The following is a 56661-nucleotide window of genomic DNA, read 5'->3' on the forward strand; positions in this document are numbered from 1 at the left end:
CGCCGCGCTGCGAGAGGGCCTGGTGGACGCGGCTTTCCTCTGGCTGCCCGCTGATGTCGAAGGACTGGCCACGACAGTGGTCGACATGACGCACCGGTCCGTCGCGCTGCCGATCGACCACCCGCTCTGCGCCAAGCCGTATGTCGTCCTCCAAGACCTTCGGGACGAACCACGGATCTGGTTGAGCCGGAAGTCGCGGAAGTGGGTCGACTGGTGGGCTGCTTATGCCCATGGCGACAAGCCCGCTCCGGCCTGGGGGCCGGAGGCCGACAGCATCGACGAGATGCTGGAGTACACGGGCGCCGGGCGCGGGGTTTTCTTCATGCCGTCGACGATCGCGGACCTCTGCGTGCGCGAGGACATACGGTGGCGCCCCCTCGACGGAGAGGAATGCACGAGCCTCGCCGTCGGGTATGTGAAGGCTTCAGCCGACCCGCACGTCGCCGCGTTCGCGAAAGCCTGCGTCGCGGCGAACCGGTCGTCGAAATTTCAGTTCGAAGAGAACATGGGGTCGCCCAAACGCCTCACCGCGGCGAAGTCGATTTCGCGGCCCGCGTGAGCGTAGGCCCGGCCTCCTTCGTTCTGGGCGTCGCGCCAGGCGAGCGCCTTGCGCACGGCGGTTAGTCCGAACCCGCACGGGTCCGGGACCCCGAAAAGGTTGACGACGAAGAAGGTGAAGCCTGCCTCGGCGTACAGCCGCGCCTGGCGCGCGCCAGGCCAGTAGGCGCAGCGCTCGATTTCGGCGGGGTCCCGCCCGGCCCGTGTCGCGTGCATGTCGAGCAGCGCGCTTTTTTGACGGAGCGATTCGAGGTCGCCGAGCCAATGCCAGATGTCCGCGTGCTGGGCGGCTGCGGGCAGCATCTCCTTCTCGCCGCCCCCACCGATCAAAATGGGGATCTTCCGCGTCGGTTCCGGGTTGAGGTTCGCGAGGCGGTGCTTGATCCGCGCCAGAGACTCGACGAAGAACTCCGCGCGCGAGCCCGGAGTGCCGAAGTCGTACCCGTACTCCGAGTAGTCGTTCTCGTACCAGCCCGCGCCGAGCCCCAGGATCAGCCTGCCAGTCCCCGAAGCTCCCGCGCTGATGTGGTCCACGGTGCGGGCCATGTCCGCGAGCAGGTCGGGGTTGCGGTAGTCGACGTTGGACACCAGGGCTCCGATCTGCGTGCGCTCGGTCCGCTCCGCCCATGCCGCGAGCGTGGTCCACGACTCGAAGTTGGGGCTCTGCGGCTGCTCCGGCGCGAGGATCGGGCCATTCGTGTCCACGCCCGCGACGACTGGCGGGCGGAAATGGTCGTGGCCGAAGATCGCGTCCACCCCGAGCGCTTCGAGCCTGAGGACCCGGTCCCGGATCACCTGGTACTTGGTCTGGTAGACGGCGGGGAGGAACACGCCTATTCGAATACGGCCCATGGCTAGCATCCTAGGTCGCAGGTTTCAGGGCGTTGCGCGAAGGACGGCGAACGCCCCGACCCCTCGAATCTCGCTGCTGGCGTGGGCGCTGGCAGCAAAACAAGGCGTTCGCCGTCTTTCGACCGCCAGAGAGCGGTCTGTTTTGTGGACGAGAGCCCGATGGAGCGGGTTTCTCGACTGGATCTGGGCGTGGTGTGCTCGTTCAGCTGGGCAGGAAAACGGTTTTTCACGTAGCGCCCCGCTCGCGAGCTCTGAGAACACGAGTCGCCTTGGCTCCGGCGGCCGTGACTCGCCCAGAGAACTCGAAACCGGGGGTCGCCGGCGCGGCGGGGGCGTGCGGGTACTCATGAGGATATCTGCCGGGTTCACCAGCCGCGTGGATTTCGACCACGACTTCATGGGCGGCAGGAATCTTCTGCTATATCGATCAGCGGCGGGTCGCCGCACTCTCGGACAATGACACGTGACATGTGCTCTCCCTTGCCGGGTCAATGGAAATTGCTACTGCTGCGATAACGGTTCGCGGTACCCTTGGCTCACCTCTACGACGATTCCGTCGGGATCTGCGAGCCAGACGCTGCGCCAACCTGGGATGAAGTCGTTGAAATCTATCGGCCCGAGGGTGACCGTCGCGGCGTCCCCCATCTCGTGCAGAAAAGCATCGAGGTCGTTCACTCGGAAGGCGAGATGTCTGACCGACCCAGCTGTTTGCGGGCCATCCGCATGCGGAGCCTGGGGCGTTGCCGCGCTCACCGAGTCACCGCCGAAAAGCTCTAGGCACGCGTCGCCAAGTTTCAGGAAGATGGTCGTGCTACCAGAGTTTTCGAAGACTCTGGACCGAGTGAACCCGAACCATTTCGTGTAAAATTCCTCAGTGGTCGATATATCGCGGCAATTGAGTGCCACATGCGACCATGCGATGAAAGCCGTGGGGGATGCGCGTTGCTCGTTCATCGCGGTGTCCGATCGCCAACAGGCACGACGGGCTCGCTCGCAGGGCCGGCGCAGAGTGTGGGGAGGAACTGGTCCCGGGCCGGGATGGTCTGCTTGATGTGCGCGTCGAGGCGGGCCTTGCTGTCCCATCGCTCGAAAAGGGTGAGACGCGTGTGGTCGTTCGTGTGCTGGAGCCAGATGAAATCAGGACAGCCGATGCTGGACCTGGCGATCTTCTGGATTCCGAGCAGCACTGACACGGCATTGGCCTCCTTCCCCGGTTGAACTTGTATATCCATTAAAAATGCAAGCATCATTCTCTCCGTCCCGCTCGTGGGCTTCGGGCAACTCGACTCCGAGTTGTTCCGTGGCCTCGCAGTGTCTGCCAAGACCCATCGATCGCTTCTCTCGCCGTTCGCGATCCATCGGACTTCGACGCCCGTTCAGCTGACTGCGCTGCGGTCGGGGCTTTCTCGAGGATCTTTTGACGTGGCGTCCTGGCAGTCTGTTCCGGGCTGTTGCGCGGTCATAGTGTCGCCGAGCCGTCGGCGTACTCGATCCGGTCGACAACGTAGGAGAGGATTTCGAGCTTGCCTGTCGACGCGGAAGGCTGGACGGTCCATGTCTGGTACGCGTCCGCCGTGATCCGTCGGCTCTTCGCGTCGGGAGGGCTCCAGGTGCTCGCCTCCCATCGCACAACCAGGTTGACCTGGGTGCTCACGCCTGGCTCCGTGTCCACGTCGATTGATTTGACGGTATGCGTCTCGTCGAAGAACAAGCCCAATGCCCGCTCGTACCACTGGGCGAACCCCGAGAGCCCGTGAAAGCCGCCTTCGGGGACCCGAAGCTCGAAGTCGTCGCCCGCGAGCAGCGGGGCCAAGTCTGCGGCTGGGGCGTGGTCGTCTAATGCTCGGTACCACTGCGAAGCGAATGATCGTATCTGCTCCGGCGAACTCATGATTCCCCTTTCGTGCGGGCGGGCTTGGCTTTGGCAGGCGCCAGCGCGGGGAAGGGCCGCTTCGGGGCTTCCTTCGCGCCGAACGTGCTTTGAACAGTGGTTGCCGCCATTTCAGATCACCGTGGGCAGGGCGGTCAGGCTGACTTGCACGGTCAGCTCGGAGTCCGATTTCGGCAGATGGACGGCAAGGGCTTCGGGGTCGAAGTCGTGGTAGAGGTCTCCGTCGACGCGGACGGCGGAGATGCGGAACGATCCGGGCGGCAAGGCGTCGGGCGCGACCCGCAGGATGTCGTCGGCGAAGGCATGGTTCGCGACGGGCTTGAACCAGAGGGACAACGGCTCCTGGTACAAGAGGCTGGTGTAGATGGTCGCGAGGTAGCACAGCTCGGCGGAGTGGTACATGCTCATCGCGTGCGAGCCCTTGCCGCGCTCGTCGCCGACGAGGTAGGGGAGGCCGTTCGCCAGGACGGTGAAGAACACGCCGCCGTTGTCGTGGTCGAGGAAGTTGGCGTTGTAGAAGGCCGCGGCCTCGAAGGCCTCGTTCCGGTAGGCCTTGTCCACAGTCGCGGCGAGGATGCCGTACGCGAGGATCGCCTGCTCCTGCTGCCACCACGCTTTGCGATCGTGCCAGACGAAGCGGTCGTCGGCGTACGGGGCGCGTTCGAGCACGTCGTACCAGCCGCCTCGGCGGCGGTCGAGACCGTACCAGGGCATGGTCTGGGCGATCCGGATCGCGTTGGAGAGGAGGCGCTTGTCGTCCCACAGCCCGGCCATGCGGGCCAGGTTCCAGGCGATCTTTAGGTTGTGCCCGACCACTGCGCGGTTTTTCTGCCAGCCCCAACGTTCGTCGGGGCGCCAGTCCGAGAGGAAGCGTTCTTGGACGAAAGGAGACTCCTTCACCCGGACGTTCGGCCTCGGGAAGTGCGTGACGACGATGTCGAAGCAGTATTTGAGCATGTCGAGGTAGCGTTGCTCGCCGGTCGCCAAATACAGGTTGAAGAGGTACGCGGGGGCGTGGTCGCCGTTGGAGTTCCAGTTCTTCTTCGCCTGGTTCTGGCCAAGCGAGAGGGCGTTCGGGCTCCACGACTTCGGGTCGAGGTGGGAGAAATACCCGCCGTGCACCGTGTCTTTGTAATAGCGGTCGAAGAGCTCGACGGTGCCTTGGATCGCCTCGAGCAGCGCGGGGTCGCCGGTGGCCCGGAACGTCTGCGTGAGGCCGGAGAGCGCGTAGATCTGCTCGTACGCGGGGACCTGGCCGTAGTCGTCGCTGAACTCGGAGGTGGTGAGCCGCCGTGGGCCGCCGGGTTCCATGCTGAGCCCGAAGATCCATGAGACGACGTCCTCGGCGGGGCTGTCGCCCCGGAAGTTCTCGTTGAGGTACCGGCTCCCGGCGGTGGCGACTTCCAAATGGGTGTTGTCGCCGGTGATCAGGTACGCGGAAGCCATGCCGTAGACCATTCGCGAAATCGTGTCCGTCTCCTGGACGACGTGGTCCGCCCGTTTCCGCCCGTCCCGCTCCAAGTACGTTCGGTACTGCGTGAAGTCGACCGGGCCGTGGCCGAACTGGGCAGTGCGGTAGAAGCTGGCCAGCTGGTCGATCTGCCAGAGCCACCATCCGGGGGTCGACATCGGGTTGCCGACGCTCGTGCCCACGATGGTGACGACGTTGGCATGGTGCGTGTAGCCGCCGTCGTTCGGGATCATCGGGCCGTAGGCGAGGATGAGGCTGCCAGTCTCGATCTCGCCAGAGAGCAGGTCGCCCCGCGCGTCGACGGGGTCGCCGCCGAGATTGCGCAGGCGGCCGACGCTCGTCGTGTTGTTCACCTCGACGCGCAGTGGTTTGCCGTCCAGGCCGCGCAGGTCGAGGTGGTGTTCGGACTGTCCAACCAAGTAGCCGATGACCGAGTCGGAGAACGACCAGCTCATGGTTTCTGCTCCTTCAGTTTCTTGATGATCGCGGCGGCGAAGAGGGGGTGCTGGTCTGCGGTGCGGGCCGTGATCAGGTCTCCGTCCTCGACGACGTCCGCGTCCGTGTACCGGGCTCCCATGTTCCGCACGTCCCCCACGAGGTTGTTGTGGCAGGTCACCTGACGTCCCGCAATGAGCTCGGGGAGGAGCGAGACGAGCCAGAGCCCGTGGCAGATGGCGCCTTTCACGATGTCCTCTCGGGCGAAGGCCTGGCGGAGCAGCTCGAGCGCGGGAGGGATGTCGCCGGGCTTCTCCGCGTACCGCAGCCGGTCCGCCACGAACCCGCCCGGCACGAGGAGCGCGCTCAGCCTGCCGACCCCTCGGTCGAGGTAGCCGGCAAGGTCCTCGACCGGCAGGCTGAGCGGCGCGTGGAAATCGTGGTCGGTGTAGACGGGCGGCGGCCCTCCCCAGAATCTGGTGAGGAGGTGAACAGTCGCGCCCTCTTCTTCGAACCGGCCCCGATAGAAGTGGATCTCCCGAAGGATGTGGTCGCTCTCGACGAGGACCCCGATATGGGCCCCGGTCAATGCTGTCATCGTTGTTTGTCTGCCTCTCTGGTCATACGAGCGCTTCGACGAGGTAGGGGCCCTCGTGTTCGAGCATCCGCCGAGCGGCCTGGTCGGCGGACTCCTGGTTGTCCACGAGCTCCGCGGGCACGCCCATGGACCGGGCGAGCCCCACGAAGTCGACGGAGGGGGAGAGGTCGAAAGACTTCGGGTGCTCGTGCTCGGGGATGTCCTGCGTCCGCCAGTACTCTTCGATGTTGTTGTCGAGCAGCTGGTAGCGGTGGTTGTTGCAGACGACGAACTTGGCGGCGATTCCGTGGCGGCGGGCGGTCCACAGCGCCTGGGGCGTGTACATGGCCCCGCCGTCCCCGGTGAAGGCCACGACCTGCCGTTCCGGCCGGGCGAGCTTCGCGCCGACGGCTCCGGGGATCCCCACGCCGAGCGAGCCGCCCCGTGTCGCCAAGTAAGCGCCCCGCCTGCGCGGCCGGATGTAGCGGAGCAAGGTCGGGGAGCAGGTCAGCGCCTCGTCGAAGACGACGCTGTCGGGGGACCGCTCCGCGATAGAACGAACGAGCGCCTCCAAGGGGGAGTCGGTGGCCAGGTCGGGGAGGGCGGAGGGGCGCTCGCCCTTCGAGGCAGGCTGCCCGAATTTCTCCAGCATCGACGCGATCTTGCCGAGACAGAGTTTGGGGTCGCCGAGCACACCGAGGGTGATCGGGTGGTTTTTGCCGATGGACCGCACGTCCAAGTCGATGTGCACGATCTTCGCGTCGGGAGCGAAAGGCGACACGAGGCTGGGGTACACCTCGGGGAAGACATAGGTGCCGACGACGAGGACGGAGGCAGCGTCCTTGAGAAGGCCCGCGCTCACCTCGCCGAACATGTGCCCGAGCGGTCCTCGGTAGTGCGGATCCATGAAGTCGATGTTCACCTCGGAGTCGTTCGCCCCGTACACGTCGGCGTCCAAGGCCGCCGCAACGCGGGCAAGCTCGTGCTGCCCTCCGCTCTGGGCGACTCCGTCGCCCATGACGATCACGCGCCTGCCGGGCGACCGGAGGAGCCCGACCGCCTCGGCGAAGACCGCGTCGTTCGGGGCCACCTTGGTGACCGGCAGAGCCGTCGCCGTCGCCTCCTCGTCTGTCTCTTGGTCCAGCACATCCGCCGGGAGGACCACGAGGACAGGCCCCTGGGGCGGGGTCAGCGCCGTCTGCGCCGCACGGCGCAGAATCCTGAGCGTGGAGGCGGGGTGGAGGACCCGGAAGACGTTCTTGCAGACGGGCCGCGCCATGCCGGCCAGGTCGGCAGCCATCTGCGCGTCGAAGGCGTCGTATTGAAGGCCTGCCTCGCCGACCAGCACGAGCAAAGGAGAGCCGCCCCGCATCGCCTGGTACAGCATGCCGACGCCGTTGCCGAGCCCGACTCCGCTGTGCAGTTGCACGACTCCGAGCCTGCCGGAGGCGCGGGCGTACCCGTCGGCCATGCCGACGGCGGCGGCTTCTTGGAGCGCCAGAACATAGTCGAGGGACGACTGCTCGATCTCGTCGATCAGCCCCTGCTCGATGGTCCCCGGATTGCCGAAGACGTGCTCGACCCCCTCGGCGACGAGCTGCTCGACCACGGCCTTCCGGGCGGCGCGCGGCGGACTACCAGCCATAGCGGCGCAGCCCCTCGTCCAGCACCGCGACGACCAGGTCGCCGGTGAGCCGGGAGTCGGGGGTGGAGCGCCCGGTGATGAACGGGTAGTCCACGACGGCCGACAGCTCTTTGCCGACGTTGCCGTGGAACTGCCCGAGCGGCCCGACCGCGTCGCGCAGGATGTACTCCAGCGGGTACGGCGGCGGCCCCATGTTGAAATCCGTGCCGAGGAAGCCTGTGCCGTCTTTGTAGTCGTACTCCTTGGGGTGCCCGGTGACGTGCTTGCCGAGGATGATGCTCAGGCGGGAGTCCCAGTCCCGGGCGAACGCCAGGCAGGCGACCCCGTAGCACTCGGCGGCGATCGGCTTGCCCGCCGCCGCGAAAGCCAGGATGACGGAATGCAGCCGCGCGTTGTTCGCCATGTCCACGATCGGCCCGCTGCCCCCGACGAGGAGGATCGCGTCGTAGCGCCCGACGATTGGCCGCACTGCGGCCTCAAGCTCTCGGTTGTGCGCTTCGAGCTCTCGCAAGTAGTTGGGCGAGCTCAAGAACGGGCGGTCTGGGACGAGGTCGCGCAGACTCGTAGGATTGTCCAAACGGGTGGACTGGTCGAGGGTTTTGACTTTGGCCGCCATCTCTGGAGTTGTGACGGAACGGCCGAGCGGCGGGTCGACGAACGAGGGGTCGACGCTCGGCGGGAGCGGCGCGGGGCGCTGCCCGGTCGGCGTGGCGAAATCGATCTGGTACCCGGCCCCGTCGAACGCCTCGAGCGGGCCGACGAGTTCTTCTCCCCAATATCCGTGCTCGGAGAGGAAGACGAGTATTCTCTTCGACACTGTCGAGCCCTTTCTCTGTGTGCGTGTTGGAGTCGGTCCTGGAATTCCAGAGAATTCCTCTGCTCGGATGAACCGATATGGCTGTTTGTTCATATGAGAATCCGTGCTACCAATGAAATGAGAGTTAACACGAGCGAGACGATAGTGTCCAATGCCTCGTGCTATACGATTTCTGCATAGTAATAAAACGACGAGGTCGTCGGTATGGCAGAGGGCGGCGGACCGGGTTCTCGGAACGCGGAGCGGTTTGATTCTGGGCGAAACGCAAAAGTTGAATGCTATTCTGGGCCGCAAAGGCGGTTTCCACGGGAGCGAGGAAGGGCCGTCAGAATTTCCGTCCCCCAGAATTTCCACCCCAGCGATAGGGAGCATAGCAGCATGATGCCTTTCGACGGGCCTCATTACACGTACAGCCGTAGCTCGGGCACGGGGGGCCCTGACTATGAGATCCGCATCGGCATCCAAGTGTGCGAGGCGTGGCTGCATATCGACAAACCGGGATTCGAGCTTGTTCCGAACCGGGTGCGCAAGACCGTCGAGGTCGCTGTGCTCGGAGAGTTCGCGGCGGGATTCCGAAGGCTGATAGACCAGGCTTGGCCGTCCGACGACCTGCGGAGCTACAGCCAAGTGGAGCAGTATCTGGGATGTTTTCCCGCCCCGGACGTCGCCAGTGTCGCCGTTTTCGCGGGCAGGGGGGACTCGTTGGAGAAGCATGTCGCCCTCGCAGGCTTGCTCCGGCCGGTCGCTTCGCTCTTCGCGGAAGAGATCCGTCTCCTCGGCTAGAACGCCCCTGGGGCGAGGCCGAGGTCGCCGTTGGGGTTGGCGCCGACGACTTCGCCGACGTAGAGGGTGGCCTGGGTGCGGAACTGCTCGACGGCGGCCCGGTCGGACATGAATTTCACGAAGGCCAGCGGATCGGTGTTGGTGTAGTCCCAGATCGGCTTGCGGCCCGCAGGCGGGGCGACATCGTTGCGGCTGGACCAGGTGCCGATGGTTTTCTCCTGGACCTCTTTGGAGGTCAGCCAGCTCAGGTAGAGGCGGGCGGCGGCGGGGTGCGGGGCGGATTTGAGGACGGCGGCAGTCTGCGCCCAGGCGACCCAGGGGCTGGTCTGCGGGATGACCGCACGGGAGTCGCCGGGGGAGGCGGGGCCGGAGGTGCCGAGCGAGGCCGCGGCGTGCCCGTTGGTCACCGCGTCAGAGGAGTCTTGGGTGCCCCGGACAAAGGTGGGGTGCTGGGCGACGAGCTTTGCGAGGTAGTCCCAGCCGTACTTGTCCACGAGCTGCTTGAAGTAGAACAGCACCGCGTCGTCGTCGTTGGGGTAGGTGATGGTCAGCGAGTTCGCCAGCTCGGGGGCGAGGAAGTCCTGCGCCTCTTCGGGGGCTTTGCGCCCGGCGAGGACTTTGTCGTTGACGATCTCGGCGAAGAAGTAGAAGAACGCGCCGGTGTAGTAGCCGTCGGGGTCTTTGATCCGTGGGTCGATGTGCTCCCACGAGGCAGGTTTGAACTGGGCGAGCTTGCCTTCTTGCTTCCACCGGGGGAAGTCGTTCACGGTCTGGAGCTGCACCACGTCGGCGACGGTCTTGCCGGTCGTCGCGAGCTGGTTGTCGATCCGTCCGTCGTGCAGCTTGCTGAAGTCCACGACGTCGTGGACCTCGATGCCGGGGAATCGCTGGACGAACGCGTCCTTGAGGTAGTCCTGCTGGTTCGGCTTGTCGCCGCCGGCGTAGATGACGAGCTTGCCGCCCTCGGCCTTCGCCTGCTGGTACAGCTGGTCGATCTCCTGCTGCTCGGCGGCGCTCGCGGCCGGGGAGGTTTGCGCGGGGGAGGTCGGCGACTGCCCGGACGGGCTCTGGCAGCCGCCGAGCGCGAGCGCCGCCACGGCTGCCGCGCCGAGCGAGCGCCGCGTGATCGACCTGGTTCCCATAGCGCGCTTCTTCCTGTTCGGCGGTGATGTGCGAGACGGTTGTCCGAGGGACATCCTAGGCGATATTCACTTGAATGATCAAGTAGATATCACCCGTATTTTTATCTCTGGCCTCGCGCGGGGCCATGTTTCGATCACACGATAGAAACATGGGCAATCCGGAGGTCATCAACGGTCACCGGATCTTCACGGCGGGGCAATTCGGAGAAATATTTCGCCCGGAAAACTGTCGATTGATAGAAATTGCGCGGCTTCGGGAAGGCGAACATGACGACGAACACGACAGCGGCGAGGCTCGGCGACCTGGCCGGGGTCTGGCGCAGGACGCTGTTCGCCTTGGGGGAGTTCCGGGACGAGTCGACCCAGGTGTGGTGGCTCCAAGCGCGGACGCTGTTCGTGGATCTGCGCCTGCCCTCTGGCTCGGCCACGCCGGAGGGCTTCGCCGGGCAGCTCGTGCAGGAGGGCGACGTCTTCGAGTGGCGGCGCGTCGTCGACCTGCGTCCGAGCGCGGGAGCCCCCGACGCGGGACTGCTCCGGTTCGAAGGCGAGACGCTCGTGGAAACCGGGGTCCACGCGCCATACCGAGAGCACTGGGCGCGTGAGGGCGGTTCCGAAGACGTCTGGGCCGCAGAGCTCGTGGGCGGGGCGGGGGAGCGGGCTGTGGTGGTGCGGGTCGGCTCCCGGTTCGCTTTTGCGAGCTCCGCGCCGATCGGGACGGGGCTGGCCCAGATCGTTGTCGGCGTCCGCGCTGACGGGGGCTGGACCGCGCTGGAAGCCGCCGACCCGGCGGACGTCGGCGCGCGGCTGGCCTTGACGGCTGGGCCCGAACACATGCGCAGCGAGTTCCGCAGGGCGGACGGGGCCACAACGGCCCGTCGCTGGAAGGTTGTCCACGAAGAAGGAGATCGCGCGTTATGAGCTTGTTGACCCCGTTCACCTCGGTCCCCGTGATCGATATCGCCGGGCTGCGCGCCTGCGACCCGGCTTTGGAGCGTTCCATCGCCGAGGAGATCGGCCGCGCGGCAAGGGACGTCGGCTTCTTCCAGATCACCGGCACAGGGGCCCGTGATGAGGATTTCCAGGCGTTGCTCGCCGCGACCAAGGAGTTCTTCGCGCTGCCGCTTGAGGAGAAGATGCGCTCGTACATCGGGCTCTCCCGCTGTCACCGGGGCTATGTGCCGATCGGGGAGGAGGACTTGGACGACAACCCGACTCCCAACCTCAAGGAGGCGTTCGACACCGCGCTGGACCTGCCCGAGGACGATCCCGACTACCTGGCGGGCAATCCCATGCTCGGGCCGAACGTTTGGCCCGCCTTGCCGGGCTTCTCCACCGTGGTGACCCGGTACTACTCCGGCATGATCGAGCTCGGGCGGCTGCTTTTCCGGGCGTTCGCGACGGCGTTGGGCGAGGACCCGGAGCTGTTCACGGCGGCGGCGACCAAGGCTCCGAGCCAGCTGCGCCTCATCCACTACCCCCACGACCCTCGGGCCAGCGATGTGGAGGGCATCGGGGCGCACACCGACATGGAGTGTTTCACCCTGCTGCGCCCGACCGCCCCTGGGCTGGAGGTCCTCAACGGCGCGGGGGAGTGGATCGACGTCCCGTTCATCGAGGGCGCGCTGGTGGTCAACATCGGGGACTTATTGGAGACTTGGACCAACGGCGAGTTCGTGGCGACCACGCACCGCGTCCGCAAGGTCGAGGAGGAGCGGTACGCCTTCCCGCTCTTCTTCTGCGTGGACTACCACACCGCTGTGGAGCCGTTGCCTCGTTTCGTGCGGCCGGGCGGCGGCAAGCGGCGGGGCGTGGTCGCCGGGGAGCACCTCTTCGCGATCACCGTCCATTACTTCCGCTACCTGCGGGAGCGGCTCGCGAAAGGGGAGATCGCGCTCCCCGAGGGGGCGCTGCCGCCGGAGAGCTTCGGCCAGGGCGCCGTCCATCGCGAGGAGGCACGGGCATGAGCGACTCGTTCGGGCGCGTCGAGGCGAGGGGCGTCGACCACGTCCCCGCCTGCGAGCGGCACGGCAAACCTCGGGAGCTGTTCTGGGTGTGGCTCGCCTCGAACGTCTCGCACCTGTATATCGTGCTCGGCGGCGCGGTGCTGCTGCTCGGGCTCACGCTGTGGCAGGCGCTGGCCGTGGTGTTCGTCGGCAACGCGTTCTGGGTCTTGGTGGGCTGGCTCTCGATCAGCGGCTACGCCTCGGGGACTCCGAGCTGCGTGGTGACGCGCGCGCTCTTCGGGGTCCGGGGCAACCGGGTCTTCGGCGCGGGCATGGGATGGCTGACCTGCGTCCTGTTCGAATCGATCAACCTCGTGCTCGGCGCGTCGGCTGGGTTCGCCCTCGCGCGTCGGTTCGGGGTGTCGGTCGGCGTGCCGGTCGAGGCCGCCGTCCTCTGCTGCCTCGCGGCGGCGACGTTCGCGCTGAGCGTCTACGGGCACGCCACGATCGTCCGTTTGAGCGTCGTGTTCACGGTCGTGCTGGCCATCGGGGTCGCCCTGCTTGGGTATTTCGTTGTCGGGCACGCCCGGCTCGATTACGCGCCGCCGGTCCCGCTGTCTGGGGCGAAGCTGTGGACGGCCCTCTTGGCAGGCTTCGCCCTGGCCGTCTCGACCCCCTTCTCGTGGGGCAGCAGCGCCGACTACGCCCGTTACCTCCCCGAGCGCTCGTCGCCGCGCGCGGTGCTGTTGTGGACGGCGGCTGGCGGCTTCCTGCCGAGCTTCCTGCTCTGCGCGATCGGCGCGCTCGCGGGCACGAGGATCGACATGTCCGACCCGCAGGTCTCGCTCGCCCAGATCGTCCCCGGTTGGTTCTACCCGGTCTTCCTCGTGCTCATCGTCGTCGGGACGGTCACCAACAACGTCTTGACCGCGTACAGCTCGGGGCTGGCGCTGCAGGCGATGGGGGTGCGGCTGAGCCGCGCGTGGTCGGTTCTGCTCGACGGCCTCGTCGCGGGGGCCGTCGCCGTCTACGCGTTGTTCGTCGCGTCCTCCTTCGTCGCGGCGCTGGGCAACGCGTTGCAGGTCGTCACGATTGTCTGCGGCCCGACGATCGCCATCTACGCGATGGACATCGCGCTGCGGCGCAACCGCTACAACGGCCCCGAACTGCTCGACGAGTCGGAGCGGAGCCCGCACTGGCACCAGGGCGGCTTCCGGCTTGCCGGGGTGCTCGCCCTGGTCTGCGGCACGACGGCCGGGCTGGCGTGCGTGAACACCGCGCTCTACGAGGGGCCGGTGGCGAGGGCGCTCGGCGGGATGGACGTATCGGTCGTCGCGGGCTCGTCCGTCGGCCTCGTGGTGTTCTGCGCCGTGCGCTGGCTCGGGGCACGCTCGGGAGCCGCGCTCGTCGCCGACCCGGCGTAGCCCATATTTCTGTCACTTGATAGAAATATTCGTCATCAGGAGTTTTCGGCGCGAAACACGATCGGCACATGGGGGCAATCGAGCGGCAAAGCGCCTCGCCCAACCTTTTTCTATCAGTTGATCGAAAAAGATTGGAGCGGCCATGGCCTCGGTGATCGAACGCTCGGCGGCGGACGCGGACGACCTCGTCGCGCTCGGCTACCAGCCGCAGCTGCACCGCAGCCTCGGCAAGTTCGCCTCGTTCGCGGCGGGTTTCTCCTTCGTCTCCATCTTGACGACGATCTTCCAGCTGTTCGGCTTCGGCTTCGGCTTCGCGGGCCCGGCGTTCTTCTGGGCCTGGCCAGTCGTCTTCCTCGGCCAGTACATGGTGGCGCTCAACTTCGCCGAGCTCGCTGCCCGCTACCCGATCTCCGGGGCGGTCTTCCATTGGTCTCGCAGGCTCGGCGGCGCCGCAGTCGGCTGGTTCGCGGGCTGGTTCATGATCGTCGCGCAGATCGTGACCGCCTCGGCCGCCGCGATCGCCTTGCAGGTGGTGCTGCCCTCGGTGTGGCGGGGGTTCCAGATCGTCGGCTCAGACCCCTCGCTCACGAGCATGAGCGGAGCCTCTAACGCCGTGCTGCTCGGCGCGGTCCTCGTCGCGGCGACCACGGCGATCAACGCGGTCGGAGTCTCGTGGATGTCGGCGGTGAACTCGATCGGGGTCAGCTGCGAGATCGTGGGCGTCGTCGCGGTGGTCGGGATGTTGTTCTGGCACGCCGAGCGGGGGCCGCAAGCGGTGCTGAGCACCGGGGCGGTCCCGCACGCGGGGTATGCCGGGGCGTTCGTCGTCTCCGGCCTGATGGCCGCGTACGTCATGGTGGGGTTCGGCTCGGCGAGCGAGCTCGCGGAAGAGACGCGCAATCCGCGCAAGGTCGCCCCGCGCACGATCCGCTCCGCCATCGTCGTGTCCGCCATCGGCGGCGGCCTCATGATCCTCGCCGCGCTGATGGCCGCGCCCAGCCTTGTCGACGGCAAACTGGCCTCGGCAGGGCTGCCGTATGTGCTGGACAGCAAGCTCGGCTCGCCGTTCGGCAAGCTCCTGCTCGTCGATGTGGCTATCGCGATCTTTGTCTGCACGCTCGCGATCCAGACTTCCGCAGCCCGGCTGGTCTTCTCCATGGCACGGGACGGGAAGCTGCCGTTCGCGCGTGTCCTCGCCAGCGTGAACGCGCGGACCGGGACGCCGATCGCCCCCGCTGTCGTCGTCGGGTTCTGCTGCGTGCTGGTGCTCGCCGTGAATTTTGGCAACGCGGCCCTGTTCACCAGCCTGTGCAGTGTCTGCATCGCCTTGATCTACCTCGCCTACCTCTTCGTCACCGCGCCGTTGCTGCTGAACCGGCTGGGCTGGCGCGGCAAGAGCTGGGACTCGAACCGAGGGCAGTTCGACACAGACGGCGCGCCGCTCTTCTCCTTGGGCCGATGGGGCTTGCCGGTCAACGCGCTGGCCGTGCTCTACGGGGCGCTCATGGTGGTGAACCTGGCGTGGCCGAGGACCGAGGTCTTCGACCCGACAGGGGAGCAGCCGCTGTTGCGCTGGATCGCTCCGGCGGCGATCGCGTTGGTGCTGGCGGCGGGGGCGGTGCTCTATCCGAGGCGCGGGGAGTCCGCAGCCGAGGCCGCCGCGCCGCAGCCGTTTGCCGCTGCGGCGAAGTAGCGCGCCGAACGAGAAGCGACAAAGAGACAAGAGAGGAGACGGCGGATGAGCGCCACAGACACCACGAAGAGCGCCCGAGCGCATGCGCGGGGCCAAGCGGGCCAGATCGCCGAGGCGATGCCGGTGGTCCCCGCGAGCGAGAGCCCCTGGACTCCGGAGGGCGTCGAGCCGCAGGCCATGACCTGGGCCGAGACTGTCCCCGGCGGGGGGTACGCCACGAAGGTCCTCGCCCGGGGCACTCGGCTCCGGCTGACAGACCTCGCTGGCCAGGCCTGCGCGAGCGTCTTGCTGTATCGAGCGGAGGCCCCGTGGGAGCGGCTCAATGTCGCGGACACGGTCAAGGTGCCCTGGCAGGCCTACCTCGGCGCGGGGCATCCGCTGCTCTCGGACCAAGGACGGCTGTTGGCCACCGTGGTCCTGGACGGCTCCGGGCGGCACGACGCGTTCTGCGGAGTCTCGACGCGCATGGGGAACGAGGCGAAATACGGCGCGGGCGAGGCTTGGTCGGCGAGCCCGGCGGGCCGGGAGCTGCTCCTTGTGGCGGCGGCCAAGCATGGGCTCGGACCACGGGACGTCGCGCCCTGCGTCTCCTTCTTCCACGGGGTCGCGGCCCTGGCCGACGGCTCGCTGCGCAGCACGGGCACGGCGGGGCCGGGGGCCTGCGTCGACCTGCTCCTGCATCTGCCCGTGATCGTGCTGCTGGCGACTGCGCCCCATCCGCTCGACCCGTCGCCGGACTACCGGGCGGGCCCGGTCCGGGTCCTCGCCTGGGACGCGAGCGAGGAGCTCGACCGGGTTTGGAGCGAGGAGCCCGAGTACGTCCGGGCCGCGCAGAACACCGAAGACGCCTGGGCCGCGGCGAAGACGGACGCGGCACGGCTGATTGAGAGGACTCGAGCATGACTGTCACCGTTGTCTCCGGCCAAACCGTCGTGCTCGACGAAGTCGTGCCCGCCAGGGCGCCGTGGAGCGCCGTCGTCGCGGCGGGCGACGTGTTGACCATTGTGGACTTGCGCGGCAACCAGGCGGTGGACACGTTGGTCTACGGGGCGCACGACCACGCGGTCCGGTACAACGCCCAGGCCACGGTGGCGGGCCAGGGCGCGCTCTTCCTCACGGAGGGCAGCGTGCTTCGCGCCGACGACGGCCAAGCGCTCATGACGATCGTGCTCGACGAGGTCGGCGGGCACGACACCATCGGCGGAGCATGCTCGCGCGAATCCAACACGCTGCGCTACGGGCAGCACACCAAGCACCAGCACGCGTGCGTGGAGAACTTCCTGCGGGAAGGGGCCAAGCACGGGCTCGGCAAACGGGACCTGGTGTCGAACATCAACTTCTATATGAACGTCCCGGTGGACGAGGACGGGACGCTCGGGATCGTGGACGGGCGTTCCGCGCCGGGGAAACGGATCTCGTTGCGCGCGGAGCAGGATGTGTTGGTGCTGGTCTCGAACTGCCCGCAGATCAACAACCCCTGCAACGGGTTCGACCCCACGCCGGTGCGGATGGTGGTGGCCCGATGACGGCGACCGCGCCCGCGCGCGAGCCGCTGGCCAAGGCCGCGCAGACCATGATGCGCGTGCTCTCGCCCGGCATGCTGACGGCGGTGCAGGACTGGCCGGGACGGATCGGGCACTGGCAGGTCGGCGTGCCGCCGAGCGGGCCGATGGACGACCTCTCGTTCCGGCTCGGCAACCGGGTGCTCGGCAATCCGGAGGGCGCGCCGGGACTCGAGTCGGTCGTCGTCGGCCCCAGCGTGACGTTCTCCGAGCCCGCCGTGGTGTGCGTGGCAGGCGCGCCCGCGCCGGTGGCCGTGGATGGCCGGACGGTCCGCCAATGGGAGGCGGTGCGGGTGCCTGCGGGCGCTGTGCTGTCCATCGGCCGCGCGCAAGGGCCGGGCCTGCGGGTCTACCTGCTCGTCGCGGGCGGGTTCGACGTGCCCGCGTTCCTCGGCAGCGCGGCCACGTTCACGCTCGGGCAGTTCGGCGGGCACGAGGGCCGTCTCCTCGTCGCGGGCGACGAGCTCCGCATCGGCCCCGCGCCGCAAGCGCCGGGGCAAGCGCTGGCGGACGGGCTGATCCCCGCGATGACCACTTCGTGGCATCTCGCGGTGGCCGAAGGGCCGCACGGGGCCCCGGAGTTCTTCACCCGCGCCGACATCGACCAGCTCTTTGCCACGGACTACGAGGTGCATTTCAATTCCGACCGCACCGGGGTGCGGCTGATCGGCCCGAAACCGAGATGGGCGCGAGCCGACGGCGGCGAGGCGGGGCTGCATCCGTCGAACATCCACGACACCGCGTACATGGTGGGCGCGCTGGACTTCACCGGGGACACCCCGATCCTCCTCGGCCCGGACGGGCCGAGCCTCGGCGGTTTTGTCTGCCCGGTGACCGTGACCGCCGCCGACCGTTGGAAGCTCGGCCAGCTCAAGGCCGGAGACACGGTGCGGTTCGTGCCGGTCAGGGCGCAGCAGGCGGCCTCGCCGCGTTCGCTCGGGCCTGCGCGGCGGGCTTCGTGGTCGGCGGTGTTCTCGTCACGGGGCGACGGCGACGACGGGGTGCTGGCCCGCAGGGAGGGGCAAGGCGGGCGCCCGGAGGTCACCTATCGGCGCAGCGGCGAGCGCGCCGTGCTGGTCGAGTACGGTCCGATGCTGCTGGATCTGGCGCTGCGCGCCAGGGTCCACCTCCTGCACCAGCGGCTGCTGTCCGCCAGCATGCCGGGACTGGTCGAGCTCGTCCCCGGCATCAGGTCGCTGCAGATCCAGACAGACCCCGAGAAGCTGCCGACGTCGAAGCTCTTGGCGCAGCTCGCCGAGTTGGAGGACAGTCTTGAGGACGCCGAAGGGCTGGTGCTGCCGAGCCGCTCGGTGTCGCTGCCGCTGTCCTGGGACGACCCTTCTGCGCGCGAGGCGATGGAGCGCTACCGGCACGGGGTCCGCGCGGAGGCCCCATGGCTGCCGTGGAACATCGAGTTCATCCGGCGGATCAACGGCCTCGACTCGACAGCGGACGTGCGGAGCATCCTGTTCGACGCCTCGTATCTGGTGCTCGGGCTCGGCGACGTCTATCTGGGGGCTCCGGTCGCGACGCCGACCGACCCCCGCCACCGCCTCGTGACCACGAAATACAACCCGGCCCGCACGTGGACGCCGGAAAACGCCGTCGGGATCGGCGGCGCGTACCTGTGCGTCTACGGCATGGAGGGCCCCGGCGGCTACCAGCTGGTCGGCCGGACCGTCCAGATGTGGAACCACCGCCACCCCGAGCCCGCCGGGCGGTTCGAGCCCGGCGTCCCGTGGCTCTTGCGGTTCTTCGACCGGATCAGCTGGCGCCCGGTCAGCGCCGAGGAGCTCGCGGACTTGCGCGCGGATCTCGCCGCTGGCCGAGGCGACGGCGGCGTGCGGATCGAGGAGGGCAGTTTCTCGCTGGCCGAGCACCGAGGGTTCCTCGCCGAGCAGGCGGAGTCCATCGACGCGTTCCAGATCCGGCAGCGCGCCGCATTCCAGGCCGAGCGCGAGGCGTGGTCCAGAGCGGGGGAGTTCGCATGAGCATCGGAGTTCACACGAGTCGGAGAGCAGCAGCGGCGTACGAGCGGATCGCGGAGGTCGACCGCCCGGAGATTTGGACGGCGTTGCGCCCGCAGGAAGAGGTCGAGCGCGATGTCGCGGCCGCCTCGGGGCCGTTGGCCGGGCTCCTGCTGGCGGTGAAGGACAATGTCGACGTCGCGGGGCTGCCCACGACGGCGGGGTGCCCCGCCTACGCCTACCGGCCCGAGGCCGACGCGCCCGTCGTGGCGGCGCTCCGCGCGGCAGGGGCGACGGTGCTCGGGAAGACGAACCTCGACCAGTTCGCCACCGGCTTAGTCGGCGTCCGCAGCCCGTACGGGGCAGTGCGCGACGCGCGCCGCCCCGACCGCGTCTCCGGCGGCTCGTCCTCCGGCTCCGCCGTCGCGGTGGCGCTCGGCCTTGCGGACATCGCCATCGGCACGGACACGGCGGGCTCCGGGCGCGTGCCCGCGGGCCTGCAGGGGATCGTCGGCGTCAAGCCCACTGTCGGGGTGGTCTCCACGGCAGGCGTGGTCCCCGCGTGCCGCTCCTACGACTGCGTCACGGTCTTCGCCCGGACGGTCGTCTCCGCGAACACCGCGATGGCCGCGATGGCGCGGGCGGGCGGGCGCCCGTGGCCGGAGTCGCGCCGCCTCGCCGCGCCCGCGAGGCCGAGGATCGCCGTGCCCCGCGAGCTCGTGGGGTTGGACGCGCAGTGGCGGGAGGCGTTCCACGCCGCCGTGGCGCGGATCCCAGACGTCGAGGTCGAGGCGGTCGACCTCGGCCCGTTCCTCGAAGCGGCGCGGCTGCTCTACGACGGCGGCCTGGTCGCGGAGCGATACGACGCGGTGGGCGAGTTCGTCGAGGCGCACTGGGACGAATGCGACCCGACAGTGCGGGGCATCGTGTCCCGCGCGAAATCCGTCAGCGCCGCCGAGCTGCTCGCCGACCGGGAGCGCGTGGCCCGGCTCCGGGAGCGCTCGATGGGATCGTTGGAGGGCTTCGACGCGCTCGTCGTGCCGACCGCTCCTTGCCATCCCACGATCGCGCAGGTGCTGGCCGATCCGCTCGGCGTGAACTCGGCCATGGGCGTGTACACGAATTTCTGCAACCTCTTCGACATGTGCGCCGCCTCGGTCCCCGCAGGCGTCGCGGGCCCGGCGGACGACGTCGCCCAGTTCGGGGTGACCGTGCTCGGGCGGGCCTTCGACGACGCCGCCGTCCTCGACATTGCCGCACGGCTGACTGGGGAGCGGGTCGATGCGCCCTGGACCCCGGCTGGGGCGCAGCTCGTCGTCTTCGGCGCGCATTTGCGCGGCATGCCGTTGGAGCACCAGCTGATCGGCCTCGGGGCGCGATGGGCTGGCGAGGTTCGGACGGCGGCGTGCTATCGGCTGAAGTCGTTGGACACCACGCCGCCCAAGCCTGGACTGGTCCGGGTCGCGGACGGCGGAGCGAGCGTGCTCGGCGAGCGGTGGCTCTTGACCCCGGCGGCTCTGGGGCGTTTCCTCTCGGACCTCCCGAGCCCGATGCTGCTCGGCTCTGTGCTGTTGGAGGACGGCTCCTGGGCCACGGGCTTCGGCTGCGAGGCCGTGGCGGCGGCGGACGCCGAGGACATCACGCGGTTCGGCGGGTGGCGCGACGCGGTCGCCGCAGGAGCGCTCTAGGCTGATACGCATGGGCGCTGAAGGTATCGGCACGGAACGCATGAGGACCCCCGGCAGGCCGCGTCTGAGCGCTTTGCCCCGGCGCGGCGAGACCGCCCGCGAGGAGATCCTCGACGTGGCGGCAGAATTGTTCACCACCGAGGGCTACGGCAGCGTGTCGACTCGGAAGATCGCCGAGCTCGCGGGCTTCCGGCAGGCTTCGCTCTACCACTACTTCGACTCGAAAGAGGACATCCTGACGGCTCTGCTCGGCCAGACGGTCGACGTGGCGGTCGCATTGGCGGAGCGCTTGGCGGGCCGGGAGGAGCCCGCGCCCGTGCGGCTGTACGCCTTGGCGTTCAGCGATAGCGCCCAATTGGGCAGTAGCAGATGGAACCTCGGCGCGCTCTACCTCTTGCCGGAGGTGCGCGGCGAACGCTTCGCGGCATTCCACGCCAAACGGGCCGTGCTGCGCGGCCGCTACGAGGCGCTCGCGCTGGAGGCAGCCGCAGAGTCTGGCTGCCCGGTCGACATGTGCCGCCTGCCGTTCCGGTTGGTGGAGTCGGTGATCATCACGAGAGGGGACTTCGCCAACGGGCCCCAGCCGTCTGGCGGGCCGGGGATGTCGCCAGAGCTGATCGCCGACGCCGTGTTGCGGATGTTGGGCTGTTCGGGCGGGCTCGCGCCCATCCGAGCGCAGGCGCTCGCGCTGCTCGACGCGCTCATCGCCTAGCTCCTCGCTTCGGCCTCGCGGGTGTTCTCGCTCTCGGCTTCGATCTGCGCGGTGACGAACTCGATGAGGTCGTGGGTCATGTCGGCGATCTTCCGGGTGGCGAGGGAGGGGTCGACCGCGCGCTGGACGCTGAGCCCGATCCCGGTGCTGAGCACGAGGTCCGCCGCGTCTTCGAGGAGCTTGCTGATCGAGGCCTCGTCCGAGTCGAAGCCGAGATCGGCGACCGCGTCGCGCAGCGCGACGGCGATCGTCCGATGCGCGTCCGCCCGGAGTTCGACGATTTTTTGCGCCAGGCGCGGGTCGTGCCGCGACAGCACGACGAACTCGAATTCGAGCATGGTCCAGCCGATGTCGCCGAGGCTTGTGTCGAGCCACTTCGTCAAAGCCGACAAACGCCCGTCGAGAGTCTCCCCGCCGTGGAGGACGGCCTCGACCTCGGCTGTCTTCTCGCGGTGGATCAGGTCGAGCACCTCGCCGCACAGCGTCGGCTTGTCGGGGAAGTTCGAGTAGACCGCGCCTTTCGAGTACCCGGCGTCCTCGGCGATGTCCTCCAAGGTCGTCGCGGCGTATCCCGTCGCAAGGAACCGCGCCTTGGCGGCTTGGAGCAGCTCGGCCCTGGTCTGGGCCTGTCGTTCGGACCTGGTCAATCGAGGCATACGCAGATGGTAGCCGGTGTGGGGAGACTATTGACATTCTAAGAGTATCTGAATACCATTAGACTCCGTGAGTGTCGGCTATCTGGCTGGCGAGTAGTGTGAGTCATGCGCGCAACAGCGCGCAGAACGCGGGCCCGAGGAGGTCGTGCTGTGGTCAAGAGGGCAAAACCTATCCAGCCGGATGGCGCGGTGGTGGTGATCACCGGAGCCGCGCGGGGCATCGGCAGGGCCGCGGCCGAGCTGCTCGCCTCGCTCGGCTCGACGGTGTGGATCGGCGACGTGGACGCCGATGTGGCGGCGGAGGCCGCAGCGGCGATCTCCGGCAAGCACGGAGCCATCGTGCGCAGCGCGCACCTCGATGTGACCAGCCCCGAGTCGTGGCACGCGTTCGTCTCGGCGGTCAACGAGGTGAGCGGCCCGATCGACGTGCTGGTGAACAACGCGGGCGTGATGCCGCTCGGCGCGTTCGAGCAGGAGCCATGGGCCACCACCGATCTGATCCTCGACGTGAACGTGCGGGGCGTGCTGGCCGGGATGCGGGCAGTCCTTCCCAGTATGCTCGCGCGCGGCCACGGCCACATCGTCAACGTGGCCTCGCTGTTCGGCGTCGTCGTCGCCCCGGGCGCGGTCACCTACAACGCGAGCAAGTTCGCGGCGGTCGGCCTCTCGCTCGCCGCCCGCGCCGAGTACCGGGGCACGGGGGTCACCGTTTCCACGATCCTTCCTTCTGCGGTGAACACCGAGCTCGCCTCCGGGGCCGCGATGCCGTTGAGCAGCCTCTTGAAGGTGGAGCCGGAGGACGTGGCGAAAGCGATCGCCGCGACGTTGCGCCACCGGCGGGCCCGCGCCTCCGTCCCCGGCTGGCTCTTCTACCCGGCCTCGCTCCTCGCTTTCTTGCCGGAGGCGGTCGTGAACTTCGGCAGGCGCATCATCGACGACCGGAGGACGCTCAAGACCGACCCCGTGGGGAGGCGCGCCTACCAGGAACGGATCGACCGCCAGGCGGGCAAGCACGCCGCAGAGACAGGAGAGCTCCGATGACCGCAGCGACTCGCAACCCCCGCGTCTGCGTGATCGGCGCGGGCATGGCGGGCATCGCCACCGCCCACACGTTCGTCCAGGCGGGTTTCACCGACCTCGTCGTCCTTGAGAAGGGCTCAGATGTCGGCGGGGTGTGGCACTGGAACCGCTACCCCGGGCTGACCTGCGACGTCCCGTCGCAGATCTACCAGCTCTCGTTCGCGCTCAAGCCGGACTGGTCGCAGGTCTGCGCGACCGGCGAGGAGATCCAGCGCTACCACCGGGACGTCGTCGACCGGCTCGGCCTCGACAAATACATCCGGTTGAACAGCGAAGTCGTCGCCGCCGAGTTCACCGGCGGGCGATGGCGGGTCGAGACCCGGGACGGCCACGTCGAGGAGGCCGACTTCGTCGTCTGCGCGACCGGCGTGCTGCACCACCCGGCTGTTCCGAACATCCCTGGGCTGGAGTCCTTCGAAGGCCCCGTCGTCCACACGGCGCGCTGGGACGACTCCGTGGCCACCGAAGGGAAGCGGATCGCCGTCATCGGCACCGGCTCCACCGGAGTCCAGGTCGTCTCGGCGCTGCAGCCCGCAGCCCGGTCGATCGCCCATTTCGTCCGCAGCCCGCAGTGGGTCATCTGGGCTCCGATGACCGTGCGGCAGCCGCGTTTGGTCTCCCGAGTCCTCGCCGGGGCCCCGTTGTTGCGGCGCGCCGTCTACGCGGTGGCGCTGCAGGCCGCGAACCTCTTCACCGACGTGGTCATCCGGCCGAGCTGGCGGCGCAAGCTGGTCCAGGCCTACGCGAGGCTGTCGCTGCGCGTGCTGGTCCGCGACCGCGCGCTGCGGGAGAAGCTCACCCCGGACTACCAGCCGCTCTGCAAGCGGCAGGTCGTCTCCGGCACGTACTACCGGACGATCGTGAAGCCCAACGCCGAACTCGTCACCGAGGGCGTCGCGTCGGTCACCCCGACCGGGATCCGCACGGACGACGGGCGCGAGCGCCCTGTCGACGTCATCGTGCTCGCCACCGGGTTCAAGGCGCACAACTACATGCGGCCCATGGACCTGCGCGGCAAGGACGGGCTGAGCATCGACGAGGCGTGGGCGGACGGCCCGCGCGCCTACCAGATGACCGCCATCCCCGGCTTCCCCAACCTGTTCACCGTGCTCGGCCCGAACTCGCCGACCGGCTCGGTGCCGCTGCAGTACTCGGCCGAGCTCACCGCGAAGTACATCACGCACTGGCTGCGCCGGTTCCGCGACGACGGCGTGCGGACGGTCGAGGTCACCGACGCGGCGGCCAAGCATTTCAACGAGGGGGTCGCAGAAGCGCTCGGGCCGACCGTGTGGAACACCGGATGCAACTCCTGGTACTTCAACCAGGACGGCTCCGTCGACCTGTGGCCCTACGACCGCAAGACGATGAAAGCCATGCTGACGGCGCCCGACGAGTCGGACTACGAGGTGACGTACGAGTCCGAGGAGCCGTCGCGCCGGGAGCGGGCGAGGAGCGCGTCGACGGAGTAGCGGTTGTGGGGGAGGAAGGCGAGCAGCGCCGCGAACAAGGCGGCGTACCCGAGCTGCTGCGCGATGGGCTCCCAGCGCTCGATCAGGCTCGACCCGAAGACGAGCGCTGTCATCAATGCTCCGCCCGCGATCAGCGCGGCCCTGGTGAGCGCGCCGACGAGGAGCAACGCCCCGATGGCGAACTCCACGAACGGCAGCGCGTCGGCGAAGAGGGAGACCAGGGGAGCGGGCAGGGGCGATTTCGCGAAGTCGCCGACCAGGTGGGCGTGGAATTCGGGGAATCGCACGATGCGGATCAGCCCGTGTCCGAGCATGCTCATGCCGATCGCGAGCCGCAACAGCGCGTAGCCGACGGCGCGGTCTTGTGTCGCGCGAATGTGGTCCGATGATGTGGCCATGGGCTCGGTTATACCCCAGCGTCGATGCACTGCACAACGCCCAGCTCAGCTGGTCTTGTGCGGGCCGTATTTGCTCTGTAGTCCGTTCAAGAGGTCTGCGACGAACATCTCCCCGTCCGCAGCGGCCTGTGGTTCCTGGTCTCCAGAGGTCTTGACTGTCCCAGTGTGAGAGGGCAGCGACATTGACACCACGATGTCGCCTGTGGGGTTCGCACCGGAGGTATGCGAAGGCTGCGACGGCACTGTCGGGGCGAAGGAGAATTCGACATCCTCGATATTCGAGGGCGTGCTCCAGAGTTCTTGGGCGGCGGCTTCGACGATCGGGCGCACTTGGGGGAAGACGATCGGACTGCGTTTGAGGTACACGGTGAAGGACATCCCAGGGGCTTCGCCCTCACCGCCTCTCGGCCGGTACTGGTATATCGCGTCAGCCACCTCCGGACGACCCTGCAGGAGCGAGACGATCTTGTCCCCGAGGGGGAACACTCGATTGTCCTGGCAGGCGACAGCGAGCGACGCGGTCGCGAGCAGCAGGACGGCGAAAGAGCGGAGCTTTTTTACTTGTGGGATCATGCCGACAGCTTCTTCTGCGGACCGTATTTGCCTTGCAATTCGTTATAGAGGGCCCGATCGGGGAGCGATGCGAAGTTTCCATTGGTCTGGAAGAGCGGGATCAGATAGGAGATGGTTGGCATCGGCTGTGACGCGAGGGATGGGGAGAGCGTCGCTCGGTCCGATCCGGGTTGAGTCTGCACCTGCGCTCCTTCGACGACGGTGATGAGGGCTGCAAGTTCGGGGCGATGCGCTTGCCAGATTTCTGCCGCCGCGTGCCGCGCGATCGAATCGCCCTGTTTGCCAGCTCCAGGGAATACCGTGATGGTGAGTCGGACACCGCTTTTGTATTGTGCGTTCGTCCCGCCGAGGGCCCCGTCGCAGTCCACCGACGAAATCGTCGCGTCGGGGGCGAGCTTTTCCCGGAGCTGCTGGCAGTACGCCAGCGTGTGGTTGCTATCCCTGCCGCACGATACGAGGGCGAAAGCGAGAACAGCGAGACTGCACAATCTTCCGCCGCGTGCCATCACGGTGTCCTTTCGCCTCGGAATTCGTAGTCGTCGGTGCTTGTCCCGGTGGTGAAGCCGTTGTCTGTGAGCGATTGGTTGAACGCGGAGATCGAAGGGTCGGAGCTGTTGGAAATATTCTTGGCGACTTGCGCGTAACCGTTGTAGTCCATGTCGTGGTTGCCGCCAACGGTACCAGTCTGATGGTCGAAAGTGACCGTTGTCCAGTTGCTCGTGTCCGGATTGCTCCGCCCGTCGAGGTGGGGAACGATGTCGCCGCTGTTCTCAAGGGAGAGGACTTTGACGCTTCCAGGCATATCCACGAGGCCCACCGGAGATCCTGCGGTGACGACGTTGGTGACGTTGTATTTGCCTTCTTTGACCCAGTCGGCGGCGGCGTTCGCCGCGACGATGCCGCCTTGGCTGTGCCCGACCATCATGACAGGGTCGCCTGGCTTGACCCCTGCGGCGAGCATGGCCTTCTCTATGTCTTTCTGCAGAGTGGTTTCCTGGCCGGAAAGGCCTCGGATATTCGTACCCAAGTCGTTGACGTTTGGCTTGAGGCTCGGGTCTTGTGTGACGTTCCACTCCTTTGTGCCAGGCACATCCACAATGTAGCGGGGCTTCCCGTCCGGGCCGGTCACTTTGCGTACCTCGATATTCGCTCCGGTCGTGCTGTTCGCGTTGACGGCGGCAAGGCCGCCGACAATGTCGCCGAGGTTCTTCGGCGATGTGGAAGGTGTGGACGCAACGACCCCGCCGGGGATCGGATGGCCTTCTTTGTCCACGGGAGTCAGCTTGGGAGTGCCGTCAGGGTAGAGCAGGCCGATCTCTGCCGCGCCTTGCTGAAGGTCGATAGGGAAGCCCTGGAGGTTGGACAACATTCCCGGAGCCATGTTCACTGCGGCGTCCACGAGGCCGGGGTGTTCGACGATGAGGCGCTGCAGAGCCTTGATCTCGTCGTCTTTGAGCTTGCTGATGTCGCCGCCGTTTTTGATGTAGTCTGCCAGCGCCGAGCCGGTGGCGACTCCGAGGATGCCGATGAGCTCGGCAGGCAGTGCTCCAGGAGCCGCCGCGGCGAGGGTCCACTCCAGGTCCGCGAGGAGTTGGCGATTCGCCTCGTCCGCGAACTGGTACCCGGCTTCGGCGGCGCGGAGCGCGATGGAGCGCAGTTCGATGACCCCGGCCACGGCGGTGAGGCCCTTCGGCCCGTCGAGCGCGCCGAGCATCGCGCCCTCGAACTTCGCGGCGCCGACCGGGTCGAGGACCGCCGAGGCGATGACGTTCGGATCCGCGAGGTACTTGTGGCCCTTCCCCGCAGTGGTGAGCGCGTCCGCGCCGACGTCGTCGGTGAGCCTGCCCATCTCGCCGAAGTCCTCGAACACCGCAGAGGTGCCGCCGGCGCCGCCGGAAACCCGGATATTTGTGTCGGGGATGGAGCTGCCAGAGGGGTCGCCCATCAGATCTTCCCGTTTTTCCGCATGTACTCGCCGACCTCGATCCAGTCCTTGTGACCCGCCTCGGGAAGGTTGTTCGGGTCGTATTTCAGGCCTGCCCACGGCTCGGTGGGCCGAGACTCCTCGCTGCCGAAGAAGTGGTTCCACACGGACTTCACCCCGCTGGCGATCTCGTGCACGGCGTTGTTGAACCAGGAGACCGCATTGTGGAACCAGTCGCCGACCGTCTCCTCGAACTTCTTGATCAGCGCGAGGCGCTCCCGCACGGTCTGAGCGTGCTTGCGCAGCTCGTCCGCAGCGTGGTCCAAGCCCTCGCTCGACGTGTCCAGCTTGTCCCGGTCCTCCCCGGCGAGCGTCCGGAACCGGTCGGCGGCGATCCCGTGCCAGTGCATGGCCCCGGCCTTGTTCACCAGTTCCGTCGCCCGGTCGCGGACATGCGAGGCCTGGCTGTTGATCTCCGAGGCGATCCTGTCGAGATCGTCTGGGTTGCCGTAGAAAGGCATTGCTGGTCTCCGTCTCTCGGCCTGTCGACTACGCCACAGTTTACCCGCGCAGGGCACGCTACTTGTCAGGTTAGACGCGGCCCGGCCTGATTCGGTTCCATCGAGTTTCGGCCAAAGATCAGGAGAGGACAGCGGCGAGGAACCCCGCCGCCCACACGCCGAGCGCGCCAGGCTGGGCCGGTTCGAGCTGGACGAGCCGCTCGCCTCCTTCGCCCATGTCTGGCCGCAGGCCGATCCACGAGCCTGCGGCATGCAGCCAGACGATCCGGTCCGCGACGGGTCCGGTCGCCGAGCGTCCGGTCAAGTCGCAGGTGAGGAGGCCGTCGGTCTCGTCGGCGAGACGGCCCGCCAGTCGGTCCTGGGACTCGGGCAGGGCGAGCGCTTCGAGCACCGCGCCGACTCCGGGCGGGTCTGCCGCGCGCAGCGTCACCGCGAGGCCCAGTTCTTCGACGGCGCGCAGCGGCAGCGTCCCGGTAAGCGGCTCGCGAGGCTCGTCGCCGAAGAGTTTCGCGAGGTCCGCCGCATTCTCCGCCTCCGGCGGCACCGCGCGGGCGAGCTCTTTGCCGAGATCGACAGCGGGGAAGAACGAGAGCTCCAGCTTGCCGCCGTCGAGCTGGAAGAGCGAGGCTCCGAAGATTCCGGCGACCGCGTGCAAGCTGCGCACGCCGCGCGACCCGATATGGGCGGTGGTGGCGAGCATCGCCTGGGGACGGGCGAGGACGTGCAGGTTCATCGCGACCGAGGGATGGACCGCCGCCGCCCCGGAGCCCTCTGCCGTCATGGCCCTGCGCTCCACCAGCCCGCGCCTGCGCGCGGCGAGCTGCTCCGCCGTCGGATCGGGTGTCTTCGGCCGCCAGCTCGGCGGCAGGTCGCAGCCGAGCACGTCGACGAGATGGGCCAGCTCGTCGGCGGGCAGCACCAGACGGTGCGGGGCGAGATCCGTCGGTTGCGTCACGCCAACCAGGCTACGCCGCCTGGAAAGTGAGGCCATAAGTCCCTCGGGGACGAGGACTTCCGCTCGCTGCGGGGCGGCAGACGCGGGGCGTAGCGTCGCTAGGGAGGCCTCCAGAGGGCACGCAAATGCTGGTCACAGCTGTGAGGAAAGGAACGGGCCATGTCCTATTCGAATTCGCCATCGGTCGTCGTCGGCTTCGATGGATCGGAGTCCTCGGCACAGGCGGCGCGCTGGGCGGCGCAGATCGCCCTGCGCGAGAACATCCCGTGCGTCCTGCTGCACGCGGTCAGCATGCCGCATTTCGGCGCGGCGGGCGTGCTCTTCGACGGCGACTTCGTCTGGGCGATCGAGGAGGAGGGGAAACAGCTTGTCGAGGAGTTCGGCGAGCAGCTCGCCGCCGAGTGCCCGGGGCTGCCGCTCGAGGTGGAGGTGAGAACGGGCAGCCCGGTCGGGGCGCTCGTCGACGCCTCCGAGCGCGCGCGGATGGTGGTGCTCGGGTCGACCGGCAAGACCGCGTTCACGGGCATGCTCGTCGGCTCCACCGCTGTGGCCGTCGCGCACCGGGCGCGCTGCCCGGTCGCGGTGGTGCGCGGCCATGCGGAGCCGTCGCAGTCGCCGGGCGGCCCGGTGGTCGTCGGGGTCGACGGTTCGAAGGCGAGCGACCTCGCGGTGGCGGTGGCCTTCGAGGAGGCCTCGTGGCGGGGCGCCGAGCTTCTGGCGGTCCACGCCTGGATGGAGTCGTTGTCGGACAGCGGCGGCGTGTACGCCTACCCGCTGCTCATCGACTGGGAGTCGATCGAGGTCAAGGAACGGGTCTTGCTCTCCGAGCAGCTTGCGGGCTGGCGGGAGAAGTATCCCGACGTGCAGGTGCGCACCGAGATCACCAGGGACCGGCCCAACCACGCGCTGTTGGAGCGCGCGGCCTCCGCCCAGATGCTGGTCGTCGGCAGCAGGGGCCACAGCGAGCTGGTCGCGACGGTGCTCGGCTCCACCGCGCAAGCGATGATCTACCATGCCCCCTGCCCGGTCGTCATCGCCCATGAGCGCTGACGGCCCGCAGATCTCGGTGTTCCTGGTGGACGACCACGAGGTGGTCCGGCGCGGGGTCGCCGATCTGCTCGAACAGGAGCCGGACCTGGTCGTCGTCGGCGAGGCCGGGTCCGCCGCGCAGGCGTTCGCGCGGATCCCCGCCGCCGTGCCGGACGTCGCCGTGCTCGACGTGCGGCTGCCGGACGGGAACGGAGTCGAGCTGTGCCGCGAGCTGCGCTCCGCGTTGCCGGAGCTTCGGTGCCTCATGCTCACCTCGTTCACCGACGAGCAAGCCATGACCGACGCCATCCTCGCGGGAGCGGCGGGCTACGTGATCAAAGACATCAAAGGGATGGAGCTTGTCGCGGCGGTGCGCGCCGTCGGCTCGGGGCGCTCCTTGCTCGACAACCGGGCGGCAGAGGCGCTGATCCGGCAGCTGCGCTCGGGGGCCCCCGACCCCGGTCCGCTCGCGGGCCTCACCGAGCAGGAGCGCGTGCTGCTCGACCTGATCGGGGAGGGGCTGACGAACCGCCAGATCGCGCAGCGGATGTTCCTCGCGGAGAAGACTGTGCGCAACTATGTGTCCAAGCTGCTCGCCAAACTCGGGGTGGAGCGCCGGACCCAGGCCGCGGTGATCGCGGTGAGCGGCGGGGCGCCGGGAAACGCGCGCTAAGCGATGGCCGGGCCGAACACCCTCATCGACGCGGTGCTCGCGGTCTCGTCGGGCCTCGAACTGCCGGTGACGCTGCGCGCGATCGTCCAAGCCGCCGTCGGCCTGGTCGATTGCGAGTACGGCGCCCTGGGGGTGCTGCGCGAAGACGGGACTTTGGCCGAGTTCATCTACGAGGGGATCGACGAGGAGGTCCGGAAAAAGATCGGGGACCTGCCGCTCGGCGGCGGCGTGCTCGGCGCTGTGGTCGAGCACCAGAAGCCGTTGCGGCTCGCCGACATCAAAGACCATCCGGCCTCTGTCGGCTTTCCGGACGGCCACCCGCCGATGCGGTCCTTCATCGGCGTGCCGATCATGGCGCGCGGGATGGTCTTCGGGAGGCTCTACCTCACGGAGAAACGCGGCGGCTTGTTCACCGACGAGGACGAGCGGCTCGTCCTCGCGCTCGCCGCGGCGGCGGGCGTGGCTGTCGACAACGCCCGGCTCTACGAGGACTCCCGGCGCAGGAGGGGATGGCTTGAGGCCATGAAAGAGGTGACGGAGGCGATCTTGGCGGAGACGCCGCGCCGCGAGGTGCTGCGCCTTGTCGCCGAGCGCGCGCTCGGCCTCACACAGTCCTCGTTCGCGGCGGTGCTGGCCCCGGACTCGGACGTGGAGCCGTTCGGGGTCGCGGCCCGCGAAGGGCGGGTGCCGTCCGGGCTGTCCCGAGTGGACGAGGCGCGGTTGCGAGATCTCGTCCAAGACGGGAAGCCGCGTCGGTTCGGGCCGGGCGAGGCGGCTTCGGGAGCGGGCCCGGTGCTGGTCGCGCCGATCCGGGCCGGGCATGTCCGGCTCAAGACGCTGCTCGTCGCGCGGGACCCGGGCGCGGCGCCGTTCGAGGACGACGAGATGCGCCTGCTCGGCTCGTTCGCGGAGCAGGCGGCCTTCGGCCTGCGCTGGGCGGCGGAGCAAGAGAGCCGTCGCGAGCTCGAGCTGCTGGCCGACCGGGAGCGGATCGCGCGCGACCTGCACGACCACGTCATCCAGCGGCTCTTCGCGGTCGGGCTCGGAATGCAGGGCACGCGCCGGATGGCCGAGCAGCCCCTGCTCGCGGATCGGCTCGACGACCACATCGACAAGCTGCACGAGGTGATCCAAGACATCCGGGCCACCATTTTCGAGCTCCAACCGGAGCGGTCCGGCTCCGCCAGGCTGCGGGCGACGCTGCAGGGCATCGTCGCGGATCTCGCCGCGAACTCGGGGCTGCGCGTCGTGTCCCGCCTGGCCGGGCCGCTCGGCGTGGTGTCGGCCCCGCTGGCGCAGCACGCCGAGGCCGTGGTCCGCGAAGCGGTGAGCAACGCCGTCCGGCACTCGTGCGGCTCCGAGGTCTTCGTGGATGTGTCTGTCGCGGACGAGCTGGTGGTGGACGTGTCCGACGACGGGGTCGGGGTCCCCGAGCGAGCCCGGCGCAGCGGATTGAGCAATCTTGAGCGACGAGCGCAGGAGGCGGGCGGATCCTTCGCGGTCGGGCCGTCCAGGCTCGGCGGGGCGAGGCTCGTTTGGCGCGCGCCGCTTGAGTAGACTGGCCGCATGGCACTGAGCGGAGAATACAAACCAAGCACGTGGGGCTGGGTGAACGACCACGTCGAGACCATCGAGGCGACTGGGAGCACGCCGAGCCTCGACATCCTCGGCGGCGCTCCGGTCATCCTGCTCACCACGAAAGGCGCGCAGACCGGAGCCGTCCGCAAATCCCCGCTCATGCGCGTCGAGCACGACGGGCAGTACGCGGCCATCGCGTCCAAGGGCGGCGACCCGAAGCACCCCAGCTGGTACTTCAACCTCAAGGCCCACCCCGAAGCCGTGCTGCAGGACGGCACGGAGGTCTCCGACGTGGTGGCGACCGAGATCGAAGGCGACGAGCGGGACGTGTGGTTCCAGCGCGGCGTCGAGGTCTACCCGCCGTACGCGGAGTACCAGAAGAAGACCGACCGGCTCATCCCGGTCTTCCTGCTCGCCAAGCGTTCTCTTTGAGACGGCGTTCCTTTTTGAGATAGGGGGAGGCGTGATCCCCAAACCGCTCGGACTGGCTGGCTGCCTGCTGCTCGTGGCCGCCGGATGCGGCTCCGACGCTCGGGCCGCTCGCTCGCCTTGGGCGGCGTTGTGGCCGGGGCTGCCGGTGACCGAGGTGCGCGCGGCGGGGGACGGCTGTGTGCCTGCTCCGGGAGCCGCGCCGGGGGAGCAGGTCCTCGCGGTGACGAACACTTCGGCTGCCGCGCTGGAGTTGCGGATCGTCCTGCCGGACAGCCCCGCCGCGGTGTTCGAGATCGAGCCGGTCGGCCCCGCGACGACGCGCGCCCAGCCGGTCCGGCTGGCTCCTGGCCGTTACCGCTACGCCTGCTACTTCGAAGAGCGTCGCGTGATGTACAGCGACGTGTTCGCAGTGGCGGGCGCCGCCCCGGCGGCAGGCGGGCCCGATTCGGCGCAAGCGGTTCTGCCGGTCAGCGTCCAAGACCTCGACCCGGCGGTCCGAGCCTACGAGCGATGGGTCGCGGAGCAGCTGCCCCGGTTGGGCGACGAGGCCCGGCGGACGGCCTCGGGCGGCGAGGCTGGCAGGGCGGGCTGGCTCGCCGCGCATCGGCGCTACGAGACGCTCGGCGCAGCGTACGATGCGTTCGGCGACGCGGGAAAAGCGGTGGAGGACGCGTTCGCGAAAAGCGAGGCCGCCCTCTGGCCCGGCCAAGAGCGATCGGCCGGAGGCGACCCCGCCGCAGCCGGGCACGAGCTGGCCGAAGCCGTCGACGCGCTCGCCAAGGACTTCCCGAGCGCCCAAGTCGACCCGCTGGACTTGGGCCTGCGGGCGCACGAGATCGTCGAGGACTCGATCGAGAAGACATTGACCGGGCGAGACGACCACGGCTCGCGCAGCATGCTCGCGACACTGGCCGCGAACCTCGACGGCGTGCGCGAGCTCCTCGACCTCCTCGGCCCGCTGCTGCGCCCCCGCCTCGCGTCGCTCGACCAGCTGCGCGGCGAGCTCGACGCAGCGGGTGCGCTCGTCTCGGGCACGCCACGGGCGAATCCTCTCGCGCAGGCGGCGCAGCAGCGCTTGAACGCGGCGTTCGGCCAGCTCGCGGAGCACCTCGCGAAAGTCGCCGCCATTTGCGACGTGCGGAGGTCGCGATGACCGATCCGGGCGCGGCGGCCGGGCCTCAGCTCGGCAGGCGGGCTCTGCTGCTCGGCGGAGCCGTCGCGACGGCGGGCGCGCTCGCGAGCTGCGGCGCCGAGCAGCCCACGGCTCCGAGGCCGCCGAGCCCGGCCCCTTTCCACGGCGAGCACCAAGCGGGCATTCTCGCCGAGCCCGCGCCTGCCGTCGTCGTCGCCAGCGCCAACGTGCTCGCCGCAGACCGCAAAGAGCTCGCCGAGCTCTTCAAAGCCATCACCGACCGGGCACGGACATTGGTCTCGGGCAAAGCCCCGACCGCCACCGGCATCGGCGACGTGCCCGCGGACCCCGGCACGCTCGGCCCCACCCCGGAGCCATCGGGCCTGACGGTGACGCTGGGAGTCGGGGCCTCGCTCTTCGACGACCGCTACGGCCTCGCGGGACGAAAACCCGCGAGGCTGGCCCGGATGGAGCCGTTCGAGGGCGACGACCTCGACCCGGCCTGGTGCCACGGCGACCTCAGCCTGGTCGTCGCGGCGGACAGCCAGGACGCGACGCTGCGGGCGCTGCGCGACATCGCGCGGCACACCAGGGGGGCGATGCAGCTGAACTGGAAGATCGACGGCTCGACCGCCCCGGCGCGCCCGGACGGGGCGCCCCGGAACCATTTCGGCTTCAAGGACGGCACCGCGAACCCCGACGCCGCGCGCCCGCATGAGACGGCAGGCCTGGTGTGGGCCGCCCCGGACGACCAGCCGTGGACGAAAGGCGGCAGCTACCAGGTGGTTCGGCTGATCCGCATGCTCGTCGAGTTCTGGGACCGGATTTCGATCGGCGAGCAGGAGCAGATATTCGGCCGCGACCGCGCCAGCGGCGCCCCGCTCACCGGGAACGCGGAGACGGACGATCCGGACTACGCGAGCGACCCCGCGGGCAAGATCATCCCGCTCACCAGCCATATCCGCCTCGCGAACCCGCGCACCGCCGAGACGGACGGCTCGCGCATCCTGCGCCGCGCCTACAACTACTCGCGCGGCCTCGACTCGAACGGCAATCTGGACCTCGGACTCGTCTTCACCTGCTACCAGCAGGACGTCGAGCGCCAGTTCGCCGCGATCCAGCGCAGGCTCGACGGCGAGCCGCTCGCCGACTACATCGCGCCCTTCGGGGGCGGCTATTTCTTCGCCTTGCCGGGGGCGCGGGACGAGCGGGACCACCTCGGCAGGGCGCTCCTGGAACAAGGGTGAACAAACCTGTCACAGAGTGCTGTTACAGTGACGCCGACATCCACGGAAGGTAGGACGTGACGGTGAAACTTCTGCGCATCGCGCTCGTGTCGGCTTTGGCGCTCGCGCTCCCCATGGCCTCGTCCGCGTCGGCGGACGAGTCGACGTCGACGCCCATCAAGCACTTGGTGGTGATCTTCCCGGAGAACATCTCCTTCGACCACTACTTCGCGACCTACCCGCACGCGGCCAACGCCGACGGGGAGAAGCTGCAGGGATCCGACGAGGACGCGCCGAAATTCGTCGCGGACCCGGCCACGCCGACGGACGTCGCGACCCTGGAGCACGACGGGCTGCTGGGGGAGTCGAACCCGAACGCGGAGAAGCCGTTCCGGCTCGCCCCGGACCAGGCGGTCACCTGCGACCAGAACCACGAGTACGACGCGGAGCAGCGCGCGGCGAACGGCGGCAAGATGGACCAGTCCTTCGAGACCGCGAGCAAGGACAAGTGCTCGAGCAAGGGCAAGAACATGCTGGAGCGCAGGGGCCTGAACATGGGCTACTACGACGGGAACACCGTGGCTGCGCTCTGGAACTACGCCCAGCACTACGCCTTGAACGACAACAGCTACAGCTCGGTCTTCGGCCCGTCCACCCCTGGGCACGTGAACCTCGTGGCGGGCACCACCTACGGCATTCGCTCGTTCGGGCCGAAGAACGGGCAGCCGACCCCGAAGCCGGACAAATTCGTGAAGGCTCCCAACGCCGACGGGGTCGGGACGATGGTGGACGACCCGGACCCGGCGTTCGACGACTGCTCGAACCGCAACGACCAGTCCACGGACGACAACCTGGCGGGCTTCGCGGCGGGGACCAAGAACGTCGGCGACCAGCTCAACGAGAAAGGCGTCTCCTGGGGCTGGTTCCAGGCGGGCTTCCGCCCGTCGAGCCGCGACGGCGACCGGGCGATCTGCAAGACCGGGCACAAGAACGTGGGCGGGAACCCGGCGGACGACTACTCGCCGCACCACCAGCCCTTCCAGTACTTCCAGCAGACCGCGAACCCGCACCACCTGCCGCCGAAGTCTCCTGAGGAGATCGGGCACGAAGGCCAGGCGAACCACCAGTACGACCTCGCGGATTTCCAGGCGGCGCTGTCGCGGGGCGACCTGCCCGCCGTGAGCTTCGTCAAGCCGCCGCAGTACCAGGACGGGCACGCGGGCTATTCGGACCCGATCGACGAGGGCCGTTTCATCGCGCACTGGATCAACGCCCTCCAGCAGTCCCCGGCGTGGAAGGACACCGCGATCGTCATCGCGTACGACGACTCGGACGGCTGGTACGACCACAAGGCCCCGGTCCTGCTCAACGGCTCGGACAACCCGGCGGCCTACGAGGAGGACCCGGGCGCGGACGACGTGTGGTGCCGCGACTTCGCCGCCGCGCACCCGCCGCTGGCGGGCCAGCAGGGCCGCTGCGGCCCCGGCACGCGCCAGCCGCTCCTGGTGGTCTCGCCCTACGCGAAGCGCAACTTCGTCGACCACACCTACACCGAGCAGACATCGGTCACGAAGTTCATCCAGGACAACTGGGGCCTCGGCAGGCTCGGCCCGGACCGTTTCGACGAGCGGGCGCAGCCGATCAACGAGATGTTCGACTTCGCCGCGCCGCCGCGAGTCGACCATCTGCTGCTCCGCGAGGACACCGGGGCGGTCGCGGCCGACGGCCACTTGCACGAGGCCGAAGACCATCCCTTTGTGAACAAGGCGAAGGGATCGGCGCACCATCCGGGCACCGTCGCTGCGCCGTGGTGGCAGCAGACCTGGGCGATCGTCGCGGGCGTCGTGGTCCTCGTGCTCGTAGCCGCCGGTCTGGTTCTGCTCCGTCGCAGGGGTCGCTGACCCAGGGTTCAAGGGCAGGGTTCAAGGGCAGGGTTCAAGGGCCGGGGTTCAAGGGCCGGGGTTCAACGCTGGGCACCGGGGCCGGATGTCGGCTTATGCGCCGAACGGCTCCCAGCGGTTGTTCTGCCAGTGGTACCAGAAGCCGTTCCAGTACAACGGCGGCGGCGGCGCGCTCCAGCCGCCCGGCGGGGCAGGCGGAAGGGGCGGGTTCATCTGCTGTGCGCCGAACTGCTGCGCGCCGGCCGGCGGCGGGCCGGTCCAGACCTGCGGCGGGTTGACGGCCACGGTCGGGCCTTCGACGCAGGCCTGCCCGAGCGGTCCGCTGACGCATTGCGGGTCGGCCTCTGCCGCGCCCGCTTCGGCGAGTGCGAGCGGCACCGCGAGGGCGCTCATCGCGAGCAGCGCCTTCGCGAGCGAGCGCCTCAACAGTCTGTCGTGCGGCGGCGCGTCGAGGGCGGTCGCGAGAGGCTCCGCCCTGCTTGGCATACGTGTCTTCTTCATGATGCATCTCCGACTTCGTTGTCGACCTTGCTGTGCAGCAGTCTAGTTCGCGGGAGGCGAATTTCAGAGCGCAGCGCGGCTTTTGACAGCCAGTTGACAGATCGTTTCAGCCGTTGACAGTTGGTCTTCGACTCGCCGGATGGGTGCTGCTGCCTCGGCTACAGTGTGCGAATGGTCGAAACAGGTTCTCAGATTTCTGCGGCCGAGGAGGTTCGGCCGGGGGCGGGCCAGCCCGGATTGTCCGCCGGGCTGACCCTTCTGCTCAGCGTCACGGCGGCGGCCTCGGTGGCGGGGCTGTACTACACGCAGCCGCTGCTGAGCATGATCGCGGGCCAGTTCCACGTCTCGACGGGGCTCGCGGGGCTGCTCGTCACTGGCTCGCAGGTCGGCTACGCCGTCGGGCTTTTGCTCATTGTGCCGCTCGGCGACTTGGTGAGCGCGAAGAAGACATTGGCGGGATTGGTCGCGCTCTCGTCAGTGGTGTTGCTCGCGGCGGGCTTGTCGCGCAGTTTCTCCGTGCTGTGCGCGGTGCTGGTCCTGGTCGGCCTCGTCGCGTCCGCCGCGCAGCTGGCCGTGCCGCTCGCCGCGCATTTGGCCTCGGTGGAGCGCCGTGGCCAAGCCACCGGCACGGTGATGTCGGGGCTCTTGCTCGGCATCCTGCTCGCGCGGACGGTGAGCGGCGCGGTCACGGAGCTCTTCGGCTCGTGGCGCGCGGTCTTTTTTCTCGCTGCGGCAGGGTCGCTGGCACTCGCGGCGGTGCTGTGGCGCTCGATCCCGACGACGGCGCCGTCCGCGCAGGGGCCGTACGGGGCGCTGCTCCTCTCCACGGGGCAGCTGGTCCGGTCTTCGCCGCTCTTGCGCAAACGGATGGCGCTCGGCTTTGTGTCGATGGCGGGTTTCAGCGCGCTCTGGACCAGTGTCGCGTTCCTCCTCGCGGGCGAGGGCGGGACGCGGTACCACTACGGCGAGGCGGTGATCGGCCTGTTCGGCCTTGCCGGGGCGGCGGGGGCGCTCGGAGTTCCACTGGTGGGCAGGATCGCGGACCGGGGGCGGGGGGCGCTTGTGGCGACCATCGCCTGGCTGCTCGTGCTCGCGGGATGGGGGCTGTTGGCGGAGGGGCGCTCGTCGCTCGTGGCGCTCATCGCGGGCATGGTCGTGTTCGACCTCGGCGTCCAAACAGTGCAAATGTCCAACCAGCACGCGATCTACCATCAGCATGCGGCGGAGCGGAGCCGGGCGACGTCCGCCTATATGACGCTGTACTTCTTGGGCGGCATGGCGGGCTCGGCGATGTCGGGCTTCCTCTATCAGAGGAGCGGATGGCCAGGAGTCTGTCTCGCGGGCGCAGGCTCCGCCGCAGTCGGCCTCGCCTTGCGGCTGTGGACCAACTGGGCGGAGCGAGCAAACCCTGCTGAGTGAGCTTCGCCCGGGGCTTAGTGGTGGTGGCGCCAGTCGTCGTCGTGCTTGTCCCAGCCGCGGTGGCGGCCGTTGTCATGGCGCCAGTTGGGGCCGTCGTGGAAACGGTGCCAGTCGTCGCCGTCCCAGGCGCGGTCGCCCTGCCACCAACGGTTCCCGTCCCACCAGCGATGACGGCCGGTGTCGACGCATCCCTGGACGAATCCGAGGGGGCCGCTGACGCAGATGTCCGTCTTGATGGGGCCGATCATTTGGGCGGGCTCCGCAGATGCGGCCGCAGCGCCCGCGACGCCGAGCGGGGCCGCGAAAGCGCCCGCGACGAGCGCGGCTTTTTGGATAAGAGATATCTTCTTCATCTTCGGACCTCCGATTTCGTTCACCGATATCTTCCTTCAAAAGATTAGCTCTGCGAAATCAATTGGGACAACTTTCCGCGTCGATCCCCAGGGGATTGACAGCAACTGTCAGCTTTCTCACAGCAAGGTCTGCGCGCTGGGGGAGCGGTCCTGCGCGAGCCCTGCGCAAGTCGGTTGCGCCGGGCGCGAGCGAACCCGTAAAGTGCCACCGGAAGCGAAGAAGGAGAGGTGGCGGCGTGCGCACGCATTTAGCCGGTGAACTGCGAGAAGACCATATCGGAACGGATGTGGTGCTCACCGGTTGGGTCTCCCGCCGCCGCGACCACGGCGGTGTGATCTTCGTCGACCTCCGGGACAAGTCCGGCCTCGCCCAGGTCGTTTTCCGCGACGGCGAGGTGCTCGAGCGCGCGCACGGGCTGCGCGCGGAGTACTGCCTGAAGATCAACGGCGTCGTCGACCGCCGTCCCGAGGGCAGCGAGAACGCCGCCCTCGGCTCGGGCGCCGTCGAAGTCGGCGTCGCGAGCTTCGAAGTGCTCTCCGAGTCCGCCCCGCTGCCGTTCCCGCTCGACGAGCCTGCAGGAGAGGAGACCCGGTTCCACTACCGGTACCTCGACTTGCGCAGGCCCGAGGCGGCGCGCATCCTCCGATTGCGCTCGTCGATCAACGCGGCGGCCCGGCAGACGCTCCTCGACCAGGACTTCGTGGAGGTGGAGACGCCGACGCTCACCCGCTCCACCCCGGAAGGGGCGCGGGACTTCATCGTCCCCGCGCGCCTGAAGCCCGGCAGCTGGTACGCGCTGCCGCAGAGCCCCCAGCTGTTCAAGCAGCTGCTCATGGTCGGCGGGATCGAGCGGTACTTCCAGCTCGCCCGCTGCTACCGCGACGAGGACTTCCGCGCCGACCGCCAGCCCGAGTTCACGCAGCTGGACTTGGAGATGAGCTTTGTCGGGCAGGACGACGTGATCGCCCTCGCGGAGGACGTCGTCGCGGCCGTCTGGGGGCTCGGGGGCGAGGCCCCGCAGCTCCCGTTGCCCAGGATCACGTACGCGGAGGCCATGCGCCGATACGGCTCCGACAAGCCCGACCTGCGGTTCGGCGTGGAGCTCGTGGACTGCACCGAGTACTTCAAGGACACCCCGTTCCGGGTCTTCCAGGCCGAGCACGTCGGCGCCGTGGTCATGGCGGGCGGAGCCGACCAGCCGCGCCGGACCCTCGACGGATGGCAGGACTGGGCGCGCCAGCGCGGCGCGAAAGGACTCGCGTACGTCCTGGTCGGCGAGGACGGCGCGCTGTCCGGCCCGGTGGCGAAGAACCTCTCCGAAGCCGAGCAGGGCGGTCTGGCCGAGCATGTCGGCGCGAAGCCGGGCGACTGCGTCTTCTTCGCGGCGGGCGACGCGAAGGGCGCGAGGAGCCTCCTCGGCGCCGCCCGTGTCGAAATCGCCAACCGGCTCGGTTTGATCGCCGAGGGCCCGAAGTGGTCGTTCGCCTGGGTGGTGGACTTCCCGCTCCTCGAGCCCGCCGCGCAGGCGAAGGCGGCTGGCGACATCGCGGTCGGCGAAGGCGCGTGGACGGCGGTGCACCACGCGTTCACCGCGCCGACTGAGCAAAGCTTGGCTACCCTTGAGGAGGACCCCGGCTCTGCGCTCTCTCAAGCGTACGACCTGGTCTGCAATGGACATGAAATCGGCGGCGGCAGCATCCGCATCCACCGCCGGGAGGTGCAGGAGCGAGTGTTGAAACTCATGGGATTCGACGAGGAGCGGGCGCAGGCAGCGTTCGGCTTCCTCCTCGACGCCTTTGCGTTCGGCGCGCCGCCGCATGGCGGCATGGCCTTCGGCTGGGACCGGATCGCGGCCCTGCTGGCGGGGGTCGACTCGATCCGCGAGGTCATCGCCTTCCCGAAGTCCGGCGGCGGGCAAGACCCGCTCACCGGGGCTCCGGGCCCGATCGCTCCCGCCCAGCGCGCCGAGACCGGCGTCGACTGGAAACCCGACTCGAAGCAAGAGAAGAAGTAGGAGCACATGGGGATCAAGGTCGCCCTCGAACACCACACCAGCTATAAATTCGACCGGCAGGCCAAGGTGTACCCGCATGTCGTGCGGCTGCGCCCCGCCCCACACACCCGCACCAAGATCGAGGCGTACTCGCTCGCGGTCCACCCTGGGCAGCACTTCCTGAACTGGCAGCAAGACCCGTTCGGCAACTTCCTCGCCCGGATGGTCTTCCCGGAGCGAACGGGGGAGCTCTCGTTCACCGTCTCGCTCGTCGCCGACCTCACCCCGATCAACCCGTTCGAGTTCTTCATCGAGGATTGGGCCGAGCACGTGGGGTTCACGTATCCCGCCGCGCTGCGCAAGTCGCTCAGCCCGTTCCGGACCCGGGTGAACGAGGCCGGGCCGGGGACGGGGCCGGGCGAGCTGGTCAAGGCCTTCGCCGATCGTTTCGCGAAGCCTGGCCGGATCCGGACGATCGAGCATTTGATCGCGATCAACGCGGCATTGAGCAAGGAGATCGGCTACAGCGTCCGGATGGAGCCCGGCGTGCAGACCCCGGACCACACGCTGCGCAGCAAGGTCGGCTCCTGCCGCGACTCCGGATGGCTCTTGGTCTCGGTGCTGCGCGAGCTCGGCTACGCCGCCCGGTTCGTCTCCGGCTACCTCGTGCAGCTCACCTCCGACCTGCCCGCGCTGGACGGGCCGTCCGGGCCCTCGGCCGACTTCACCGACCTGCACGCCTGGACCGAGGTGTTCCTCCCCGGCGCGGGATGGGTGGGCCTCGACCCGACTTCCGGGCTGTTCGCGGCCGAAGGGCACATCCCCCTCGCCGCGGCCCCCGAGCCCGCGCTCGCGGCCCCGATCGAAGGCTCGACCGACAAGTGCGAGGTCTCCTTCGAGTTCTCGAACACTGTGCGGCGCGTCCACGAGGACCCGCGCGTCACCCTCCCGTACTCGGACGACCAGTGGAAGTCGGTGTACGAGCTCGGCCTCGCCGTCGACCAGCGGCTCAAGGACGAGGACGTGCGCCTGACGATGGGCGGCGAGCCGACGTTCGTCTCCGTGGACGACCGCACCTCGCAGGAGTGGACCGTCGCGGCCGACGGCCCCCACAAACGCGAGCGGGCGGAAGATCTCGCCCGGCGGCTGCGCGGCCAGCTCGCGCAGGGCGCGCTGCTCTCCCACACCCAAGGCAAGTGGTATCCGGGGGAGGAGCTGCCCCGGTGGAACATCGGCCTGCTCTGGCGCGAGGACGGCCAGCCGGTGTGGTCCGACGAGGCTTTGCTCGCCAAGCCGTGGGAGGCCGCGCCCCGCGACCTCGGCAGGGAGGAGTCGGCGAAGATCTCCGCGGAGTTCGCGCAGCGGCTCGCGGGCCAGCTCGGCCTCGCCGCCGAGGCGGCGCAACCCGCGTACGAGGACCCGCTGGCCCAATTGCAGCGCGCGCTGCGCCTGCCGTACGGCGACCCGTCCGACCTGGCGCTCGACCTCGGCCCCGACATCGACTCGCCCGAGGCGAGGGCGAACCTCGTCGAGATCTTGAACGCCAGCGCGAGCGAGCCGACCGCGTACGTGGTCCCGCTGGAGCCGTCGTGGACCGGAGACGGCTGGGCCAGCGCCATCTGGCGGACCCGCCGGGGGCGCATCGTCCTCTCGGAAGGCGACTCGCCCGCCGGGCTGCGCCTGCCGCTCGACTCGGTCGGCTGGTCCCCGGCGGCGCAGTTCCCGCCTGCGGACCCGACCGTGAAGCGGCCCAAGCTGCCGACCCCCGAAGAGCGCGAGCCGCGCCAACAGTCGAGCACCCCGCCGCCGCAGGTGCAGCTCGTCGGCGCCTCGACAACGGCGCTGGTGGCCGAGGTCAGAGACGGGCACCTGCACGTCTTCCTGCCGCCGCTGCCGACCGCCGAGGCGTATATCGACCTCGTCGGCGCGATTGAGGGCACCGCCCGAGAGCTCGGGGTCCCGGTCGTGCTGGAAGGCTACGACCCGCCAGCCGACCCACGGCTGAAATTCATGTCGATCACCCCCGACCCCGGCGTCATCGAGGTGAACGTCCCGCCGGTCGGGAGCTTCGAGGAGCAGACCGAACTGCTCGAGAACCTCTACGAGCAGGCCCGCCTCGCCCGCTTGTCGACGGAGTCCTTCGATTTCGACGGCACGCACACCGGCACCGGCGGCGGCAACCACATCACCGTCGGCGGCCAGACCCCGAGCGACTCGCCGCTCCTGCGCCGCCCGGACCTGCTGGTCTCCCTGCTGACGTACTGGCAGCGGCACCCGTCGCTGTCCTACCTCTTCTCCGGGCGCTTCATCGGGCCGACCTCCCAGGCGCCTCGGGCGGACGAGGGCAGGCCGGAGTCCCTGTACGAGATGGAAGTCGCCTTCGCCGAGCTCGACCGGCTCGCGCAGTCCGGGGAGTACCAGCCCTGGCAGGTGGACCGCGCGCTGCGGCACCTGCTCACCGACCTGACCGGCAACACGCACCGGGCGGAGTTCTGCATCGACAAGCTCTACAGCCCGGACTCGACCCGAGGGCGCCTCGGCCTCTTGGAGCTGCGCGGCTTCGAGATGCCGCCGCATCCGCAGATGGCGCTCGTGCAGTCCCTCCTGGTGCGCTCCCTCGTGGCGAAGTTCTGGGACGACCCGTTCAAAGCGCCGCTCATCCGACACGGGGCCGCGCTGCACGGGCGTTACCTCCTGCCGCACTACAACATCGCCGACGCGTCGGAGATCGTCTCCGACCTGCGTAGTTCGGGGATCGAGTTCGAGCAGTCCTGGTTGGAGCCGTTCACCGAGTTCCGCTTCCCCCGGATCGGCTCGGTCGTCGTCGGCGGCGCGGAGCTGGAGCTGCGGGCGGGCATCGAGCCGTGGCACGTCCTCGGCGAAGAGGCCACGTCGGGCGGCACCGCTCGGTACGTCGACTCCTCCGTGGAGCGGCTGCAGGTCAAGCTCGTCGGGGCCGACCCAGGGCGGTTCGTCGCCACGTGCAACGGCTTCCCGATCCCGCTGCGCCAGACCGAGAAAGAGGACGTCCAAGTCGCCGGGGTCCGCTACCGGGCCTGGCAGCCGCCGAGCGCGCTGCACCCGACGATCACCGTCGACTCGCCGCTGCGGTTCGAGCTCATCGACACCTACTCCGGGCATTCCCTCGGCGGAGCCACCTACCACGTGGTGCATCCCGGCGGGCTGGCATACGAGGAGCCTCCTGTGAACTCCGCCACCGCGCAGTCGCGCCGGATCGGCAGGTTCGAGCCGATGAGCATGACGCCTGGCCCTATCGACCTGGGCAGAATCGCCGAAGCCGCCAGGCGGATGGCCGTTGACACGAGCGCCCCTGGCGTCCTGGATCTGCGCAGGGCGCGGACGGTGCTCCGGTAAATTCGAACAACATGAGTCCGACCGGCTTGGGGTCGCAAGCGCAGCAAGTTCTGTTCGGGGAAGCCGCAGAAGGCTACGACGAGCTGACCGACGACGAGGGGCAGCCGCGTGCCCATTGGTCCGAGCTGCTTTCCTCGCTCGCCCCGATGGGGCAGCACGGCCTCGCCCGGCTGCGCGCCAGGGTGGCCAGGCAAGTCGAAAGCGACGGGATCACGTACAACCCGGTTGGCGCGTCCGCGCTCGCGACCGCCCGTGGGAAGCCGGGGGCCGAGGAGCTGGAGCCGGTGCACGGCGGACCGGCGCCATGGCCGCTGGACCCGGTCCCTATCGTGCTCTCCGCGCAGGACTGGGCCGTCTTGGAGGAGGGGCTCGCCCAGCGGGCCCGGCTGTTCGTCGCGCTCCTCGCAGATCTCTACGGCCCGCAGCGGATGCTGGAGCAAGGCCTTCTGCCCGCCGAGCTGGTCTTCGCGCACCGCGGCTACTTGCGCATGGCGCATGAGTCGCCGTCGCCGTCGAAGCCGGTGTTCTTGCACGCGGTGGAGCTCGGGCGCAAACCCTCCGGGGAGTTCGTCGTGCACGCCGACCGGACGCAGGCCCCCTCCGGCATCGGCTACGCGGTCGCGGGCCGTCGTGTGCTGATGCGCACCGCGCCGGGCGTGTTCCAGGCGGTCGGCCCGCGCTCGCTCGGCCTGTTCGTCCAGGAGCTCCGGCTCGCGCTCATCGAAACGGCTCCCGCCGGAGTGGAGGACCCGACGGTGGTGGTGCTCTCGCCGGGCACCGGGTCGGAGACCGCGTTCGACCAGGCGCACCTTGCGCTCCTGATGGGCTTCCCGCTGGTCCAAGCCCCCGACCTGGTGGTCCGCGAGGGCAAGCTGTGGATGCGCTCTTTGGGGACGCTCAAACGAGTCGACGTGGTCCTGCGGCGGGTGGACTCGCAGTACATCGACCCGCTCGACCTGCGCCCGGATTCCCAGCTGGGCGTCGCGGGCCTGGTGGAGGCGGCGAACCGGGGCACGGTGACGATCGTGAACTCCATCGGGTCCGGCGTGTTGGAGAACCCCGCGCTCGCCGTGTTCCTCCCGCAGCTCGCGCAGGCCCTTTTGGGCGAGGAGCTGCTCTTGGACAGCGCCACCGTGCTGTGGGGCGGTCGTCCGGCGGATCGGGCGAAGATCGCAGAAGACCTCTCCGAGCTCGTCGTCCGCGACGTGGTGACCGGCGCCGCGCGCGCCGGAGCGGGGTTGACGGCCAAAGCAAAAGAGGCGTTCGCGCGGCAGTTGGCAGCGGAGCCGTGGCGTTGGGTCGGCCAGCTCCCCATGCGATTGAGCTCCGCGCCGGTGATCGCCGAGCCCTCCGGGGCCGACGAGCCTGCGCTCCTTGAGGGCGCGCCGGTGCTGTTGCGCTGTTTCACCGTGGCGCACGGCAATCAGCAAGTGGTGCTGCCCGGCGGGCTCGGCCAGGTCATGGCGAAGAACCCGCACGCCGCGCTGCCCGCCTCGAACGCGACGAAAGACATCTGGGTGATGCAGCCCGCGACCGGGGCCGTGCGCGGCAAGAAGCCCGCCGAGCGCGGCGCGCGGGTGGTGGCCATCGATGTGCCGAGCGCCCGCGTCGCCGAGGTCCGCACCGACGAGGCGGTGACTTCCCCGCGCGTGCTCGCCGACCTCTTCTGGATCGGACGCTACGGGGAGCGGGCCGAGGCGTTGGCGCGCCTGCTCATCGTGATCCGGGAGCGGCTGCAGGAGCACCGGTCGGCGAGCGGGCCAGACGCGCCGTTCGCCGAGCCGTTGGAGTCGCTGTTCGCCGCGATGGAGCAAGTGACCGCCGGGCCGGGCTTCGGCTCGGAGCTGAGCGTGGCGCGCGGGCTGAAGGAGCTGCGGGCGTTCACCTTCGACCGGGAGCGCTCCGGGTCGCTCGCCCAGTCCGCCGACCGGCTCGGCAATGCCGCCCAAGGCGTGCGCGACCAGCTGTCGGTGGACACCTGGATGGTCCTTGCCGATTTGGAGCGCGCGCTGGAGCGTCCGGTCCGCCAGAGCGCGTCCGCGTCCTGGGCCGACGAGCTCGAACAGCTCTCTGCGGCGCAATCGCAGGTGCTCGCCGGAATGCTCGCGCTTTCCGGCCTCGCCTCGGAGTCGATGGTGCACGATCCCGGCTGGCGGCTCATGGACATCGGCAAGCGCATCGAGCGGGGGCTGCAGCTGACCGCGCTCGTGCGCGCCACGCTCGGCAAAGCGCACGAGGCCGAGTTGGAGCGGCCGCTCACCGAGGCGGTCCTCTCCTCGGTGGAGTCCGCCGTCATCTACCGCCGCAGGAACCATCTGCGCGTCCGGGTCGGCACGGTCGCCGAGCTGGTCTTCTTCGACGTCGACAACCCGAGGTCGTTGGTCTACCAGCTCGAGGCGCTGCGCCGGAACTTGATGGCGTTGCCGGACGCGGCCCGCTCCACCCGCGCCGAGCACGCTCTTGAGTCCCTGTTCAGCGTGCTGCGCAGGGTGGAGCCGGACGAGTTGGAACGGGTTTCGGCGGAAGGCGAGCGGACCGAGCTCGTGCAGTGGCTGACGGCCATGCACGACGGGTTGCGCGAGCTCGCGAGCACTATCGAGCGCTCGCGGCTCACCCCGCCGAGCAGGATGCGCCCGTTGTGGGCGGGCTCGGGGCAGGCGTGGAGCTAGTGTCGGTCAGAGCAAGGCAGGTCAGGGCATGAGCGAAGAGCTCGGGATGAGAGAAGAGCCAAGGGGACGGCTGTACCGGGTCACCCATCGCACGGTCTACGAGTACGACGACGACGTGACCTCGTCGTACGGCAGGGGCTTTCTGTGCCCGAGGGACTTCCCCGGCCAGCGGAGGATCGACCACGAGCTGGTCGTGGACCCGGAGCCGGAGGACTCGTCGACCGGGGTCGACGCGTTCGGCAACCACGATCTGTACTTCCACGTCACACAGACCCATCGCCGCCTCGTGGTCGACGCGCAGTCGACGGTCGCGGTCGCGGCGGAGCAGACCTCCTGGGCGAACTGGGACGACTGGGCGGATTGGGAGGATGTGCGGCTGCGCCTCGCGCAGGAGCCCCTCGTCCGGCAGTACGTGATCGACCTCGACCCCCCGGAGATCACCGACGAGGTGCTGCGGTGGGCCGCGCCCACGTTCGCCGCCCGCCGCCCGCTCGTGGAAGTGGTCGCCGAGCTCACGCACCGGATCTACAAGGAGCTGCGCTACGACCCCGGCTCGACGACCGTGGCGACCAAGGTCTCGGAAGTGCTGGCCCAGCGGTCGGGGGTGTGCCAGGACTTCGCGCGCCTCGCCATCGCCTGCCTGCGCGGGCACGGCCTGGCGGCCCGGTACGTCTCCGGCTATTTGCTCACCAACCCGCCGCCGGGGCAGCCGAAGCTCGTCGGGGCCGACGCGACGCACGCCTGGGCGGCCGTCTGCTTCGGCGAGGACCGGTGGCTCGCGTTCGACCCGACGAACAACCAGCTGGTGAGCGACGAGTACATCACCTGCGCGTGGGGCCGGGACTACGCGGATGTGCCGCCGCTGCGGGGCGTGATCTACTCGGAGGCGAAGACCAGCACCATCGGGGTGTCCGTGGACGTGGCAGAGCTGTAGCCGCGCGCGGAACTGCTGCGTCTGTGAACGCAAGAAGTTGGTAAGAGAGCTCTAAGCGCGCGCCGTGTTTCCAATTTTGTCGGTCGACACGGGTATCTTGGAAAACGATGTCACTTCTCACGGACCACCCGTCGCTCGGCACGGCGCAAGCTGTGGCGGTCATTGCCGCCGCAGTCCGTCTGCTCACCAAGCGGACCGGCGCCGAGGTCACCCTCGTCGAGGTCGAGGACCTCGGCGGCACCGGACAGACTGTGGTGGTCCGCGCGAGGGTGGGGGAGAACCCGTTCTCCCTGCCCCGGACCATCGTCGTGAAGCAGAGCCCGGCGCACGACAGCCTGGAGAAATTCGCCCGAGAAGTGGTGAGCTACCAGTTCACCACGTCGCTCGCCACGGGGGACCGGCCCGGCCCCGAGCTGTTGGCCTGGGATTTGGACGAGCGCGTGCTCATCATCTCGGACCTCGGCGAGGCGGCTCTGATGTCCCAGGTGCTGGCTTCGAGCTCGGGCGGGACCGAGAACGCGCTCATGGCCTGGGCGCAACGGCTCGGCAGGATGCACGCGGCGACCGCGGGCCGGGAAATCGATTTCGCGGCCTTGCTGCGCCGCGCGAAAGTGCCGCCCAGCCGGGACGTCATCGGCCAACAAGTGCAGGGCGCTGTGCTCGCGCTCCCCAAACAGCTGCGCGAGCACCTTTCCGTCGACGTGCCGGACGAGGTGCGCTCGGCCGCGACGAAGGCGAGGGAGCTGTTCGACAAGGGGACGATGCGGGCCTTCAGCCCCGCCGACCCGGGGCCGGACAACATTCTTTTGACTGCGGACCAAGGGGTGCGGTTCCTCGATTACGAGTGGGGCGGGTTCCGCGACGCCGCGTTGGACATCGCGTATGCCCTGGTCACCTATCGCGGATCGATGCGCAAAGAGCAGAGCAAGGAGTACTGGTCCCAGCTGGACCAGCGAATCGTGCAGGCGTGGCGGGCGGAGGCGGTCACGGCGTGGCCGTTCCTCGCCGACGAGGCGACATTGTTGCGCCGCGTGCTGGCCGCCGAGCTGGTCTGGGTCTGGCTGACCACCGCCTGGTGGCTGCCGGGACACGGCAGAGAGGGCGCTTGGTCGCACGGCCACGCGCTCTCCACGCCCACGCCGCAAGCGTTGCTCGCGCGTTGGGAGGGGCTGCTCGGCCTCGCCGAGGCCTCGGGAGACTCGGCTGTGACCGAGCACGCCGAGACAGTGATCGCCGCATTGCGCGCGGCATGGCGGTGGTGAGCGCCGCGCACGTCCCGCTCGCCGTGCGCATGCGCCCCAGAGACGTGGCGGAAGTGCTCGGCCAAGACCATCTGCTCGGGCCGGGAAGGCCGCTGCGGCGCTTGGTCGACGGCCACGGAGTCGCGTCCGTCGTGTTGCACGGGCCGCCGGGGACGGGGAAGACCACGATCGCCTCGCTGCTCTCCGCCGCGACGGGCCGCGAGTTCGTCGCGCTCTCGGCGCTCACCGCAGGGGTGAAGGAGGTGCGCGAGGTCATCGAGGACTCGCGGATGCGCCTGGCGGCAGGGGTGCGCACGGTGCTGTTCATCGACGAGGTGCACCGTTTCTCGAAGACCCAGCAAGACGCGCTGCTCGCGGCGGTGGAGCACCAGATCGTGCTCTTGGTCGCGGCCACCACCGAGAATCCGGGTTTCGCCGTGGTCTCCCCGTTGCTGTCGCGCTCCCTCGTCCTCGAATTGCGCCCGCTCGCGCGGGAGGACTTGGACGTCCTCATCGGCCGGGCGCTCGCGGACGAGCGGGGCTACGGCGGCAGGGTGGGGCTCGCCGACGACGCCCGCGAGCATTTGCTGCGCGTCTCGGGCGGGGACGCCCGGCGCTTGCTCACCGCGCTCGAAGCGGCGGTGGACCTCGCGCAGGCGCAGGCTCCGGAAAGCTCTGGCGAGACGGCCTGGGAAGTCTCTCTCGAACAGGTCACCGCGAGCCTGGACGAGGCGATGGTCCGTTACGACCGCGACGGAGACCAGCACTACGACGTGGTCAGCGCGTTCATCAAATCGATCCGAGGCTCGGACGTGGACGCGGCGCTGCATTATTTGGCGCGCATGGTGATCGCGGGCGAGGACCCTCGGTTCATCGCCCGAAGGCTCATGATCCACGCGAGCGAGGACGTGGGCATGGCGGACCCGACCGCGCTGTCTGTCGCGACGGCGGCGGCGCAGGCAGTGGCCATCGTCGGCTTGCCGGAGGCCAGGATCATCCTCGCCCAGGCGACGATCCATCTGGCCACCGCGCCGAAGTCCAACGCCGTGATCCAAGCCATCGGCGCCGCAGAGGCGGATGTGCGGGCGGGCCGGGCCGGGCCGGTGCCCCAACATCTGCGGGACGGCCATTCCTCCTACGCGCGCAAGACGAAGAAGACAGCGGGGTACCGCTACCCGCATGACACGGCGGACGGGGTGCTCGCGCAGCAGTACCCGCCGGACGAGCTGGTGGGCGTGGACTACTACCAGCCGACCAACCACGGTTTCGAGCGGGAGCTGAGCGGACGGGTGCCGAAGCTGCGCAACATCGTCCGGGGCGGCCCGAAAACTCGCAGGCCGCCCGCGCCGGACAACGACACGGACCCGCCGGGCGGCGGGAAAGGCTAAACTAGCGCGAATGCGACGACGACAGACTTGGCTGCTCGCCGGGCTGCGTTACGCCTCAATCGCAGGAGGGCTGGGGCTGCCCGCCTCCGTCCCGCTCCTCTGGTGGCTGGCGGAGGCTCCGGCGCAGGCGGAGCAGGAGCATTGTGCCGCCTCATACGACGCCTGCCACGGCGAGGACGGCCCGCCGCGCCCGAAGCCAGTCCAGGACATCCGTATTGTCAGCGTCGAGCCGGTGCATCCCGCACAAGACCAGGAGCCCGACGAGGAAGCCGCGCCGGCGTCTGACGAGGAAGCCGCGCCAGATCCCGAGCCCGAGGCGGACGGGGGCCCTGCTCCTGGATCCGCCGACCCCGAGGACGCCATGGAGGACGACCCGGTCCGCCCGCTCGTCGCGGACGACCTGGTGGGCGGCGTCGGCTCCGGCGCGCGGCAGGTCGACAGCGACTGGCGGATGGACGGAGCGGACCTCGGCGTCGCGGTCGACCTGGGGGCGAACGCGCGGGGCGAGCAGGTGATCGGCTACATTTTCGGCGACGCGACCAGCCGCAACCAGCCCTTCTCCCACGGCGGCCCCGACATGGACGCCGAGATCACGTGGGCCAACCCCATGCTCTACACGCATGTGGACGAGCGCGGGAACGAGATCGTCGACGGGTTCGCGAACGAGGACGACGTCCCTGCCTACCCGGCTTGGTCAACGCGTTGGGTTGGCGACTCGCTGCAAGCGGCAGGGATCGACCCCGAGCCGCCCCCGTCGCCGGGCCGGGGCGGCAAGGGGCTGCCGATCGACCTCATCGGGCGGGACGCGGCGGCGGGCTACCCGGACGGCGCGATGCTCGACGTGGTGCGCGCAATCGGCGGCAAGGCGCGGGGGAGCGGCCCCGCCTCGATCGTGCCGACCTCGGCGATCGTGGTCGACGACAAGCTGTTCGTGGCGTTCCAAGTCGCGAACAACTGGGACGTCTCCGCGCAATGGACCACCTTGCAGGCCCAGATCGTGCAGTTCGACCTCGACCCCGACACACGCAGGGTCATTCCGCCGATCCCCGAGCTGCCCGCCCCCGCGCTGGTCCTCACGAATCCGCATGGCCAGCGTCCCGCGTGGAAGCCCGCCGACTGGAACCGGGGCGCGCCGTTCCAGCAGATGGAGTTCGCGATGGTCCAGCCCCCGGACGGCTCGTCGCCGGTCGTCTACATCGGCGGCACGCAGGAGGGCCGTGCCAACGACGGGCTCCATATGGCGCGCAGCGCTCCGGGGGACCTCTTGGACCCGGATCGCTGGGAGTACTACACGGCCAGGGGCTGGCGGCGCCCAGGACCGGGGAAACCGCTCGGCGCTCTGCCTGCCACCCCGCCGCTGCCCTCCGCCCTTGGCCGGAGGCACGGCAGGCAAGACGGCATCGGCGAGTCGAGCCTGATGCAGGTCGGCCCGTACCTCGTGTTCGTGTACACCAGGAACATGCAGACCCCGATCGGGATGCGGATCGCGCCGCTCGACCACCCGACCCAGTTCGGCCCGGAGCTGGCGGTGGTCACCGGGGACGGGCGCGACAACAGCCTGCGAGACCCGCGAGGGGTGTACGGCGGCTTCCTCAGCGCCGCGCAGAGCGACGGGGACGCCTTGGTCGCCACGATCTCGCACTGGGGCGGCTACGGGACCTACCAGGTGCGGATCGTCTTGAACGAGTCGCTCGGCCCGGTTTTCGACAGCGAGTAGCCCGGCTATGGCCCCATGGTCCGATCTCAGGCAAGATGGAGTGATGCGCGTGACGCCGGGACAGCCGGAAGGCACTTCGCCGGAGAGCGGTCCGGCTGATGGCGGCGTGCCGCAATGGTTCTATCCGGCCCTCGGATTGCCGCAGACTCCCGAGGCCCAGGCCCCGCCGCACGCGGGCGGGCCGCTCGCGCAGCCCTGGCAGGATCCGCAGCCGTGGCAGCCCGCTCAACCCGAGCCGAAAGAGGCCGGGCGGCCGAGGAAGTGGGAGAAGGCGCTCGCGGGCTGCTTGGCGGTCGCTTGTGTCTTCCTCCTCGGCTGGTGGTGGGGGGCGCGCCGCACAGAGGGCGGCGATTCGAGCCCGTTGGCGGCCATCGTCGGCTCGACCGCCCAACGCGACAGCCTCGCGAGCCTTTCGGACGACGAGCTGTTCGCGCTCTTGCCGACCGAGGCCGACTACCCGGACGATTGGAAGGTGACTCGGACGCGCGGGGCGAAGAGCACGGGGGCCGATCTCTCCACGACCAGGATCAGCCCGCCCGAATGCGATCTGAGCAAATCGACGAAGGCTGCGGACGCGGTCGGATCGGTGAAAGGGGAGTCGCCACAGCTGCCGCTGATCGAGTCTTCGTCGGCGGAGGTGCGCCTCGTCCGCGACGCGCGCGGCTCGGGCGAGTTCACCGAGGCCGAAGACTTCGCGAAGCGTTGCTCCACAGTGACAGTGAGCGCCGAGGGCGTCACGGCGGTCATGCGGTTGCGGGCGCGGCGCGGCACAGTCCCGCAGGCCGAGGAGTCGATGACGATCACGATGCGGGGGAAAATACAGTCCTCGAGCGCGATCAGCGTCCCAGTCGTGCTGACCATCACGGGGGCGAGGTCTCGGGGACTGGTCGTGATCGGCTCCGGCATGCGGGCCGGGTTCGCGCTGCCGCTGCCGAAGGCGAACGGCGAGGACCCGGACGACGAGGACGTGCTCGGCCAGCTGCTCAGCGGGACCATACAACGGATCAAACAGAAATAGCTTTCCTGGGGTCCGCGAGACGATCTCCACGCGGGGCTCCCCAGGAGGGGCTTTGCCCCAGGTCGCCGTTTTAGCCTCAGCGGGGCGTGTCCGGTAGGCTAGTCCCCCATGCGGACAGCGGAGATCATCGAGCGTTTTCTCGGGCATTTCATCAAAAACGGCCACGAGCTGACGCCGAGCGCCTCGCTCATCCTCGACGACCCCAACCTGTTGTTCGTCAACGCGGGCATGGTCCAGTTCGTGCCGTACTTCCTCGGCCAGCGCACGCCGCCCTCGCCCCGGATGACGAGCATCCAGAAATGCGTGCGCACCCAAGACATCGAAGAAGTCGGCGTGACCACCCGTCACAACACTTTCTTCCAGATGGCGGGCAACTTCTCCTTCGGCGACTACTTCAAGGAAGGCGCGATCCAGTTCGCGTGGAGCCTGCTCACCTCATCGGTCGAGGACGGCGGCTACGGCTTCGACCCGAACCGGCTGTGGGCCACGGTCTACGAGGACGACGACGAGGCCATCGAGCTGTGGAAGAAGATCGCGGGCCTGCCCGACGAGCGGATCCAGCGCCGGGGCCCCGCCGACAACTACTGGTCGATGGGCATCCCCGGCCCGAGCGGCCCCTGTTCGGAGATCTACTTCGACCGGGGCCCCGAATTCGGCGCGGACGGCGGTCCCGAGGCCGACGAGGACCGGTACCTGGAGATCTGGAACCTGGTCTTCATGCAGAACGAGCTCGCGGCGATCCGCAACAAGACCGACTTCGACATCGCGGGCCCGCTGCCGAAGAAGAACATCGACACCGGCATGGGGGTCGAGCGGGTCGCATTCCTGCTGCAAGGGGTGGACAACGTCTACGAGACCGACGTGGTGCGCCCGGTCATCTCCGTCGCCGAGCGGCTCACCGGCCGCCGGTACGGGGCTGGCTCGCACGTCGACGACACCCGTTTCCGGGTCATCGCGGACCACGCCCGCACCGCCGTCATGCTCATCTGCGACGGGGTGAACCCCGGCAATGACGGCAGGGGCTACGTGCTGCGCAGGCTCTTGCGGCGGATCGTGCGCGCGGCCCGCCTGCTCGGCGCGACGGAGCTGGTCACCCCGGCGCTGGTCGGCGAGGTCGTGGCCTCGATGAGCCCGATGTACCCGGAGCTGAACCGGGAAGCGCCCCGGATCGAGCGGATCGCGGCGGGGGAGGAGAACGCCTTCCGCAACACCATCGACTCCGGCTCGAAGCTCTTCGAGCAGGTGGCCGAGGGCGTGCGGAGCTCTTCGGGCAAGGTCATCCCTGGCTCCGAGGCGTTCGCGCTGCACGACACGTACGGGTTCCCGTTGGAGCTCACGCTCGAGATGGCGCAGGAAGTCGGCCTCGAAGTCGACCAATCAGGCTTTGCCCAGCTCATGGCCGAGCAGCGCAATCGGGCCAAGGCGGACGCGAAAGCCCGCAAGCAGGCGCATGAGGACCAGTCGGTGTACCACGGGCTGCTCGACGGCCCGCCGACCGAGTTCACCGGCTACGACGAGCTCTCCTCGCGCGCCGCGATCCTCGGCATCGTGGTGGACGGCCAGCTCGCGAACGAGGCGCACGCGGGCCAAGACGCGCAAATCATCCTCGACCGCACCCCCCTGTACGCCGAGTCCGGCGGCCAGCTCGCCGACTCCGGCTCGATCAGCGCGCCTGGCGCCCATGCGGACGTGACGGACGTGCAGAAGATCGCCAAGCGCCTCTTCACACACCGGGTCAAAGTCACCGAGGGCGTGTTCTCGGTCGGCTCCGAGGTCACCGCGCAGGTCGACTCGCGGTGGCGGCACGGCGCGAACCAAGGGCACACCGGCACGCACCTGGTGCACGCCGCGCTGCGCCAGATCCTCGGTCCCGAGGCGACCCAGGCGGGGTCGCTCAACAAGCCCGGCTACCTGCGTTTCGACTTCCGCTGGCACAGCGCGCTCTCGCCCGAGACCCGGCAAGAGATCGAGTCTGTCGTTTCCGACGCGGTGGAGACCGACTACCCGGTGAACACGTTCGTCACCGACATCGACCGTGCCCGGTCGATGGGCGCGTTGGCGCTGTTCGGCGAGAACTACGGCGACCGGGTCCGGGTCGTCGAGATCGGCGGGCCGTTCTCCATGGAGCTCTGCGGCGGCACGCATGTCGCCTCGTCCGCGAAGATCGGCCCTGTGGTGCTGCTCGGCGAGTCCTCGACCGGCTCCGGGACGCGACGGGTGGAGGCGCTGGTCGGCTACGACGCGCGCGAGCACCTCGCCAAAGAGCGCTCGTTGCTCGCCGCCGTCGCCTCGGCGGTCGGCTCGCCCGCCGCCGAGGCCCCGGACAAGGTCCGCGCGCTCGTGGAGCGGGTGAAGACCTTGGAGCGCGAGATCGCCCGGCAGGCCCAGGCACAGGCCCGCGCGCAGGCCGGGAGCCTCGTCCAGGCGGCGAGCCCGATCGGCCTGTCGTCGGGCGGCGCGGTCGAGTTCGTCAGCGCCGAAGTCGACTCCGACGACCTGCGCGGCCTCGCGACTTCGCTGAAAGACGCGTTCGGCCAACGAGCCGCAGTGGCTGCGCTCTTCCACAAGTCCAGTGAGAAAGTGGCGTTCGCCGTGCTCGCGACGAAGGCCGCGAACGAGCTCGGCGCGAAGGCGGGCGAGCTGTTGCGGGCGGCGGCCCCGGCGATCGGCGGCAGGGGAGGCGGCAAGGACGACCTCGCCCAAGGCTCCGGCTCGGACCCCTCTGGCGTCCCAGCCGCCCAGGCGAGGTTGCGGGAGGAACTGGCCGGGCTCGGAGCCCGTGCCTGAGCCCCGCCCGTCGGCGGAGGAGACACAACACCGCGGGCCCCGGCTGGGGATCGACCTCGGGCAAGCGCGGATCGGGCTGGCCATCTCCGACCCAGGCGGCGTGTTCGCCGCTCCGCTCGCGGCGCTCGACCGCACCGTCGGCAAGCCGCCGAAGCTCGCGTTGGCGGACGACCTCGCCGCCTTGGCCGCCGTGGTCGAGGAGCGTCGGATCGCGCTGGTCGTGGTCGGCTGGCCGAGGAATTTGAAGGGCGAGGCGGCACGGGCCGCCCGAGCCGCCGAGGAGTTCGTCGAGCGATTGCGCGAGGCGGTCGCGCCGATTCCGGTGCGGCTCGTCGACGAGCGCGTCACGACCGTCTTGGCGCACCGGCAGCTGCGCGAAGCCGGAGTGAGTGGCAAACGTCTCGTTCGAAAAGGGCAACGCGGCGTGGTCGATCAATTGGCCGCGACAGCGATTCTGCAAGGATGGCTTGACGGGCCAGGACGCGAAACGAATGAAGCGAACAAGGAAGAGTGCGAGAATGAGTGACCCAATCCGGCCAGGCGCGACCGGGGTGCGAC

50 protein-coding genes (2 of these 50 running past the window's edge) are annotated in these 56661 nt (G+C 69.0%); 32 read left to right on the forward strand and 18 right to left on the reverse strand.

The window, feature by feature from the left end:
• A protein-coding gene (locus ACRC20_RS09655) for a LysR family transcriptional regulator (protein WP_438686139.1) crosses the window boundary here: on the forward strand, positions 1-559 show its 3' portion. 404 nt of this gene lie to the left of the window's left edge; only the last 559 of its 963 coding nucleotides appear in the window; its start codon lies off the left edge, out of view; the stop codon is at positions 557-559.
• Here ACRC20_RS09655 and ACRC20_RS09660 read toward each other — a convergent pair.
• The 8 genes from ACRC20_RS09660 to ACRC20_RS09695 all read right to left on the reverse strand — a co-directional run bounded on the left by ACRC20_RS09660 (position 490) and on the right by ACRC20_RS09695 (position 8246).
• On the reverse strand, positions 490-1410 hold the full coding sequence (locus ACRC20_RS09660; RefSeq protein ID WP_438686140.1) for an LLM class F420-dependent oxidoreductase: 921 nt from the start codon (positions 1408-1410) through the stop codon (positions 490-492). The two genes, ACRC20_RS09655 and ACRC20_RS09660, sit on opposite strands and share 70 nt — an antisense overlap.
• Positions 1411-1911: 501 nt before the next feature.
• Positions 1912-2364 (reverse strand): VOC family protein, encoded by a 453-nt coding sequence (locus tag ACRC20_RS09665; RefSeq protein WP_438686141.1) that lies wholly within the window; start codon positions 2362-2364, stop codon positions 1912-1914.
• On the reverse strand, positions 2361-2660 hold the full coding sequence (locus ACRC20_RS09670; RefSeq protein WP_438686142.1) for a putative quinol monooxygenase: 300 nt from the start codon (positions 2658-2660) through the stop codon (positions 2361-2363). Before ACRC20_RS09670 ends, ACRC20_RS09665 begins: the two co-directional genes overlap by 4 nt.
• Before the next feature lie 209 nt (positions 2661-2869).
• Positions 2870-3301, reverse strand: a complete 432-nt coding sequence (locus ACRC20_RS09675) for a nuclear transport factor 2 family protein (RefSeq protein ID WP_438686143.1) — start codon at positions 3299-3301, stop codon at positions 2870-2872.
• Between the two features lie 111 nt (positions 3302-3412).
• The gene (locus ACRC20_RS09680) at positions 3413-5227 is read right to left on the reverse strand and encodes an AGE family epimerase/isomerase (RefSeq protein ID WP_438686144.1); all 1815 of its coding nucleotides are present in this window, start codon (positions 5225-5227) and stop codon (positions 3413-3415) included.
• On the reverse strand, positions 5224-5805 hold the full coding sequence (locus ACRC20_RS09685) for a DJ-1/PfpI family protein (RefSeq protein ID WP_438686145.1): 582 nt from the start codon (positions 5803-5805) through the stop codon (positions 5224-5226). Before ACRC20_RS09685 ends, ACRC20_RS09680 begins: the two co-directional genes overlap by 4 nt.
• 22 nt (positions 5806-5827) lie before the next feature.
• The gene (locus tag ACRC20_RS09690) at positions 5828-7429 is read right to left on the reverse strand and encodes a thiamine pyrophosphate-binding protein (RefSeq protein WP_438686146.1); all 1602 of its coding nucleotides are present in this window, start codon (positions 7427-7429) and stop codon (positions 5828-5830) included.
• Positions 7419-8246: a type 1 glutamine amidotransferase domain-containing protein gene (locus ACRC20_RS09695; RefSeq protein WP_438686147.1), complete on the reverse strand. Its 828-nt coding sequence runs from the start codon at positions 8244-8246 to the stop codon at positions 7419-7421. The genes ACRC20_RS09690 and ACRC20_RS09695 overlap by 11 nt, the downstream gene beginning before the upstream one ends.
• A gap of 378 nt (positions 8247-8624) precedes the next feature.
• On the opposite strand from ACRC20_RS09695, the gene ACRC20_RS09700 reads away from it, so the two are divergent.
• Complete coding sequence (locus tag ACRC20_RS09700; protein WP_438686148.1) at positions 8625-9029, forward strand: hypothetical protein; 405 nt, start codon at positions 8625-8627, stop codon at positions 9027-9029.
• Here the strand turns inward: ACRC20_RS09700 and ACRC20_RS09705 are convergent.
• A complete protein-coding gene (locus ACRC20_RS09705) occupies positions 9026-10171 on the reverse strand; it encodes an ABC transporter substrate-binding protein (RefSeq protein WP_438686149.1) in 1146 nt (381 codons plus the stop codon). The two genes, ACRC20_RS09700 and ACRC20_RS09705, sit on opposite strands and share 4 nt — an antisense overlap.
• 267 nt (positions 10172-10438) lie before the next feature.
• Here ACRC20_RS09705 and ACRC20_RS09710 point away from each other — a divergent pair, with 267 nt between their 5' ends.
• The 9 genes from ACRC20_RS09710 to ACRC20_RS09750 all read left to right on the forward strand — a co-directional run bounded on the left by ACRC20_RS09710 (position 10439) and on the right by ACRC20_RS09750 (position 21160).
• Positions 10439-11089 (forward strand): hypothetical protein, encoded by a 651-nt coding sequence (locus ACRC20_RS09710; RefSeq protein ID WP_438686150.1) that lies wholly within the window; start codon positions 10439-10441, stop codon positions 11087-11089.
• Positions 11086-12135, forward strand: a complete 1050-nt coding sequence (locus ACRC20_RS09715) for an isopenicillin N synthase family dioxygenase (RefSeq protein ID WP_438686151.1) — start codon at positions 11086-11088, stop codon at positions 12133-12135. The genes ACRC20_RS09710 and ACRC20_RS09715 overlap by 4 nt, the downstream gene beginning before the upstream one ends.
• The gene (locus ACRC20_RS09720; protein WP_438686152.1) at positions 12132-13538 is read left to right on the forward strand and encodes a purine-cytosine permease family protein; all 1407 of its coding nucleotides are present in this window, start codon (positions 12132-12134) and stop codon (positions 13536-13538) included. Before ACRC20_RS09715 ends, ACRC20_RS09720 begins: the two co-directional genes overlap by 4 nt.
• A 142-nt stretch (positions 13539-13680) precedes the next feature.
• On the forward strand, positions 13681-15231 hold the full coding sequence (locus tag ACRC20_RS09725; RefSeq protein WP_438686153.1) for an amino acid permease: 1551 nt from the start codon (positions 13681-13683) through the stop codon (positions 15229-15231).
• Positions 15232-15276: 45 nt separating this feature from the next.
• Positions 15277-16134, forward strand: coding sequence for an urea amidolyase associated protein UAAP1 (locus ACRC20_RS09730; RefSeq protein WP_438686154.1), 858 nt, complete (start codon positions 15277-15279; stop codon positions 16132-16134).
• Entirely contained in the window at positions 16131-16757 is a 627-nt protein-coding gene (locus tag ACRC20_RS09735) for an urea amidolyase associated protein UAAP2 (protein WP_438686155.1), read from the forward strand. The genes ACRC20_RS09730 and ACRC20_RS09735 overlap by 4 nt, the downstream gene beginning before the upstream one ends.
• A gap of 50 nt (positions 16758-16807) precedes the next feature.
• A complete protein-coding gene (locus tag ACRC20_RS09740; RefSeq protein ID WP_438686210.1) occupies positions 16808-18784 on the forward strand; it encodes a 5-oxoprolinase/urea amidolyase family protein in 1977 nt (658 codons plus the stop codon).
• A complete protein-coding gene (gene atzF / locus ACRC20_RS09745; protein ID WP_438686156.1) occupies positions 18781-20448 on the forward strand; it encodes an allophanate hydrolase in 1668 nt (555 codons plus the stop codon). Before ACRC20_RS09740 ends, atzF begins: the two co-directional genes overlap by 4 nt.
• A gap of 10 nt (positions 20449-20458) precedes the next feature.
• Positions 20459-21160 (forward strand): TetR/AcrR family transcriptional regulator, encoded by a 702-nt coding sequence (locus ACRC20_RS09750; protein ID WP_438686157.1) that lies wholly within the window; start codon positions 20459-20461, stop codon positions 21158-21160.
• Here ACRC20_RS09750 and ACRC20_RS09755 read toward each other — a convergent pair.
• Positions 21157-21816: a TetR/AcrR family transcriptional regulator gene (locus ACRC20_RS09755; protein ID WP_438686158.1), complete on the reverse strand. Its 660-nt coding sequence runs from the start codon at positions 21814-21816 to the stop codon at positions 21157-21159. The genes ACRC20_RS09750 and ACRC20_RS09755 overlap by 4 nt on opposite strands.
• A gap of 150 nt (positions 21817-21966) precedes the next feature.
• On the opposite strand from ACRC20_RS09755, the gene ACRC20_RS09760 reads away from it, so the two are divergent.
• Entirely contained in the window at positions 21967-22857 is an 891-nt protein-coding gene (locus ACRC20_RS09760; protein WP_438686159.1) for an SDR family NAD(P)-dependent oxidoreductase, read from the forward strand.
• On the forward strand, positions 22854-24365 hold the full coding sequence (locus ACRC20_RS09765; RefSeq protein WP_438686160.1) for a flavin-containing monooxygenase: 1512 nt from the start codon (positions 22854-22856) through the stop codon (positions 24363-24365). Before ACRC20_RS09760 ends, ACRC20_RS09765 begins: the two co-directional genes overlap by 4 nt.
• Here the strand turns inward: ACRC20_RS09765 and ACRC20_RS09770 are convergent.
• The 6 genes from ACRC20_RS09770 to ACRC20_RS09795 form a co-directional block, all read right to left on the reverse strand.
• Complete coding sequence (locus ACRC20_RS09770; protein ID WP_438686161.1) at positions 24296-24763, reverse strand: DoxX family protein; 468 nt, start codon at positions 24761-24763, stop codon at positions 24296-24298. The two genes, ACRC20_RS09765 and ACRC20_RS09770, sit on opposite strands and share 70 nt — an antisense overlap.
• Positions 24764-24808: 45 nt before the next feature.
• The gene (locus tag ACRC20_RS09775) at positions 24809-25336 is read right to left on the reverse strand and encodes a hypothetical protein (protein WP_438686162.1); all 528 of its coding nucleotides are present in this window, start codon (positions 25334-25336) and stop codon (positions 24809-24811) included.
• The gene (locus tag ACRC20_RS09780; RefSeq protein WP_438686163.1) at positions 25333-25842 is read right to left on the reverse strand and encodes a hypothetical protein; all 510 of its coding nucleotides are present in this window, start codon (positions 25840-25842) and stop codon (positions 25333-25335) included. The genes ACRC20_RS09775 and ACRC20_RS09780 overlap by 4 nt, the downstream gene beginning before the upstream one ends.
• Complete coding sequence (locus ACRC20_RS09785) at positions 25842-27281, reverse strand: alpha/beta hydrolase (protein ID WP_438686164.1); 1440 nt, start codon at positions 27279-27281, stop codon at positions 25842-25844. The genes ACRC20_RS09780 and ACRC20_RS09785 overlap by 1 nt, the downstream gene beginning before the upstream one ends.
• Complete coding sequence (locus ACRC20_RS09790; protein ID WP_438686165.1) at positions 27281-27781, reverse strand: WXG100 family type VII secretion target; 501 nt, start codon at positions 27779-27781, stop codon at positions 27281-27283. The genes ACRC20_RS09785 and ACRC20_RS09790 overlap by 1 nt, the downstream gene beginning before the upstream one ends.
• Positions 27782-27899: 118 nt before the next feature.
• Positions 27900-28736, reverse strand: coding sequence for a hypothetical protein (locus ACRC20_RS09795; protein ID WP_438686166.1), 837 nt, complete (start codon positions 28734-28736; stop codon positions 27900-27902).
• Positions 28737-28895: 159 nt separating this feature from the next.
• On the opposite strand from ACRC20_RS09795, the gene ACRC20_RS09800 reads away from it, so the two are divergent.
• From ACRC20_RS09800 to ACRC20_RS09830, 7 genes are read left to right on the forward strand one after another with little or no spacing between them, the layout of a single operon-like run.
• Complete coding sequence (locus tag ACRC20_RS09800; protein ID WP_438686167.1) at positions 28896-29786, forward strand: universal stress protein; 891 nt, start codon at positions 28896-28898, stop codon at positions 29784-29786.
• Entirely contained in the window at positions 29776-30438 is a 663-nt protein-coding gene (locus ACRC20_RS09805; protein ID WP_438686168.1) for a response regulator, read from the forward strand. Before ACRC20_RS09800 ends, ACRC20_RS09805 begins: the two co-directional genes overlap by 11 nt.
• Positions 30439-30441: 3 nt before the next feature.
• The gene (locus tag ACRC20_RS09810) at positions 30442-31995 is read left to right on the forward strand and encodes a GAF domain-containing protein (RefSeq protein WP_438686169.1); all 1554 of its coding nucleotides are present in this window, start codon (positions 30442-30444) and stop codon (positions 31993-31995) included.
• A gap of 9 nt (positions 31996-32004) precedes the next feature.
• Positions 32005-32448, forward strand: a complete 444-nt coding sequence (locus ACRC20_RS09815; protein ID WP_438686170.1) for a nitroreductase family deazaflavin-dependent oxidoreductase — start codon at positions 32005-32007, stop codon at positions 32446-32448.
• 31 nt (positions 32449-32479) lie between these two features.
• Positions 32480-33601, forward strand: coding sequence for an EfeM/EfeO family lipoprotein (locus tag ACRC20_RS09820; protein ID WP_438686171.1), 1122 nt, complete (start codon positions 32480-32482; stop codon positions 33599-33601).
• A complete protein-coding gene (locus tag ACRC20_RS09825) occupies positions 33598-34827 on the forward strand; it encodes a Dyp-type peroxidase (RefSeq protein ID WP_438686172.1) in 1230 nt (409 codons plus the stop codon). Before ACRC20_RS09820 ends, ACRC20_RS09825 begins: the two co-directional genes overlap by 4 nt.
• A 56-nt stretch (positions 34828-34883) precedes the next feature.
• Complete coding sequence (locus tag ACRC20_RS09830) at positions 34884-36707, forward strand: phospholipase C (RefSeq protein WP_438686173.1); 1824 nt, start codon at positions 34884-34886, stop codon at positions 36705-36707.
• 93 nt (positions 36708-36800) lie between these two features.
• On the opposite strand, the gene ACRC20_RS09835 is transcribed toward ACRC20_RS09830, so the two are convergent.
• Positions 36801-37193, reverse strand: coding sequence for a hypothetical protein (locus ACRC20_RS09835; RefSeq protein WP_438686174.1), 393 nt, complete (start codon positions 37191-37193; stop codon positions 36801-36803).
• A gap of 186 nt (positions 37194-37379) precedes the next feature.
• Here ACRC20_RS09835 and ACRC20_RS09840 point away from each other — a divergent pair, with 186 nt between their 5' ends.
• Positions 37380-38627, forward strand: a complete 1248-nt coding sequence (locus tag ACRC20_RS09840; protein ID WP_438686175.1) for an MFS transporter — start codon at positions 37380-37382, stop codon at positions 38625-38627.
• Positions 38628-38641: 14 nt separating this feature from the next.
• Here the strand turns inward: ACRC20_RS09840 and ACRC20_RS09845 are convergent, their stop codons facing one another.
• Entirely contained in the window at positions 38642-38980 is a 339-nt protein-coding gene (locus ACRC20_RS09845; RefSeq protein ID WP_438686176.1) for a hypothetical protein, read from the reverse strand.
• Positions 38981-39216: 236 nt separating this feature from the next.
• Between ACRC20_RS09845 and aspS the strand changes: the two genes are divergently transcribed.
• The 11 genes from aspS to ACRC20_RS09900 all read left to right on the forward strand — a co-directional run.
• A complete protein-coding gene (gene aspS, locus ACRC20_RS09850) occupies positions 39217-40995 on the forward strand; it encodes an aspartate--tRNA ligase (protein WP_438686177.1) in 1779 nt (592 codons plus the stop codon).
• Between the two features lie 6 nt (positions 40996-41001).
• Positions 41002-44349 (forward strand): DUF2126 domain-containing protein, encoded by a 3348-nt coding sequence (locus ACRC20_RS09855; protein WP_438686178.1) that lies wholly within the window; start codon positions 41002-41004, stop codon positions 44347-44349.
• An 11-nt stretch (positions 44350-44360) separates the two neighbouring features.
• Positions 44361-47018: a circularly permuted type 2 ATP-grasp protein gene (locus tag ACRC20_RS09860; protein ID WP_438686179.1), complete on the forward strand. Its 2658-nt coding sequence runs from the start codon at positions 44361-44363 to the stop codon at positions 47016-47018.
• A 28-nt stretch (positions 47019-47046) separates the two neighbouring features.
• Positions 47047-47952, forward strand: a complete 906-nt coding sequence (locus tag ACRC20_RS09865; RefSeq protein ID WP_438686180.1) for a transglutaminase family protein — start codon at positions 47047-47049, stop codon at positions 47950-47952.
• A gap of 107 nt (positions 47953-48059) precedes the next feature.
• Positions 48060-49214 (forward strand): phosphotransferase family protein, encoded by a 1155-nt coding sequence (locus ACRC20_RS09870; protein WP_438686181.1) that lies wholly within the window; start codon positions 48060-48062, stop codon positions 49212-49214.
• Positions 49202-50581 (forward strand): replication-associated recombination protein A, encoded by a 1380-nt coding sequence (locus ACRC20_RS09875; protein WP_438686182.1) that lies wholly within the window; start codon positions 49202-49204, stop codon positions 50579-50581. Before ACRC20_RS09870 ends, ACRC20_RS09875 begins: the two co-directional genes overlap by 13 nt.
• 10 nt (positions 50582-50591) lie before the next feature.
• Positions 50592-52298, forward strand: a complete 1707-nt coding sequence (locus tag ACRC20_RS09880) for a DUF4185 domain-containing protein (protein WP_438686183.1) — start codon at positions 50592-50594, stop codon at positions 52296-52298.
• A gap of 43 nt (positions 52299-52341) precedes the next feature.
• A complete protein-coding gene (locus ACRC20_RS09885) occupies positions 52342-53316 on the forward strand; it encodes a hypothetical protein (protein WP_438686184.1) in 975 nt (324 codons plus the stop codon).
• A 108-nt stretch (positions 53317-53424) separates the two neighbouring features.
• Positions 53425-56103, forward strand: a complete 2679-nt coding sequence (alaS, locus tag ACRC20_RS09890; protein WP_438686185.1) for an alanine--tRNA ligase — start codon at positions 53425-53427, stop codon at positions 56101-56103.
• Complete coding sequence (gene ruvX, locus ACRC20_RS09895) at positions 56096-56629, forward strand: Holliday junction resolvase RuvX (RefSeq protein ID WP_438686186.1); 534 nt, start codon at positions 56096-56098, stop codon at positions 56627-56629. Before alaS ends, ruvX begins: the two co-directional genes overlap by 8 nt.
• Positions 56622-56661, forward strand: the start of a protein-coding gene (locus ACRC20_RS09900) for an endolytic transglycosylase MltG (RefSeq protein ID WP_438686187.1). It continues 1229 nt past the right edge of the window; only the first 40 of its 1269 coding nucleotides appear in the window; the start codon lies at positions 56622-56624; its stop codon lies off the right edge, out of view. The genes ruvX and ACRC20_RS09900 overlap by 8 nt, the downstream gene beginning before the upstream one ends.

Origin of the sequence: Segniliparus sp., assembly GCF_051660745.1 — a bacterium.
Taxonomy (GTDB): Bacteria; Actinomycetota; Actinomycetes; order Mycobacteriales; family Mycobacteriaceae; genus Segniliparus.

Coding starts and splice junctions, on each gene's coding strand:
- ACRC20_RS09825 (WP_438686172.1), top strand. CDS start 33,598: ATGACCGATCCGGGCGCGGCGGCCGGGCCTCAGCTCGGCAGGCGGGCT.
- ACRC20_RS09660 (WP_438686140.1), bottom strand. CDS start 1,410: ATGGGCCGTATTCGAATAGGCGTGTTCCTCCCCGCCGTCTACCAGACC.
- ACRC20_RS09710 (WP_438686150.1), top strand. CDS start 10,439: ATGACGACGAACACGACAGCGGCGAGGCTCGGCGACCTGGCCGGGGTC.
- ACRC20_RS09775 (WP_438686162.1), bottom strand. CDS start 25,336: ATGATCCCACAAGTAAAAAAGCTCCGCTCTTTCGCCGTCCTGCTGCTC.
- ACRC20_RS09840 (WP_438686175.1), top strand. CDS start 37,380: ATGGTCGAAACAGGTTCTCAGATTTCTGCGGCCGAGGAGGTTCGGCCG.
- ACRC20_RS09815 (WP_438686170.1), top strand. CDS start 32,005: ATGGCACTGAGCGGAGAATACAAACCAAGCACGTGGGGCTGGGTGAAC.
- ACRC20_RS09715 (WP_438686151.1), top strand. CDS start 11,086: ATGAGCTTGTTGACCCCGTTCACCTCGGTCCCCGTGATCGATATCGCC.
- ACRC20_RS09855 (WP_438686178.1), top strand. CDS start 41,002: ATGGGGATCAAGGTCGCCCTCGAACACCACACCAGCTATAAATTCGAC.
- ACRC20_RS09835 (WP_438686174.1), bottom strand. CDS start 37,193: ATGCCAAGCAGGGCGGAGCCTCTCGCGACCGCCCTCGACGCGCCGCCG.
- ACRC20_RS09665 (WP_438686141.1), bottom strand. CDS start 2,364: ATGAACGAGCAACGCGCATCCCCCACGGCTTTCATCGCATGGTCGCAT.
- ACRC20_RS09810 (WP_438686169.1), top strand. CDS start 30,442: ATGGCCGGGCCGAACACCCTCATCGACGCGGTGCTCGCGGTCTCGTCG.
- ACRC20_RS09790 (WP_438686165.1), bottom strand. CDS start 27,781: ATGCCTTTCTACGGCAACCCAGACGATCTCGACAGGATCGCCTCGGAG.
- ACRC20_RS09725 (WP_438686153.1), top strand. CDS start 13,681: ATGGCCTCGGTGATCGAACGCTCGGCGGCGGACGCGGACGACCTCGTC.
- ACRC20_RS09785 (WP_438686164.1), bottom strand. CDS start 27,281: ATGGGCGACCCCTCTGGCAGCTCCATCCCCGACACAAATATCCGGGTT.
- ACRC20_RS09845 (WP_438686176.1), bottom strand. CDS start 38,980: ATGAAGAAGATATCTCTTATCCAAAAAGCCGCGCTCGTCGCGGGCGCT.
- ACRC20_RS09860 (WP_438686179.1), top strand. CDS start 44,361: ATGAGTCCGACCGGCTTGGGGTCGCAAGCGCAGCAAGTTCTGTTCGGG.
- ACRC20_RS09690 (WP_438686146.1), bottom strand. CDS start 7,429: ATGGCTGGTAGTCCGCCGCGCGCCGCCCGGAAGGCCGTGGTCGAGCAG.
- ACRC20_RS09770 (WP_438686161.1), bottom strand. CDS start 24,763: ATGGCCACATCATCGGACCACATTCGCGCGACACAAGACCGCGCCGTC.
- ACRC20_RS09675 (WP_438686143.1), bottom strand. CDS start 3,301: ATGAGTTCGCCGGAGCAGATACGATCATTCGCTTCGCAGTGGTACCGA.
- ACRC20_RS09755 (WP_438686158.1), bottom strand. CDS start 21,816: ATGCCTCGATTGACCAGGTCCGAACGACAGGCCCAGACCAGGGCCGAG.
- ACRC20_RS09685 (WP_438686145.1), bottom strand. CDS start 5,805: ATGACAGCATTGACCGGGGCCCATATCGGGGTCCTCGTCGAGAGCGAC.
- ACRC20_RS09875 (WP_438686182.1), top strand. CDS start 49,202: ATGGCGGTGGTGAGCGCCGCGCACGTCCCGCTCGCCGTGCGCATGCGC.
- ACRC20_RS09730 (WP_438686154.1), top strand. CDS start 15,277: ATGAGCGCCACAGACACCACGAAGAGCGCCCGAGCGCATGCGCGGGGC.
- ACRC20_RS09805 (WP_438686168.1), top strand. CDS start 29,776: ATGAGCGCTGACGGCCCGCAGATCTCGGTGTTCCTGGTGGACGACCAC.
- ACRC20_RS09885 (WP_438686184.1), top strand. CDS start 52,342: ATGCGCGTGACGCCGGGACAGCCGGAAGGCACTTCGCCGGAGAGCGGT.
- ACRC20_RS09705 (WP_438686149.1), bottom strand. CDS start 10,171: ATGGGAACCAGGTCGATCACGCGGCGCTCGCTCGGCGCGGCAGCCGTG.
- ACRC20_RS09865 (WP_438686180.1), top strand. CDS start 47,047: ATGAGCGAAGAGCTCGGGATGAGAGAAGAGCCAAGGGGACGGCTGTAC.
- ACRC20_RS09765 (WP_438686160.1), top strand. CDS start 22,854: ATGACCGCAGCGACTCGCAACCCCCGCGTCTGCGTGATCGGCGCGGGC.
- ACRC20_RS09720 (WP_438686152.1), top strand. CDS start 12,132: ATGAGCGACTCGTTCGGGCGCGTCGAGGCGAGGGGCGTCGACCACGTC.
- ACRC20_RS09800 (WP_438686167.1), top strand. CDS start 28,896: ATGTCCTATTCGAATTCGCCATCGGTCGTCGTCGGCTTCGATGGATCG.
- ACRC20_RS09700 (WP_438686148.1), top strand. CDS start 8,625: ATGATGCCTTTCGACGGGCCTCATTACACGTACAGCCGTAGCTCGGGC.
- ACRC20_RS09750 (WP_438686157.1), top strand. CDS start 20,459: ATGGGCGCTGAAGGTATCGGCACGGAACGCATGAGGACCCCCGGCAGG.
- ACRC20_RS09880 (WP_438686183.1), top strand. CDS start 50,592: ATGCGACGACGACAGACTTGGCTGCTCGCCGGGCTGCGTTACGCCTCA.
- ACRC20_RS09680 (WP_438686144.1), bottom strand. CDS start 5,227: ATGAGCTGGTCGTTCTCCGACTCGGTCATCGGCTACTTGGTTGGACAG.
- ACRC20_RS09735 (WP_438686155.1), top strand. CDS start 16,131: ATGACTGTCACCGTTGTCTCCGGCCAAACCGTCGTGCTCGACGAAGTC.
- alaS (WP_438686185.1), top strand. CDS start 53,425: ATGCGGACAGCGGAGATCATCGAGCGTTTTCTCGGGCATTTCATCAAA.
- atzF (WP_438686156.1), top strand. CDS start 18,781: ATGAGCATCGGAGTTCACACGAGTCGGAGAGCAGCAGCGGCGTACGAG.
- ACRC20_RS09780 (WP_438686163.1), bottom strand. CDS start 25,842: ATGGCACGCGGCGGAAGATTGTGCAGTCTCGCTGTTCTCGCTTTCGCC.
- ACRC20_RS09740 (WP_438686210.1), top strand. CDS start 16,808: ATGCGCGTGCTCTCGCCCGGCATGCTGACGGCGGTGCAGGACTGGCCG.
- ACRC20_RS09670 (WP_438686142.1), bottom strand. CDS start 2,660: ATGATGCTTGCATTTTTAATGGATATACAAGTTCAACCGGGGAAGGAG.
- ACRC20_RS09870 (WP_438686181.1), top strand. CDS start 48,060: ATGTCACTTCTCACGGACCACCCGTCGCTCGGCACGGCGCAAGCTGTG.